The 56,499-nt window shown below is 68.2% G+C and carries 50 protein-coding genes (2 of these 50 running past the window's edge); 28 read left to right on the top strand and 22 right to left on the bottom strand.

The window, feature by feature from the left end:
* Positions 1-258: the 5' portion of a phage holin family protein gene (locus U5809_RS09510; protein ID WP_166956982.1), read on the bottom strand. The gene continues 132 nt to the left of window position 1, outside the view; 258 of the gene's 390 nt are visible here — the first part of the coding sequence; its start codon is at positions 256-258; its stop codon lies beyond the left edge, outside the window.
* Positions 259-381: 123 nt separating this feature from the next.
* Entirely contained in the window at positions 382-684 is a 303-nt protein-coding gene (locus tag U5809_RS09505) for a DUF883 family protein (protein WP_006494044.1), read from the bottom strand.
* 318 nt (positions 685-1,002) lie between these two features.
* On the opposite strand from U5809_RS09505, the gene U5809_RS09500 reads away from it, so the two are divergent.
* Positions 1,003-1,641 (top strand): peroxiredoxin, encoded by a 639-nt coding sequence (locus U5809_RS09500; protein ID WP_282506802.1) that lies wholly within the window; start codon positions 1,003-1,005, stop codon positions 1,639-1,641.
* A 122-nt stretch (positions 1,642-1,763) separates the two neighbouring features.
* Here the strand turns inward: U5809_RS09500 and U5809_RS09495 are convergent, their stop codons facing one another.
* The gene (locus tag U5809_RS09495; RefSeq protein WP_282506803.1) at positions 1,764-2,951 is read right to left on the bottom strand and encodes an acyl-CoA dehydrogenase; all 1,188 of its coding nucleotides are present in this window, start codon (positions 2,949-2,951) and stop codon (positions 1,764-1,766) included.
* A gap of 164 nt (positions 2,952-3,115) precedes the next feature.
* Here U5809_RS09495 and U5809_RS09490 point away from each other — a divergent pair, with 164 nt between their 5' ends.
* A complete protein-coding gene (locus U5809_RS09490) occupies positions 3,116-3,907 on the top strand; it encodes an IclR family transcriptional regulator (RefSeq protein ID WP_322086280.1) in 792 nt (263 codons plus the stop codon).
* Between the two features lie 149 nt (positions 3,908-4,056).
* Entirely contained in the window at positions 4,057-4,467 is a 411-nt protein-coding gene (locus U5809_RS09485) for a GFA family protein (protein ID WP_322086279.1), read from the top strand.
* A gap of 289 nt (positions 4,468-4,756) precedes the next feature.
* Here the strand turns inward: U5809_RS09485 and U5809_RS09480 are convergent, their stop codons facing one another.
* Positions 4,757-5,560, bottom strand: coding sequence for an EAL domain-containing protein (locus U5809_RS09480; protein ID WP_322086278.1), 804 nt, complete (start codon positions 5,558-5,560; stop codon positions 4,757-4,759).
* Between the two features lie 352 nt (positions 5,561-5,912).
* Between U5809_RS09480 and U5809_RS09475 the strand changes: the two genes are divergently transcribed.
* The 5 genes from U5809_RS09475 to fahA are packed head-to-tail and all read left to right on the top strand — an operon-like array spanning position 5,913 to position 11,841.
* Positions 5,913-7,574: an FAD-dependent oxidoreductase gene (locus U5809_RS09475; RefSeq protein WP_322086277.1), complete on the top strand. Its 1,662-nt coding sequence runs from the start codon at positions 5,913-5,915 to the stop codon at positions 7,572-7,574.
* Between the two features lie 27 nt (positions 7,575-7,601).
* On the top strand, positions 7,602-7,832 hold the full coding sequence (locus U5809_RS09470; protein ID WP_175901838.1) for a DUF2783 domain-containing protein: 231 nt from the start codon (positions 7,602-7,604) through the stop codon (positions 7,830-7,832).
* Entirely contained in the window at positions 7,829-9,190 is a 1,362-nt protein-coding gene (locus tag U5809_RS09465; protein WP_322086276.1) for an MFS transporter, read from the top strand. Before U5809_RS09470 ends, U5809_RS09465 begins: the two co-directional genes overlap by 4 nt.
* Before the next feature lie 15 nt (positions 9,191-9,205).
* On the top strand, positions 9,206-10,540 hold the full coding sequence (hmgA, locus tag U5809_RS09460) for a homogentisate 1,2-dioxygenase (protein WP_322086275.1): 1,335 nt from the start codon (positions 9,206-9,208) through the stop codon (positions 10,538-10,540).
* Positions 10,537-11,841, top strand: a complete 1,305-nt coding sequence (fahA, locus tag U5809_RS09455) for a fumarylacetoacetase (protein ID WP_322086274.1) — start codon at positions 10,537-10,539, stop codon at positions 11,839-11,841. The genes hmgA and fahA overlap by 4 nt, the downstream gene beginning before the upstream one ends.
* Before the next feature lie 159 nt (positions 11,842-12,000).
* On the opposite strand, the gene U5809_RS09450 is transcribed toward fahA, so the two are convergent.
* The 5 genes from U5809_RS09450 to U5809_RS09430 form a co-directional block, all read right to left on the bottom strand.
* Positions 12,001-13,161, bottom strand: coding sequence for an MFS transporter (locus U5809_RS09450; RefSeq protein ID WP_282506812.1), 1,161 nt, complete (start codon positions 13,159-13,161; stop codon positions 12,001-12,003).
* 93 nt (positions 13,162-13,254) lie between these two features.
* Positions 13,255-14,424 carry an MFS transporter gene (locus U5809_RS09445; protein WP_322086273.1) on the bottom strand — a complete coding sequence of 390 codons (1,170 nt, stop codon included), beginning with the start codon at positions 14,422-14,424 and terminating at the stop codon, positions 13,255-13,257.
* 241 nt (positions 14,425-14,665) lie between these two features.
* On the bottom strand, positions 14,666-15,415 hold the full coding sequence (gene bluB / locus U5809_RS09440) for a 5,6-dimethylbenzimidazole synthase (protein WP_322086325.1): 750 nt from the start codon (positions 15,413-15,415) through the stop codon (positions 14,666-14,668).
* A 171-nt stretch (positions 15,416-15,586) separates the two neighbouring features.
* Complete coding sequence (locus U5809_RS09435) at positions 15,587-16,585, bottom strand: 2-hydroxyacid dehydrogenase (RefSeq protein WP_322086272.1); 999 nt, start codon at positions 16,583-16,585, stop codon at positions 15,587-15,589.
* Positions 16,586-16,615: 30 nt separating this feature from the next.
* The gene (locus U5809_RS09430) at positions 16,616-17,599 is read right to left on the bottom strand and encodes a LysR family transcriptional regulator (RefSeq protein WP_322086271.1); all 984 of its coding nucleotides are present in this window, start codon (positions 17,597-17,599) and stop codon (positions 16,616-16,618) included.
* Positions 17,600-18,352: 753 nt separating this feature from the next.
* On the opposite strand from U5809_RS09430, the gene U5809_RS09425 reads away from it, so the two are divergent.
* Positions 18,353-19,564: a pyridoxal-phosphate-dependent aminotransferase family protein gene (locus tag U5809_RS09425; RefSeq protein ID WP_176049456.1), complete on the top strand. Its 1,212-nt coding sequence runs from the start codon at positions 18,353-18,355 to the stop codon at positions 19,562-19,564.
* Positions 19,565-19,591: 27 nt separating this feature from the next.
* Here U5809_RS09425 and U5809_RS09420 read toward each other — a convergent pair whose 3' ends face one another.
* Positions 19,592-20,527 (bottom strand): AraC family transcriptional regulator, encoded by a 936-nt coding sequence (locus tag U5809_RS09420; RefSeq protein ID WP_256085622.1) that lies wholly within the window; start codon positions 20,525-20,527, stop codon positions 19,592-19,594.
* Between the two features lie 134 nt (positions 20,528-20,661).
* Between U5809_RS09420 and U5809_RS09415 the strand changes: the two genes are divergently transcribed.
* The 3 genes from U5809_RS09415 to U5809_RS09405 all read left to right on the top strand — a co-directional run bounded on the left by U5809_RS09415 (position 20,662) and on the right by U5809_RS09405 (position 22,944).
* Positions 20,662-21,552, top strand: a complete 891-nt coding sequence (locus U5809_RS09415; protein WP_322086270.1) for a DMT family transporter — start codon at positions 20,662-20,664, stop codon at positions 21,550-21,552.
* A 114-nt stretch (positions 21,553-21,666) separates the two neighbouring features.
* Positions 21,667-22,338 carry a hypothetical protein gene (locus U5809_RS09410; protein ID WP_415877937.1) on the top strand — a complete coding sequence of 224 codons (672 nt, stop codon included), beginning with the start codon at positions 21,667-21,669 and terminating at the stop codon, positions 22,336-22,338.
* A gap of 9 nt (positions 22,339-22,347) precedes the next feature.
* Entirely contained in the window at positions 22,348-22,944 is a 597-nt protein-coding gene (locus tag U5809_RS09405) for an RES family NAD+ phosphorylase (protein WP_322086268.1), read from the top strand.
* 97 nt (positions 22,945-23,041) lie between these two features.
* On the opposite strand, the gene U5809_RS09400 is transcribed toward U5809_RS09405, so the two are convergent.
* Entirely contained in the window at positions 23,042-24,256 is a 1,215-nt protein-coding gene (locus U5809_RS09400) for an MFS transporter (protein ID WP_176049453.1), read from the bottom strand.
* A 338-nt stretch (positions 24,257-24,594) separates the two neighbouring features.
* Between U5809_RS09400 and xdhA the strand changes: the two genes are divergently transcribed.
* The 4 genes from xdhA (at position 24,595) to U5809_RS09380 (ending at position 29,695) form a co-directional block, all read left to right on the top strand.
* Complete coding sequence (gene xdhA / locus U5809_RS09395) at positions 24,595-26,139, top strand: xanthine dehydrogenase small subunit (RefSeq protein ID WP_322086267.1); 1,545 nt, start codon at positions 24,595-24,597, stop codon at positions 26,137-26,139.
* A gap of 18 nt (positions 26,140-26,157) precedes the next feature.
* On the top strand, positions 26,158-28,518 hold the full coding sequence (xdhB, locus tag U5809_RS09390; protein ID WP_176049451.1) for a xanthine dehydrogenase molybdopterin binding subunit: 2,361 nt from the start codon (positions 26,158-26,160) through the stop codon (positions 28,516-28,518).
* A 69-nt stretch (positions 28,519-28,587) separates the two neighbouring features.
* Positions 28,588-29,205, top strand: a complete 618-nt coding sequence (gene xdhC, locus U5809_RS09385) for a xanthine dehydrogenase accessory protein XdhC (RefSeq protein WP_282506822.1) — start codon at positions 28,588-28,590, stop codon at positions 29,203-29,205.
* An 88-nt stretch (positions 29,206-29,293) separates the two neighbouring features.
* A complete protein-coding gene (locus U5809_RS09380) occupies positions 29,294-29,695 on the top strand; it encodes a nuclear transport factor 2 family protein (protein ID WP_322086266.1) in 402 nt (133 codons plus the stop codon).
* 16 nt (positions 29,696-29,711) lie between these two features.
* On the opposite strand, the gene U5809_RS09375 is transcribed toward U5809_RS09380, so the two are convergent.
* The 3 genes from U5809_RS09375 to U5809_RS09365 all read right to left on the bottom strand — a co-directional run bounded on the left by U5809_RS09375 (position 29,712) and on the right by U5809_RS09365 (position 32,904).
* Positions 29,712-30,659 carry a LysR family transcriptional regulator gene (locus U5809_RS09375; protein ID WP_176049448.1) on the bottom strand — a complete coding sequence of 316 codons (948 nt, stop codon included), beginning with the start codon at positions 30,657-30,659 and terminating at the stop codon, positions 29,712-29,714.
* Between the two features lie 69 nt (positions 30,660-30,728).
* A complete protein-coding gene (locus U5809_RS09370; RefSeq protein ID WP_322086265.1) occupies positions 30,729-31,367 on the bottom strand; it encodes a DsbA family protein in 639 nt (212 codons plus the stop codon).
* Positions 31,368-31,461: 94 nt separating this feature from the next.
* Positions 31,462-32,904: a TAXI family TRAP transporter solute-binding subunit gene (locus U5809_RS09365; RefSeq protein WP_322086264.1), complete on the bottom strand. Its 1,443-nt coding sequence runs from the start codon at positions 32,902-32,904 to the stop codon at positions 31,462-31,464.
* A gap of 439 nt (positions 32,905-33,343) precedes the next feature.
* Between U5809_RS09365 and U5809_RS09360 the strand changes: the two genes are divergently transcribed.
* The 3 genes from U5809_RS09360 to U5809_RS09350 all read left to right on the top strand — a co-directional run bounded on the left by U5809_RS09360 (position 33,344) and on the right by U5809_RS09350 (position 38,388).
* The gene (locus tag U5809_RS09360; protein ID WP_011351113.1) at positions 33,344-33,709 is read left to right on the top strand and encodes a BON domain-containing protein; all 366 of its coding nucleotides are present in this window, start codon (positions 33,344-33,346) and stop codon (positions 33,707-33,709) included.
* 138 nt (positions 33,710-33,847) lie between these two features.
* Positions 33,848-35,938 carry a D-(-)-3-hydroxybutyrate oligomer hydrolase gene (locus U5809_RS09355; RefSeq protein ID WP_322086263.1) on the top strand — a complete coding sequence of 697 codons (2,091 nt, stop codon included), beginning with the start codon at positions 33,848-33,850 and terminating at the stop codon, positions 35,936-35,938.
* 614 nt (positions 35,939-36,552) lie between these two features.
* Positions 36,553-38,388 carry a S10 family serine carboxypeptidase-like protein gene (locus U5809_RS09350; RefSeq protein ID WP_322086262.1) on the top strand — a complete coding sequence of 612 codons (1,836 nt, stop codon included), beginning with the start codon at positions 36,553-36,555 and terminating at the stop codon, positions 38,386-38,388.
* Between the two features lie 354 nt (positions 38,389-38,742).
* Here U5809_RS09350 and U5809_RS09345 read toward each other — a convergent pair whose 3' ends face one another.
* From U5809_RS09345 to U5809_RS09325, 5 genes are all read right to left on the bottom strand, one after another.
* On the bottom strand, positions 38,743-39,531 hold the full coding sequence (locus tag U5809_RS09345; RefSeq protein ID WP_322086261.1) for a sulfite exporter TauE/SafE family protein: 789 nt from the start codon (positions 39,529-39,531) through the stop codon (positions 38,743-38,745).
* 292 nt (positions 39,532-39,823) lie between these two features.
* Positions 39,824-41,263 (bottom strand): DHA2 family efflux MFS transporter permease subunit, encoded by a 1,440-nt coding sequence (locus U5809_RS09340; protein ID WP_322086260.1) that lies wholly within the window; start codon positions 41,261-41,263, stop codon positions 39,824-39,826.
* Between the two features lie 138 nt (positions 41,264-41,401).
* Entirely contained in the window at positions 41,402-42,133 is a 732-nt protein-coding gene (locus tag U5809_RS09335) for a DsbA family oxidoreductase (protein WP_322086259.1), read from the bottom strand.
* 171 nt (positions 42,134-42,304) lie between these two features.
* Positions 42,305-43,099 (bottom strand): transcriptional regulator, encoded by a 795-nt coding sequence (locus U5809_RS09330; protein WP_322086258.1) that lies wholly within the window; start codon positions 43,097-43,099, stop codon positions 42,305-42,307.
* Positions 43,096-44,058: an ornithine cyclodeaminase family protein gene (locus U5809_RS09325; protein WP_322086257.1), complete on the bottom strand. Its 963-nt coding sequence runs from the start codon at positions 44,056-44,058 to the stop codon at positions 43,096-43,098. Before U5809_RS09325 ends, U5809_RS09330 begins: the two co-directional genes overlap by 4 nt.
* A gap of 380 nt (positions 44,059-44,438) precedes the next feature.
* Here U5809_RS09325 and U5809_RS09320 point away from each other — a divergent pair, with 380 nt between their 5' ends.
* From U5809_RS09320 to U5809_RS09280, 9 genes are all read left to right on the top strand, one after another.
* The gene (locus tag U5809_RS09320; protein ID WP_322086256.1) at positions 44,439-45,218 is read left to right on the top strand and encodes an ABC transporter substrate-binding protein; all 780 of its coding nucleotides are present in this window, start codon (positions 44,439-44,441) and stop codon (positions 45,216-45,218) included.
* A gap of 67 nt (positions 45,219-45,285) precedes the next feature.
* Positions 45,286-46,530: an FAD-binding oxidoreductase gene (locus U5809_RS09315; RefSeq protein ID WP_322086255.1), complete on the top strand. Its 1,245-nt coding sequence runs from the start codon at positions 45,286-45,288 to the stop codon at positions 46,528-46,530.
* Positions 46,531-47,058: 528 nt separating this feature from the next.
* The gene (locus U5809_RS09310) at positions 47,059-49,818 is read left to right on the top strand and encodes a hypothetical protein (protein ID WP_322086254.1); all 2,760 of its coding nucleotides are present in this window, start codon (positions 47,059-47,061) and stop codon (positions 49,816-49,818) included.
* A gap of 300 nt (positions 49,819-50,118) precedes the next feature.
* The gene (locus U5809_RS09305; protein ID WP_322086253.1) at positions 50,119-50,478 is read left to right on the top strand and encodes a hypothetical protein; all 360 of its coding nucleotides are present in this window, start codon (positions 50,119-50,121) and stop codon (positions 50,476-50,478) included.
* A 33-nt stretch (positions 50,479-50,511) separates the two neighbouring features.
* On the top strand, positions 50,512-51,027 hold the full coding sequence (locus tag U5809_RS09300; RefSeq protein WP_322086252.1) for a sigma-70 family RNA polymerase sigma factor: 516 nt from the start codon (positions 50,512-50,514) through the stop codon (positions 51,025-51,027).
* Complete coding sequence (locus U5809_RS09295; protein ID WP_322086251.1) at positions 51,024-51,806, top strand: anti-sigma factor; 783 nt, start codon at positions 51,024-51,026, stop codon at positions 51,804-51,806. The genes U5809_RS09300 and U5809_RS09295 overlap by 4 nt, the downstream gene beginning before the upstream one ends.
* A 26-nt stretch (positions 51,807-51,832) precedes the next feature.
* Positions 51,833-52,255: a quinol oxidase gene (locus tag U5809_RS09290; protein WP_322086250.1), complete on the top strand. Its 423-nt coding sequence runs from the start codon at positions 51,833-51,835 to the stop codon at positions 52,253-52,255.
* On the top strand, positions 52,252-52,884 hold the full coding sequence (locus U5809_RS09285) for a LolA family protein (protein WP_282506840.1): 633 nt from the start codon (positions 52,252-52,254) through the stop codon (positions 52,882-52,884). Before U5809_RS09290 ends, U5809_RS09285 begins: the two co-directional genes overlap by 4 nt.
* Positions 52,885-52,928: 44 nt before the next feature.
* Entirely contained in the window at positions 52,929-53,444 is a 516-nt protein-coding gene (locus U5809_RS09280) for an SRPBCC family protein (RefSeq protein WP_322086249.1), read from the top strand.
* A gap of 31 nt (positions 53,445-53,475) precedes the next feature.
* On the opposite strand, the gene U5809_RS09275 is transcribed toward U5809_RS09280, so the two are convergent.
* The 3 genes in view from U5809_RS09275 to U5809_RS09265 are tightly spaced (at most 27 nt apart) and all read right to left on the bottom strand, a layout consistent with a single transcriptional unit that may run on beyond the window.
* Positions 53,476-54,525, bottom strand: a complete 1,050-nt coding sequence (locus U5809_RS09275; RefSeq protein WP_322086248.1) for an ABC transporter ATP-binding protein — start codon at positions 54,523-54,525, stop codon at positions 53,476-53,478.
* Positions 54,526-54,552: 27 nt separating this feature from the next.
* On the bottom strand, positions 54,553-56,151 hold the full coding sequence (locus U5809_RS09270; RefSeq protein WP_322086247.1) for an iron ABC transporter permease: 1,599 nt from the start codon (positions 56,149-56,151) through the stop codon (positions 54,553-54,555).
* 2 nt (positions 56,152-56,153) lie between these two features.
* Positions 56,154-56,499, bottom strand: the final stretch of a protein-coding gene (locus U5809_RS09265; protein WP_176049427.1) for an iron ABC transporter substrate-binding protein. Its footprint extends 689 nt past the window's final position; only the last 346 of its 1,035 coding nucleotides appear in the window; its start codon lies beyond the right edge, outside the window — the gene reads right to left on this strand; the stop codon is at positions 56,154-56,156.

The raw sequence follows: 56,499 nt of genomic DNA, 5'->3' as shown, positions 1-56,499 counted from the left end.
TGTGATGGCCGCGAGCGACTGCCAGCGATAGGTATCCCAGAACGCGATCGCGACGAGCACGGTCAGGCTGATGAGCGCCATCGTGGCGAGCATCATCGCGGCGAGCCCGAGGAACAGCACGCCCATCAGGCGCTCCTTCTCCTCGGCAAGCTCGATGCCCACCAGTTCGAGGCGCGTCTGCAGAAGTCCGATCGCGGAGCCGACGAGGCGGCGCAGCGGTCCTTGGCCGGACGGCTGCGAGGTGGTGTCTGTCGTCATGGATGAGGTGCGTGCGCGTGCAGTGAGCAGCTAGGACAAAGCCGGCCGGCGGAAACCGCCGGCTGGCTTCGACGCCCGCGGGCCGCGCAACGCGGCCCGCGGGACGAAACGGCGCAGAGCGCGTTACTTGCGGTTGATCAGCAAGCCGATCAGCACGCCGACGCCGGCGGCCACGCCGATCGACGTCCACGGGTGCTCGTGCACATAGTCGTCGGTCGCACGTGCGGCCTTCTTGCCTTTCTCGACCACCACGACCTGGACGTCGGCTGCCTTTTCCTTGGCCTGCTTCAGGCGCGACATCGCCTTCTCGCGCAGTTCGGCCGCACGGTCGCCCGTGCTGCTCGCTGCTTGCTTGAGCAGGTCTTCGGCGTCCGAGAGAACGGTTTTGATATCCGACATCAGTTTCTCCTTGTTGATTTCCGACATTGCAACTCCCTTCGTGCTGTCATGCTGCAGGTTCACATCCTAGCGAAACCCCTGCCTGCTGGCGAGCCGGGAACACACGCGGCGGCAGTGCAAGACTGCATGGTAAACGACTTGTAATCATGAACAGAGCGGCAAACGAGGTGAAAAGTTTCCCGCGTGGCCGTCCGTCCCGCCCCGACGCCGGGTAAAAATGACAAAAAAGTATGAATATCAAACGGAATATTCGTTCGCACGACCCATTGCTTCCCGTAAGCTGGTGAACTTTCCCGCGCCGTCCAGCGCGCGGTTTCAACCAGCATCGTTCGAGGAGGGAACATCATGAGTCTGCGTCTTGGCGACATCGCACCGGATTTCGAGCAGGAATCGAGCCTGGGCACCATCAAGTTTCACGAGTGGCTCGGCAACGGCTGGGGCGTCCTGTTCTCCCATCCGGCCGACTACACGCCGGTGTGCACGACGGAACTGGGACTCACCTCGAAGCTGAAGGGCGAATTCGAGAAGCGCAACGTGAAGGTGATCGCGCTGTCGGTCGACGGTGTCGAATCGCACAAGGGCTGGATCAACGACATCAACGAAACGCAGTCGACGGTCGTCGGCTTCCCGATCATCGCCGATGCGGACCGCAAGGTTTCGCAGCTGTACGACATGATCCACCCGAACGCGAACGAAACGCTGACGGTGCGCTCGCTGTTCGTGATCGACCCGAACAAGAAAGTGCGGCTCACGATCACGTATCCGGCCAGCACGGGACGCAACTTCGACGAAGTGCTGCGCGTGATCGACTCGCTGCAGCTGACCGACAACTACAAGGTCGCGACGCCCGGCAACTGGAAGGATGGCGACGACGTCGTGATCGTGCCGTCGCTGCAGGATCCGGAGGAGCTGAAGAAGCGCTTCCCGAAGGGCTTCAACGCGGTGCGTCCGTATCTGCGCCTGACGCCGCAGCCGAACAAGTAAGCATCGGCGGCCCGGAACCGCGGTTCCGATGAACAACGGCCCGCCCGGCAGTGATGCCGGGCGGGCCGTTTGCTTGGCGGCGCACACGCGGCATCGCCGCCGCGTGCATCACATCCGGATGATCAGAAAAATGCCTGGATGCCCGTTTGCGCGCGGCCGAGGATCAGCGCGTGGATGTCGTGCGTGCCTTCGTACGTGTTGACCACTTCGAGGTTCACGAGATGGCGTGCGACGCCGAATTCGTCGGAGATGCCGTTGCCGCCGAGCATGTCGCGCGCGAGGCGGGCGATGTCGAGCGCCTTGCCGCACGAATTGCGCTTCATGATCGACGTGATCTCGACGGCCGCCGTGCCTTCGTCCTTCATCCGGCCGAGGCGCAGCACGCCTTGCAGGCCGAGCGTGATTTCGGTCTGCATGTCGGCGAGCTTCTTCTGGATCAGCTGGTTCGCGGCGAGCGGCCGGCCGAACTGCTGGCGGTCGAGCACGTACTGGCGCGCGGTGTGCCAGCAGGATTCGGCGGCGCCGAGCGCGCCCCACGCGATCCCGTAGCGTGCCGAGTTCAGGCACGTGAACGGGCCGCGCAGGCCGCTCACGTTCGGCATCAGGTTCTCTTCCGGTACGAACGCCTCGTCGAGGACGATCTCGCCGGTGATCGATGCGCGCAGCCCGACCTTGCCGTGGATCGCGGGCGCCGACAGGCCCTTCCAGCCCTTCTCGAGGATGAAGCCGCGGATCGCGTCCTTGCCGTTCTCTTCGAGCTTTGCCCACACGACGAACACGTCGGCGATCGGCGAGTTCGTGATCCACATCTTCGCGCCGGACAGCGAATAGCCGCCGGGCACCTTCTTCGCGCGCGTGACCATGCTGCCCGGATCGGAGCCGTGGTTCGGCTCGGTCAGGCCGAAGCAGCCGATCCATTCGCCGGTCGCGAGCTTCGGCAGGTATTTCTGCTTCTGCGCGTCCGAGCCGAATTCGTAGATCGGCACCATCACGAGCGACGACTGCACGGACATCATCGATCGGTAGCCCGAATCGACGCGCTCGACTTCGCGCGCGATCAGTCCGTAGCTGACGTAATTGAGGCCGGGGCCGCCGTATTCCTCGGGAATCGTCGGGCCGAGCAGGCCGATTTCGCCCATCTCGCGAAAGATGGCCGCGTCGGTGCGCTCGTGGCGGAACGCCTCGGTGACGCGCGGCGCGAGCTTGTCCTGTGCGTAAGCCTGCGCCGCATCGCGGATCATCCGCTCTTCTTCGGTCAGTTGCTGGTCGAGCAGCAGCGGATCGTCCCAATGAAAAGTTGCAGCGGTCATCGTTTCATCTCCTGTCGGGCAGAGTTGGCGCTTCAGCGCTTACTCTGGCCCCATGCTTTGCGGTTGATCCGGTCTTCCAGCCGGGCCCCATGCCAAAAGTTCGCTTGACTGTAGTTCCGCTGTGCGGAACAATGTTTTGCAAATCGAACCCAGTGTAGCACCAGATGACTCTTTCAACCATCGACGAAACCACGATCGACGAGCGCAAGTTCGTCGTCGCGCTCGCGCGCGGGCTCGACCTGCTGCGCGCATTCCGGCCCGGCGAGACGATGCTCGGCAACCGCGACTTCGCGGAACGCACGGGGCTGCCGAAGGCGACCGTGAACCGGCTCGCCTATACGCTGACCGTGCTCGGTTATCTGCGCTACGACGAGACGCTCGGAAAGTATGCGCTCGACGCCGGCGTGCTGTCGCTCGGCTACGCGCTGCTGTCGGGTTCGGGGACGATCGACCTTGCGCGGCCGCACATGCAGGCGCTCGCGCGCGAGATCGGCGCGGCCGTGTCGCTCGGCTGCCGCGACGGGCTCGACATGATCTATCTCGAGACGATCCGCAGCGAGACGGCGCTGACGCTCGGGCTCGCGCCCGGTTCGCGGCTGTCGATGCTGACGAGCTCGATGGGGCGTGCGTACCTGGCCGTGCAGCCTGAGGACGTGCGCCGCGCGCTCTATGCGGAACTGCACCGCGCGGCCGGCGGCGCGTCTGACGCCGATGCGCTCGTCACCGCCGCGCAGCAGGCTGTGGCCGAGTTTTCGGCGGGTGGTTGCTGTTATTCGTTCCGCGCGTGGCACATGGACGTGAACGCGGCGGCCGTGCCGTTTCGTGAGCCGCGCGAGGGACGCTGGCTGATCCTGAGCTGCAGCGGTCCCGCGTCGTCGATGGACGAGGTGGTGTTTCGCACGCAGATCGGGCCGAAGCTGAAAGCGCTCGCGCAACGGCTCGGGCAGACGGCCTGAGCGCGGCGCATGCGGCAATGGCCGCCGCCGCGCACTGCGTGACGCGGGTGCCTGCGGAGGCAGGCGAGAGCAGCGCCGTTGCCATCCATTGCAACCGGAACGAACGTCGCTCATCATCGTTCACCGGCTTCCTGACGACGAGGTTCGCGATGTCCCACCCGGAAACGATGGAAGGCGGTTGCGCATGCGGCGCGATTCGCTACCGGATTGCCGGCGTTCCGACCGACGCCGGTTTCTGCCATTGCCGGCTCTGCCAGCGCACGACCGGCGCGGCGGTCGTCGCATCGGCATCGGTGCCGATCGATGCATTCGAATACCTGCAGGGCGAGCCGACCGTCTACGCGTCGAGCGCGTGGGGCGAACGGCGTTTCTGCGGACGCTGCGGCGCGCAACTCGAATTCCGGCTGACCGACGCTCCGGAAACGGTCGAGATCAACTCGGCGACGCTCGACGAGCCGTCGCGGCTGCGTCCGGCCTGGCACGTCTGGTATGGCGATCGCTTCCCGGGCGTCGAGTTCGATGACGATCTGCCCAGGTACGACGACGGTGGAAGACCGTAGGCGTTCGTCAGCAGGGAAGACGTGCAAGTGCGTGGATGGCGCTCGTCTCCCGGGCGTCGCGGGCGGTGACGAACTGCCCGGGTACGACGATGGTGGAAGAGCCTCGAGCGTCGGCACTCGATAGCGAAGAAAGCGCGTGACGAGGGTTGCCGCACGTTCGGCAGGGAACCCTGTGCACGCCGGGCTGCGCTTCACGACGCCTGACCCGCTCCCCCAATTCCATCAGCGGCTGACCACCCGATCCCGCCATCCGGCGTGCCGCTTCGTGCACGCCGTCGATTCGATTCCTTCAGGCCGTCACGACCTTTGCAAACACGGGCCCTTGCATGAACCGCACGTCGTGCTGGCGCAGCAGCTCGCACTGCGTCTCGTCGACGACGCCGTCGAAGATCAACGGAATCCGCACGCGCTGCGCATAGGCGACGAGCGCCTTGACCATCCCGTCGCGCAACGCGATGCCCGCATCCATCTTGATGAAGTCGGGGCGCGCCATGTCCGATTCGACCGCGAGGATGCGGCCCGGATCGGGCAGCTTGTCGGCGACCTTGAAGCCGTGATGCTGATAGCTGCGCGTCAGGTAGCCGAGGAACGTCTTGTGTGCGACCGCGACCGCCGGCAACTCGATCACGATCCGCTCGGGCGGCAGCCCGAAGCGTTGCAGCACCGATGAGAAATGCTTGCCGTGGTCGTACTTCACGCTCTTCAGCAGCCGTTCGTGCACGCGCAGGAACAGCAGCCCGTGGCGCTGCGCGCCGAAAAAGTTGATCGCATGCAGTGCGCGCGACAGGCGGTCGATCGCGACCAGCGTCTGGTCGTCGATGGCCGAATCGACCGGATCGTGCGGTGCTCCCGTGACGACGGTGACGGCCTGGAAGCCGAGCTCGTCGCCGTAGCGCTCGATCGCGTCGGCGAACGACGTCGACTGCGGCGCGCCGGGCATCGTCACGTCGTAGATCGGTTCGTAGGCGCTGCCGAGCGTGCGCTCGGGCAGACTCGCGCTCGCGGTGCCGCCTTCGGCAAGCGCGAGGTGATCCCGCAGATACGGCAGTTGCCCGGCACGGGCGACCAGCTCGGGAATGGTGGGCGGAATCATCGGCGTAAGAAGGAAAAACGGCGGCCGAACGGGCCGCCTCGTATCTCGATATTAGCAGCGCGCGCCAAGCTCGGCTTGGCGTTTCGCTCATATGGTTATCCCGTCCGGGCACGCTTGCCTAGGGTTTACGTTGATTTCACTATTCGTAATTGGTTTTACTATTCGTAAATCCAAGATTTGTCGCCGATCAAGAAATGCGGCATGCGGGCGCCGCGAGACGGCGCCGTTCACGAATCAACAGGAAGCAAGGAGCGAGACGTGGCGGGTGACAGGACAGGCGGGCAGGCGCGCCGGCAGGAGACGAATGGAACGACGGGCGTGCCGGTGCACGCACGGCAGGGTTGAGGAGCGGATGGCGACCATGAGCATCGATTACCAGACGCTGAAGTTCGAGTACCGCGCTCGCGCGCATGACGCGGCCGTCCACCCGGTGATCGTCGTCGGCGCCGGCCCGGTGGGCCTTGCGGCCGCGATCGACCTCGCGCAGCAGGGCGTGCCCGTCGTGCTGCTCGACGACGACGACACGCTGTCGACCGGTTCGCGCGCGATCTGTTTCGCGAAACGCACGCTCGAGATCTTCGACCGGCTCGGCTGCGGCGAACGCTTCGTCGACAAGGGCGTGAGCTGGCACGTCGGCAAGGTGTTCCTGCAGGGCGAGCAGTTGTATGCGTTCGACCTGCTGCCGGAGGAAGGGCATGCGCGCCCCGCGTTCATCAACCTGCAGCAGTACTACGTCGAAGGCTACCTGGCCGACCGCGCATTCGAACTGCCGAACATCGACATCCGCTGGAAGCACAAGGTGACGGGCATCGAGCAGTCGGCCGAACACGCGGTGCTGACGATCGAGACACCGGACGGCATCGCGACGCTGCACGCGCGGTACGTGATCGCGGCCGACGGTTCGCGCAGCCCGATGCGCACGATGATGGGCCTCGAAAGCCACGGCCGCACGTTCAAGGACCGCTTCCTGATCGCCGACGTCAAGATGAAGGCGGAGTTTCCGACCGAGCGCTGGTTCTGGTTCGATCCGCCGTTCCACCGCAATCAGTCGGTGCTGCTGCATCGTCAGCCCGATAACGTGTGGCGCATCGACTTCCAGCTCGGCTGGGACGCCGATCCCGTCGCCGAGAAGCAGCCGGAGCGCGTGATCCCGCGCGTGCGCGCGTTGCTCGGGCCGGATGTCGAGTTCGAACTCGAATGGGTGAGCGTCTATACGTTCCGCTGCCAGCGAATGGACACGTTCCGCCACGGCCGCGTGCTGTTCGCGGGCGACTCCGCGCACGGCGTGTCGCCGTTCGGCGCGCGCGGCGCGAACAGCGGCGTGCAGGATGCGGACAACCTCGCATGGAAGCTGAAGCTCGTGCTCGACGGCCGTTCGGCCGACAGCCTGCTCGACACGTATGCGAGCGAGCGCGAGTTCGCGGCCGACGAGAACATCCGCAACTCGACGCGCTCGACCGACTTCATCACGCCGAAGAGCGCGGTGTCGCGCGTGTTCCGCGACGCGACGCTGAAGCTTGCGCGCGACTGCGAGTTCGCGCGCAAGCTCGTGAACAGCGGCCGCCTGTCGGTGCCGGCGGTGCTGGCCGATTCGCCGTTGAACACGCCCGATCGCAGCGGCGACGCATTTGCTTGCGCGATGCGGCCGGGCGCGGCGGCGGCCGATGCGCCGGTACGCGTACAGGGTGCGTCGGGCTGGTTGCTGCAGCGTCTGCGCGACGGCTTCACCGGCGTGCTGTTCGGGTTGCCGGGCGATGCGGCCGCGCTGGCCAGGGCCGTCGACGGCCTCGCGCTGCCGGTGCGGCCCGTGCTCGTCGTGCCGGCTGGGCACGCGCAGCCGGTGGCCGGCGTCGACGTCGTGGAGGACGTCGACGGATTGGCCGCGCAACGCTACGACGCGCAGCCGGGCACGTTCTACCTGCTGCGTCCCGATCAGCATGTCTGCGCACGCACGCGCACGCTCGACCGTCAGGCGATCGCCGACGCACTGGCGCGCGCGACCTGCGCACGCTGAATACGATAAAGACACCGGAGACCCGTCATGCCCTCACTCGACACCCGCCCGCGCCTGGCTGACCCCGACGCGTTCTACGAAGCGCTGATCGACATGCATCGCGACCTGTCCGACAGCGACAGTCAGCTCGTCAACGCGAAGCTGATCCTGCTGCTCGCGAACCAGATCGGCGATGCCGACGTGCTGCGTGAAGCGATGGCGCTCGCGCGCCAGGGCGTGACGCCGCCCGTGCATCCGGCCGCCGAGGTGGCGCAATGAGCGCGGCGCCGGCCGACGCACGCGTGCTCGAAGTCGAGCGCGTGATCGACGAGACCCACCGCCCGGGCTTTCACTGGATGCTGCTCGTGTTGTGCGGGCTGTGCCTCGTGATCGACGGTTTCGATGCGCAGGCGATGGGCTACGTGGCGCCCAGCGTGATCGCCGAATGGGGCGTGCCGAAGCAGGCGCTCGGCCCGGTGTTCAGCGCGAGCCTGTTCGGGATGCTGCTCGGCGCGCTCGGGCTGTCGGTGCTGGCCGACCGGATCGGGCGGCGCCCGGTGCTGATCGGCTCGACGCTGTTCTTCGCGGTGACGATGCTCGCGACGCCGTTCGCGGGTTCGATTCCCGTGCTGATGGCGCTGCGCTTCGTCACGGGCCTCGGCCTCGGCTGCATCATGCCGAATGCGATGGCGCTGGTCGGCGAGTTCAGCCCGGCCGCGCATCGCGTGAAGCGGATGATGATGGTGTCGTGCGGCTTCACGCTCGGTGCGGCGATCGGCGGCTTCATCAGCGCCGCGCTGATTCCGGCATTCGGCTGGCGCTCGGTGTTCTTCGTCGGCGGTGCGGTGCCGCTCGTGCTGACGATCGCGATGGTCGCGCGGCTGCCCGAGTCGCTGCAATTCCTGGTGCTGAAAGGGCGCGTCGCGCAGGCACGCGACTGGCTCGCGCAATTCGCACCGCAAGCCGGAATCGACGCGAACACGCGCATCGTCGTGCGCGAGCGTGCGGCGAGCGGTGCGCCGGTCGCCGAACTGTTCAGCCACGGCCGCCTGCCGGTCACGCTGCTGCTGTGGGCGATCAGCTTCATGAACCTGATCGATCTGTATTTCCTGTCGAACTGGCTGCCGACCGTGATGCGCGACGCCGGCTATTCGCCGGGCACCGCGGTGATCGTCGGCACGGTGCTGCAGACGGGCGGCGTGGTCGGCACGCTGTCGCTCGGCTGGTTCATCGAACGTTACGGCTTCGTGCGCGTGCTGTTCGTGTGCTTCGCGTGCGCGGCCGTGTCGGTGGGGCTGATCGGCTCGGTCGCGCATGCGCTGCCGTGGCTGCTGGTCGTCGTGTTCGCGGGTGGATTCTGCGTGGTCGGCGGGCAGCCGGCCGTGAACGCGCTCGCGGGCCAGTATTACCCGACGTCGCTGCGCTCGACGGGCATCGGCTGGAGCCTCGGCATCGGCCGGATCGGCTCGGTGCTCGGGCCGCTCGTCGGCGGACAACTGATTGCGCTCAACTGGTCGAACGGCGCGCTGTTCCACGCGGCCGCGGTGCCCGTGCTGTGCTCGGCGCTGTTCGTCCTCGGGCTGGCCGGTGTGACGCGGCGCAACGGCGCGCAGGCGCCTAACGCCGCCCTGAATTGATGGAGAAAGGAAACGATGACGCTTGACCTGTCGAAACCGGCGACCGCCGGCTACCTGAGCGGTTTCGCGAACGAATTCGCGACCGAGGCATTGCCCGGCGCGCTACCGCACGGCCGCAACTCGCCGCAGCGCGCGCCGTACGGACTGTATGCGGAGCAACTGTCGGGCACCGCGTTTACCGCGCCGCGCGGCCACAACCGCCGCTCGTGGCTGTATCGCATCCGCCCGGCCGCCGTGCACCGGCCGTTCGAGCCGTACGCGGGCCCGCAACGGCTCGTGTCGGAATTCGGCGATTCGGCCGATGTGCCGCCGACGCCGCCGAACCAGCTGCGTTGGGATCCGCTGCCGATGCCGGTCGAACCGACCGATTTCGTCGACGGGCTCGTGACGATGGCCGGCAACGGCTCGGCCGCCGCGATGAACGGTTGTGCGATCCACCTGTACGCGGCGAACCGCTCGATGCAGGACCGTTTCTTCTACAGCGCGGACGGCGAACTGCTGATCGTGCCGCAACAGGGGCGGCTGTTCATCGCGACCGAATTCGGCCGCGTCGACGTCGAGCCGTTCGAGATCGCGGTGATCCCGCGCGGCGTGCGTTTTTCCGTCACGCTGCCGGACGGCGATGCACGCGGCTACATCTGCGAAAACTTCGGCGCGCAACTGCGCCTGCCGGACCTCGGCCCGATCGGCTCGAACGGCCTTGCGAATCCGCGCGATTTCCTGACGCCGCAGGCCGCTTATGAAGACCGCGAAGGCGCGTTCGAGCTGATCGCGAAGCTGAACGGCCGCCTGTGGCGCGCGGACATCGGCCATTCGCCGCTCGACGTCGTTGCCTGGCACGGCAACTATGCGCCGTACAAATACGACCTGCGCCTGTTCAACACGATCGGCTCGATCAGCTTCGACCATCCCGATCCGTCGATCTTCCTCGTGCTGCAGTCGCAGAGCGACACGCCGGGCGTCGACACGATCGACTTCGTGATCTTCCCGCCGCGCTGGCTCGCGGCCGAGGATACGTTCCGCCCGCCGTGGTTCCACCGCAACGTCGCGAGCGAATTCATGGGGCTCGTGCACGGCGCGTACGACGCGAAGGCCGAAGGCTTCGTGCCGGGCGGCGCGAGCCTGCACAACTGCATGTCGGGCCACGGGCCCGACGCGGACACGTTCGAGAAGGCGTCCGCGAGCGACACGACAAAGCCGCACAAGGTCGACGCGACGATGGCATTCATGTTCGAAACCCGCACGCTGATCCGGCCGACGCGCTATGCGCTCGACACCGCGCAGCTGCAGGCCGACTACTTCGAATGCTGGCAAGGCATCAAGAAACACTTCAATCCGGAGCAACGATGAGCGATACCCAAGACTGGCGCGCGACGCTCGACCCGGCTCGCAAGAGCTGGATCGACACCGCGAACGATCCCGCCTGCGATTTCCCGATCCAGAACCTGCCGTTCGGGATCTTCAGCGATGCGAAGCAGGTGGCGCACCGCGCCGGCGTCGCGCTCGGCGACCAGATCGTCGATCTCGCCGCACTTGCGCGTGCGGGCCTCGTGACGCTGCCGGCCGGCGCCGACGTGTTCGCCGCGCCGACGCTCAACGCGTTCATCGCGCTTGGCCGCGACGCATGGCGCCGCGTGCGCGTGCAGCTGTCCGACCTGTTCTCGCGCGACAACGCGACGCTGCGTGACGATGCGGCGCTGCGCGCACAGGTGCTCGTCGCGCAGCGCGACGCGACGCTGCATCTGCCGGTCGAGATTCCCGGCTACACCGATTTCTACTCGTCGAAGGAACATGCAACCAACGTCGGTTCGATGTTCCGTGATCCGAAGAATGCGCTGTTGCCGAACTGGCTGGAGATGCCGATCGGTTACAACGGCCGTGCGTCGTCGGTGGTCGTGAGCGGCACGCCGGTGCGGCGCCCGAACGGGCAACTGAAGCTGCCCGACCAGGAGCGCCCGGTGTTCGGTGCCTGCCGCAAGCTCGACATCGAACTGGAGACAGGCTTCATCGTCGGGCAGGGCAATGCGCTCGGCGAGCCGATCGCGTGCGAGGACGCGGAAGCACATATCTTCGGGATGGTGCTGCTGAACGACTGGAGCGCGCGCGACATCCAGCAGTGGGAATACGTGCCGCTCGGCCCGTTCAACGCGAAGACTTTCGCGACGACGATCTCGCCCTGGATCGTCACGCTCGATGCGCTCGAACCGTTCCGCACCGCGCAGCCGGAGCAATCGCCGCAGCCGCTCGCGTATCTGCAGCACGCGGGCAAGCACGCGTTCGACATCGCGCTCGAAGTGACGCTGCGTGCCGAAGGCGCGGCCGAAGCGACGTCGATCTGCCGTACGAACTACAAGCACATGTACTGGACGATGGCGCAGCAGCTCGCGCATCACACGGTCGCGGGCTGCAACACGCGCGTGGGCGACCTGATGGGTTCGGGCACGATCAGCGGGCCGACCAAGGATTCGTTCGGCAGCCTGCTCGAACTGACGTGGAACGGCAAGGAGCCGCTCGCGCTGAACGGCGGCGGCAGCCGTGCGTTCATCGAGGACGGTGACGAGCTCACGCTCGCCGGGTGGTGCCAGGGCGACGGCTATCGCGTCGGCTTCGGCACATGTGCGGGGACGATCCTGCCGGCGCGGAATGCGTGACGAATCGTAGCGCGACACGTAGCAGGTAGTCCGGAAGGACAGGGCGGCCCGCATTGCGCGGGCCGTTTTCGTTTTTGCTGGCGGGGGCGGCGGCGCATGTGCGTCGATGTGTGATGCTGCGTACGAGCGTTCATGCTTGCGTCCGCGACAGCGCCGATATCAGACTGCGCGTTGCAACGCGGTGCGGCGTTCCCATAGCGCGGCCGCAACGAACGCGGCGACGCAGACGACCAGCACGCCGACCAGCGCATTGCTGCCCAGTTGCTCCATCAACGCACCGGCCACCAGCGGGCCGCCGAAGCTCGCGGCGCTCCACGATGCCGACACGAGCGAGCTCGCGGTGACGAGCGCCGCGCCGCGGAAGCGTTCGCCGCATGCGACCAGCGACAACGTGTAGATGCTGCCGGCCGCCGCGCCGAGCACGAACAGCAGCGGCCAGCACAGCCATGGATTCGCGATGACGAACGGCAGCAGCGGCAGGCCGGCCAGCACGATCCAGCCGGCGCCGAGGTGCACGCGTTCGCGGCCGAGCTTGTCCGCGAGCCAGCCGATCGGGAACTGCATCGCGGTATCGCCGAACAGCATGATCGACGCGAGCAGCACGGCGGTCGCGCTCGCGACGCCGTGATCCATCGCGTAGAGCGGCAGCAGCGACAGCGCGAGCGTATCGAACAGCGCGAAGAAGCCGGTGCCGATGATCAGCGCGGGCATCCGCGGCAGGATATCGAGCCAGCGGCCGTGCGCTTCGTGATGCGCGTCGTCGCCGGCGAGCGGCGCGCGCCGGATCGTCGCGAGCGTCGGCAGCGCGAGCAGGAACAGCGCGCCGCACAGCGCGAAGCGGATGCTCGTCGCGCCGGCGATCTGGCTCACGAGGACGGGGCCCGCCATCTGGAACAGCGTGAAATTGGTTGCGTAGATCGCAACGACGCGGCCGCGCGTCGAATCGTCGGCGAGCTGGTTGACCCACGCTTCGCCGATCGTGAACAGCAGCATCAGCGCGGCGCCGCACAGCACGCGCAGCACGCCCCACAGGATCAGGTTCGACGTGAACTGCATCAGCGCGGTGGCGGCGGCGAGCAGCACCACCGACACGACGATCGCGCGGCGTGAGCCGATATGCCGCGCGAGCGCGGTGACGAACGGGACGATCGCGAGGCCGCCGAGGGCCTGCGCGGCCGTCAGCATGCCGACGACGTTGGTGCCGTGCCCGGCTTCAGTCAGCGCGAGTGCGGTGAGCGGCAGCGTGGCGCCGGTCCCGAGGCCGACGACCGCGACGCTCAGGATCAGCGCGAGGAAATCGCGATTCAGAATGGCTTTCATCGGCCGGGATGCTACACCGCGGACCTTGAAAGGTCCATGAAGGCCATCAGGATCGAATGGGGTTGTGTACGCAACGAATGCAGCAGGGTCGCGTCAGACGTACTCGGTCGGCACGGCCACCGGGCGCCGTTCGAGCGACGCCGACCACAGCGTGAGCGCGAGCGCCGCGACGGCCATCGCGACGCCGACCCACGGCAGGTTCACGAGCGACACGCCGGAGCCGATCGCCATCCCGCCGAGCCACGCGCCGGTCGCGTTGCCGAGGTTGAACGCACCCTGGTTCAGCGTGGACGCGAGGTTCGGCGCGTCGCTCGCGCGATCGACGATCATGATCTGCAGCGGCGGCACGATCGCGAACGCGAGGATGCCCCACACGAAGATCGTCGCGAGCGCGGCGAACGGTACGTGCATCGTGCCCGCGAACAGCGCGAGGACGACGCCGATCAGCCCGAGCGTCGCGATCAGCGACGGCATCCGGCGCCAGTCGGCGAGCTTGCCGCCGAGGGTGCCGCCGACCGTCAGCCCGAGGCCGAACAGCAGCAGTACGTAGGTGACCTGGCGCGGCGAGAAGCCCGTCACGTCCTCGAGGATCGGCGTGATGTACGTGAACACGCTGAACAGGCTCGCGGATGCGAGCACGCTGATGCCGAGCACCATCAGCACCTGCGGGTGCTTCAGCACGCTGAATTCGCGCGTGATGCTGGTGTCGGGCATCGCGAGGTTCTTCGGCAGGCACACCGCGAGCGCGGCGGCGGCGGCGATCCCGATGCCGGTGACGGCCCAGAATGTCGCGCGCCAGCCGAACGCCTGGCCGAGCGCGGTGCCGAGCGGCACGCCGAGCACGTTCGCGAGCGTGAGGCCGGTGAACATCAGCGCGATGGCTTGCGCGCGGCGGTTCGGCGCGACGAGGTTGCTCGCGACGACCGAGCCGATCCCGAAGAACGCGCCGTGGCAGAACGCGGTGACGACGCGCGCGGCCATCAGCACCGCGTAGCCCGGTGCGATCGCGCAGAACAGGTTGCCGGCGATGAACAGCCCGATCAGGCCCATCAGCGCGCGCTTGCGCGGCATCTTCGCGGTGACGATCGCGAGGATCGGCGCGCCGATCGTCACGCCGAGCGCGTAGCCCGACACGAGCATCCCGGCGGCCGGAATCGACACGCCGAGATCGCGCGCGACATTGGGCAGCAACCCCATGATCACGAATTCGGTGGTACCGATTCCAAATGCGGCAACGGCGAGGGCGAAAAGAGGTAAGGGCATCGCGGTAGGCTCGGGAAAGATGCCGCTCGAGCCGGGCGCAGGATGCGCGGGACGGGCGGTGGGTCAGTCGAATGACAGCCGCGATTCTACTTCAGTGAAAACCCCTACGCTTGGGGCCAAAACGGTTGTTGCTGGCGTGCGACGGGCCAGCAGGCGGAACGCTCACAGTGTGGGATTTCGAGGCGATTTGCCGCGTCGGGCCGAATCGGGGCCGGAGCGATGGCAACTGCCGGGCCGGCCATCACGCGACGCGTTCGGGCGCTTCACCGGGGAGGGCGTTCGACGCGCTCGACACGTCGACATCCGATTCCGCACTTGCAGGTGTCGAGGCTGCGCCGGCGGCTTCGATTGCGGCCGGATCGTTCCAGCCGTTCTCGAACAGGCATGCTTCGATCGGCATTCGCGCGGCCCAGCGCTCCTGTTCGAGCATCGGTTTCGCATAGAACGCGTCGACGTGCCCGACGCACAGCACGGCGATCGGCTTCGCGCCGTCGGGCATCCGCAGCAGCGTGCGCAGCGCCTCGACGTCGAACAGTGACACCCAGCCCATCCCGAGCCCTTCCGCGCGCGCCGCGAGCCACATGTTCTGGATCGCGCACGCGGCGGATGCCAGATCCATCTCCGGCAGCGTGCGGCGGCCGAACACGTGGCGCTCGCGGCCGTCGGCGAGCGCGACGACCAGCAGCTCGCCGCATTCGCGTACGCCTTCGACCTTGAGCCGCATGAATTCGTCCTGGCGCTCGCCGAGCGCATCGGCGGTCGCGCGGCGCTCGGCCTCGACCAGCGCGTGGATCGCGGTGCGCAGCGCGGGATCGCTGATGCGAATGAAGCGCCACGGCTGCATGAAGCCGACGCTCGGCGCATGGTGCGCCGCGCGCAGCAAGCGTGCGAGTACCGCCGGATCGACGGGCGCCGGTGTGAAGTGGCGCATGTCGCGCCGTTCGAAAATGGCGCGGTAGACCGCGGCGATGTCGGAGTCGTCGAAACGCATGAGCGGCGGAAGCTGGGGTGACATCGGCGCAACGATAGCAGACGGCACGCACGAAACGTTACTTCAACCGAAACAAAGCGCGGAATTGTTGATGAAGACGAGTGCAGTGCACAGCAACGAGAACAAGCAAACGATTGCGGATGCGCTGCAGGTCGTGAAACGCGTCGTTTTTCAGCGGTTTGCCGTCACGACGTTCTGCGGCGTCCCTGCATGCCACGCCTCGATGTTCAGCAGTGTGGTGTGCGCGATCTCGGCGAGCGCCTCGCGCGTGAAGAACGCCTGGTGCGACGTGACGATCACGTTCGGGAACGTCAGCAGGCGTGCGAGGACATCGTCCTGCAGCGGCAGATCGGAGTGATCCTCGAAGAACAGCCCGCTTTCCTCCTCGTACACGTCGAGCCCGAGGTGGCCGAGCTGGCCGCTCTTGAGCGCGTCGACCAGCGCCTGCGCATCGACGAGGCCGCCGCGACCGGTGTTGATCAGCATCGCGCCGTGCTTCATCCGCGCGAGCGTTCGTTCGTTGATCAGATGGTGCGTGGACGGCAGCAGCGGGCAGTGCAGGCTGACGATGTCGGCGTGGTGCAGCAACTCGTCGAGCTCGACGTAGCGCGCGCCGAACGCGATCAGCTCGTCGTTGTACGGCGGCACGGAGTGCGCGAGCACGTGCATCCCGAAGCCCATCATGATCTTCGCGAACACGCTGCCGATGATGCCGGTGCCGATCACGCCGACGGTCTTGCCGTGCAGGTCGAAGCCGAGCAGCCCGTTCAGCGAGAAATCGCCTTCGCGGGTGCGCGCGACCGCACGCGGCAGCCGGCGGTTGAGCGCCAGGATCAGCGCGACCGCGTGTTCGGCGACCGCATGCGGCGAATACGCGGGCACGCGCACGATCGTGATGCCGAGCCGCTCGGCGGCCGCGAGGTCGACATGGTTGAAGCCGGCCGAGCGCAGCGCGATCAGCCGCGTGCCGCCGTCGGCCAGCCGTTCGAGCACGGCCGCGTCGACGGTGTCGTTGACGAACGGGCACACGACTTCATAGCCGTGCGCGAGGATCGCGGTTTCCGCGTCGAGGTGCGACGGCTGGAAGTGCAGCCGATAGCCGAACTGCCGATTGGCGGCGGCAAACGAATCGTCGTCGTACTGCCGGCTGCTGAACAGGATCACGCGCACGCTGCACCTCCGATGGCTGACGCGCGCAGTTTACTGCAGCCCCGTGACGATGTCGGACCGTTCGGGCCCGCGCGGCGGCCGCAGGAAGCCGTAGTCCGTTTGGTCGCGAGGCGTTCGTGCGCTGAAGTGGTCCAGCGCATGTTCGACGAAGCTGCGTGTGCGGGCCGGCACGTACTGGCGGTTCGGGTAGACGAGCGACAGTTGCGTGTCGGGATCGTCGATCCGGTAGCCGGCCAGCAGCCGCACGAGCGTGCCGTTGTTGAGCGCGTCGGCGACGCACGGCTCGGGCAGCACCGCGATGCCGGCACCGGCCACGGCGGCTGCGTGGACCAGTGCGAGCTGGTTGACCGTGCACGCCGGTCGCACCGTGACCGAGTGCGCGACGCCGTCGTGGCCGACGAGCTGCCACGACGGCGCATGCTGGTGCGGCGCGAGCGTGACCCAGTCGTGGCCCGGCAGGTCGTCGGGGGCGCGCGGCTCGCCGCGCCGGTCGAGATAGGCCGGCGCCGCGCAGGCGACGAACGGATTCGGCGCGAGCGCATGGCCGATCAGCGACGGGTTGCCGTCGAGCCGGTTGCCCGTGACGATGCCGACGTCGTAACCCGAGTCGAGCACGTCGAGCGGCCCTTCGGCGACGGTCAGCTGCACGCGCAGCTCGGGGTAGCGGTGCCGGAAGCTGCTGACGAGCGGTGTCAGCGCCAGCGGCGACAGCAGCCCCGATGCGACGACGCGCAGCGTGCCGGCCGGTTCGCGCACGGCATGCGCGACGGACGACTCGAGGTGGTCGAATTCCTCGAGCAGCGCACGGCAACCGTCGAGGTAGCGTACGCCGGCCTCGGTGAGCGACAGGTTGCGCGTGGTGCGGTGGATCAGCCGGGTGTTCAGGTGGCCCTCGAGCATCGCGATCGAACGCGTGACGAGTGCATTGGACACGCCGAGATGGTGCGCCGCGCGCCGGAAGCTTTGCTGCTCGGCGACGCAGACGAATACACGCATGGTCTGAATCTGGTTCATGGCTTGCGTATTTCTGGCCCGGTTGATTGATTATGTTGTGATTTTTCGCCGCGCAACCCCGAAAGCGCATCGTGCGGCACCCAGTTCTCCCTCGTATCGAAAAATCGTTTCTTTCGATTCCGCAGACGATTGTTCAATACAGAACCGATATCCGTCAACCTGAGAAAAGGGGCGGGTTGCGGAAAATCGAAATCGCGGGTAACGGTTAAACGCCGCGGTGCAACACGTGCGTGGCGTGCAAAACTGACGCGGTATTGGAATATACGCTCGTGTGATAAATATTTTGCATATTAATCAATAGGTTGTTAGCTGCATGGATGGCTCTGGTTCGTTAATTTCCGGAGTCGTGCCCCAATACATGCAACGATAATGGATGTTTTGCGGGGGTGTGCCGGTATTGCGTATCGCATTCAGCGCGGCGGTTTTTATCGGGCGGCCGGTCTATTGTGTTCGACGCGAAAGTTGACGTAAACCGTCGGCATCGGCGAATCGCGGCGTTATTGGCGAAGAAAATCATGCGTACGGAAGCCGAATGGAACCGTTTCGCAACCGGTCCACAATCCTTTTTCAATCGGAATGGCCATCGCGCAATACGCACGCGGCCGGCTGGCCCGGTCCGGCGACCGGGCCACCGTCGCGCTGTCCGGCCGCGCGTGCCTCTTGCGCGAGGCCGCGGAACGCGGAATGATCGATCAGTTCGCCATGCAGTGTGGCGAGCGCTCGTGCATTTCCTTTCCTCACCTCTTGCCAACCATGTCCATCGATTACTCGCCGATTCCCTGTCCCGTCGTCGTGCCGCTCGACGCGATCCTGCCCGAAGAACCGCTGCTGATGATGGGGGCCGGCCCGGTTCCGATCCCGGCCGCCGTCGCGAAGGCGAACACGGTCGTGATCAACCACCTCGGCGCGACGATGGCGAAGATCATCGAGCAGGTGAAGGAGATGGCGCGCTACGTGTTCCAGACCCGCACGAAGTGGGTGCTCGGCGTCGCGGGCCCCGGCTCGGCCGCGATGGAGATGGCGATCTCGAACCTCGCCTGGCGCGGTACGCGCGTGCTGTCGATCCGCAACGGCTTCTTCAGCGCGCGGATGGCCGAGATGGCCACGCGCGTCGGCGCCGACGTCGCGACGCTCGAAGTGGCCGACCGCGCGGTCGCGAGCCTCGACGAGATCGCGGATGCGATCGCGCGCGAGCGGCCCGAGATCGTCACGATCGTGCAGGGCGAGACGTCGAACACGGTGTGGAACCGCGACCTGCGCGACATCGCGGCGCTCGCGAAGGCGGCCGGCGCACTGGTCGTCGTCGACGCGGTGTGCACGCTGTCGACGATGCCGCTCGAGATGGACGCGTGGGGCATCGATGCGGTGATCACCGGCGGCCAGAAGGGGCTGTCGTCGATCCCGGGCGTGTCGCTGATCGCTTTCTCCGATGCCGCGTGGGAGCGCATGAAGCATCGCACGGAGCCGAACGCGCACTGGTGCCTCGACATGGCGCTCGCGGAGAACTTCTGGCACAACGCCGGCTATCACTACACGGCGCCCGTGTCCGGTGTGCTCGCGCTGCACGAGGCGCTGCGGCTCGTCTGCGCGGAGACGCTCGAAAGCCGCTTCGCACGCCATCTGCGCTGCTCGCTCGCGCTGCAGGCGGGCGTCGAGTCGATGGGGCTCAAGCTCTATGCGCCGAAGGACTGCCGGCTCAATTCGGTGGTCGGGATCGAGACGCCGGAAGGGCTGACGCCGGGAATGGTCTGCGGCCATATCTCGAAGCAGTACCAGGTCGAGATCTCGGGCTCGTTCGGCTTGCCGATCGTGCGGATCGGGCAGATGGGCGAGCAGTGCCGCGAACACAACCTGTTCCGTACGCTGCACGCGTTCGGCCGCACGATGGTCGACCTGAAGGTGCCGGTCGACCTGCCGGCCGGCGTCGCGGCGCTCGAGCAGGAACTGTCGCAGCGCGGCGCGTAAGCGGGAAAGCGAGGAAAGGGGCCGCGCTCAGCGGCCCTGCATCGCGCGCCGGTACGTATTCGGCGTCGTGCCGTGCGCATCGCGAAAGCGGTGGCTGAAGTGCCCGGCGTTCGCGTAGCCGCAGTCGGCTGCGACCTGTGCGAGCGGCAGCGCCGTCGTGCGCAGCAATTCACGCGCCCGGGCGAGGCGCTGCTCGGCCACCCACGCGTGCGGCGCCCGGCCGAACGACAGTCGGAACATCCGCGAGAAGTGGTATTCGGACAGCGCGGCGACCTCGGCCAGTTCGCCGAGCGTCAACGGCTGCGTGAGATACGTGTCGATATAGTCGCGCACGCGGCGGCGCACGGCAGGCGCGAGCCCGCCGCGGAACGTCGTGTCGGTGCGCGTCGTGCTCTGCCCGCGCAGCAGCAGGCTCAGCACCTCGTGCGCGGTCTCGTTCACGCGCAGCCGCTCGTCGGCATCGTCCCAGCCGTCGAGCGCGAGCGAGCGCAGCAGCGTCGCGACGCGCGCATCCTCGAAATAGGTGCGATCGGCGAGCTTCAGCTCGCGCGGCTCGCGGTCGAGCTCGCGGATCGCGCGCTGCGTGAAGTGTTCGGGCAGGAAATACAGGTGGATGAAGTGCATCTCGCCGCGCACCCACCAGCGCGATTCATGGTCGCCCGGCAGCGCGCACAGCAGGCTCGGCGCGCCGTAGCGCGGCACGCGTTGGCGCTCGGTCCGATAGCCGCCGTCGAGGTAGCACGACAGCGTGTGGTGGCCGGGCTGCTCGTAGACCGTCTCGCTTTCGTCGGTGATCCGCGTCCATTCGGCGATCGCCAGATGGTCGCCGAGCCACGCAAAGCGCTCGAGCGTCGCGTTCGCGTCGGCGAGCGTGCGGCAGACCGACTGCAGGCCGAACGGCAGATCGCCGCCGGCCAGGGCGGCGGCGTGGTCGACGGGTGGAGCGGAGAGGGAGAAGCTCATGATGCGCCGAGTATAAGCGGGCGCGTGGGGGCGCGTGCGGCGTGCCGAAAAAGACCGCAATTCCGGACAATCGGCCCGCGCCGCGCGGCGGCATAGTCGGGATCCCGATTCACCCGATTTTCCGGATTGCCGCCATGAACCTGTCGCTTTATTTCGTCACTGTGCTGATCTGGGGCACCACCTGGATCGCGATCAAGTGGCAGCTCGGCTCGGTGCCGCCGCCCGTGTCGATCGCGTGGCGCTTCTGGTTCGCGGCCGTCGTGCTGTTCGCGCTGCTGCGCGTGATGCGCCGGCCGGTGCGTCCGCCACGCGAAGCGTGGCGCTTTCTCTTCGCGCAGGGCTTCGCGCTGTTCTGCCTGAACTTCCTGTGTTTCTACTACGCGGAGCAGGTCGTGCCGAGCGGCCTCGTCGCGGTGATCTTCTCGACCGCGCCGCTCCTGAACTCGATCAACGGACGGCTGTTCATGGGCCGTCCGCTGCGGCCGTCGGCGATCGCCGGTGCCTTGCTCGGGCTGACCGGCATCGCGTGCCTGTTCTGGCAGCAGATGGCTGGCCATCTCGACGATCATGCGACCTGGACGGGGCTCGCGATCGCCTTCGCGGGCACGATGTGCTTCTCGATCGGCAACCTGCTGTCGAGCCGGATGCAGTCGATGGGGCTGCACCCGCTCGTGACCAACGGCTGGGCGATGCTGATCGGCGCGGCGATCCTGACCGTTGGCAGCGTGGTGGCCGGGATGCCGTTCACGCTCGACACGAGCCCGCGCTATCTCGGCGCGCTCGTGTACCTGGCCGTACCGGGCTCGGTGATCGGCTTCACCGCGTACCTGACACTCGTCGGCCGGATCGGGCCGGAGCGCGCCGCGTACTGCACGGTGCTGTTCCCGATCGTCGCGCTGGCCGTGTCGACGGTGTTCGAGGGCTACCAGTGGTCGCCGCTCGCGGTGGTCGGGCTGCTGCTCGTGGTAGCCGGCAATCTCGTCGCGTTCGACCTGACACGCCGGCTGTTTCTGCGGACGGCGTGACGGATGATGGGAGGGGGCGGGGTCGCCGGCCCGGCCACCTGATTTGGTTGTCATGGTTGACTTGGTTTCGATTCGAGCCTAGGCTTGAGCTTCCGGTCGTACAAGGAGGCGGTGATGGTCAGGCAGGCTCATGCGCTTGAAGGCGCGGCTGTGGTTCTCGATGTCGAGACCGAGGAGGCGCTGCGAAGCGCCGTCGGCGCCGCGACCATGCTCGGGCCCGATCGCGCTCGGGCGCTGCTCAGGCTGTCGGACGAACAGCTCGGGCACTTGTTCAAGGTCGGCATCGCCCAGGTCATCGATCTGGCCGGCACGATCACGTTCGGCATCGCAGCCGCTGCTACTCGCGACAGGCAGCCATCCGTTCACACGAAACAGCATGCGAAGCCGGCGGCGCGCGCGGATGCCGCGGCCGCCGATTTCGAGCAGCGCGCGCTGGCAGAACGGCGGGCGCTCGTCTCGAAGGGCGCGCTGCTGCCGGCCGCGGAGATCTGGGCGGGGCTCGGCATGACTCGGCAGGCGCTCAGCAAGGCAGTCGTGTCGGGGCGCATCTTCACGGTCGACGTGGGGGCGGCGCAGTACTACCCGACCTTTTATCTGACGGGCGATGTCGATCGCAAGACGCTGGGAAAGGTGACGCAATGCCTGGGGGATTTGCCGGGGTGGAGCAAATGGCAGTTCTTCACGACGCCCAAGGCGTCTCTTGGCAACGTCACGCCGCTGAAAGCACTGTCGCAGGGGAGGCTCGCCGAGGTCGAGCGTGCCGCGGCGGCGTTTGTGGAACGCTAGGAGGTGCGGTTGACGTTGAGGCCGCCGAGCGAACACTTCGCGAATGCGACGCTGGTTACGCGGACGATTCCGCCGGCGGCGCTGGTGCGCGTTTCCCGATATGAGACGGGCGAGCCGTACTTCGGCAAGTCGGGCGGCAACCGTTTCGACGACCCGCGCAAGCGGCGCCGGTATGGCACCAGCTATTTCGGTTTCGACCTGCAGTGTGCGTTCGCAGAGACGGTGCTGCACGACGAAGTCGCGGATCTCGCCGTTGGCGGCTTTCCGCTCGTGACGACCGAGCTTGAGCGCTTCGTGCTGTCGTTCACCGGCTCGCCTCTGACGGTGGCCGTCCGGCACGGCTTGCCGCTGAAAAACCTTGGCGGCGACGGCGCGCTGTCGACCGTCGTACCGTACGACATACCGCAGCAATGGTCGCTCGCCGTGCACGGGCATGGCCGCCGGGTCGACGGCTTTCTGTATATGTCACGCCATCTCAACACGTCGGAAGCGCTCGTGCTTTTCGATCGTGCCGCACCGAAACTCAGGCTCGAGCGCGCCGTTCCGTTTCGGCACCACGTCGAGGCTGCTCGCGTGCTGCGGGACTTCAACATATTGCCGCGTTAAGTCACGTCAAGCCGTGTATCGCCGGCTGCCCGGCTATGGGCCGCGGGCCGCGGCCCGTCGGAAGGAAGGTTCGCGCGATTTCTCGCGGTCCGTACGCTCAGGCCGCAGCGCCGCTCCCCGCCACGCGCGCCTGCCGCTGGTACAGCACCATCGACAGTGCGACGCCTGCAGCGGCCGCCACCGCCGCGAACAGGAACACCTGCGGATAGCCGAACGCGCCCGCGACATAGCCGGCGAGCGGGCCCGTGATGCCGAGCGACAGGTCGAGGAACACCGAATACGCGGACAGCGCCGCGCCGCGGCTCGCGGGTGGCACGAGCGCGACGGCCTCGACGCCGAGCGCCGGGAAGATCAGCGCGAAGCCGAAACCCGTCAGCGCGGCGCCGACGAGCGCGATGTGCGGCACCGGCGCGAGCCACAGCAGCAACAGGCCCGAACATTCGAATGCGAACGACACGATCGCGACGCGGAAGCCGCCGTAGGTCTTGATCGTGTTCGCGAACAACAGGCGCGCGCCGATGAACAGCGTGCCGAACACGGTCAGCGACAGTGCTGCGTTCGGCCAGTGGCGTGCCGCGTAGTACAGCGTGACGAAGGTTGCGATCGAGCCGAAGCCGGCCGAGCCGAGCGCCAGGCCGAGGCCGTGCGGCAGCACGCGCGTGAACACGCTCGCATACGACATCCGTTCGCCGTGCACGAGCGGCACCGAAGCGATCAGGCGCGCGAGGTAGAAGCCGATCGCGGCCAGCGCGATCACGATCACGCCGATCAGCGCCGGATTCAGCGTATTCGCGATCGCGACGCCGACCGGTGCGCCGAGCGCGAGCGCGCCATAGGTCGCGATGCCGTTCCACGAGATCACCTTCGCGTTGTGCGTGACGCCGACGCGGCCGATGCCCCACAGGATCGCGCCGGTGCCGCACAGGCTTTCGCCGACGCCGAGCACGAGCCGGCTCGCGACCAGCAGCACGAGGCTCGCGACCGGCCAGTGCGCGAGCAGCAGCGCGACGAGCAGCAGCACACCCGACGCGCCGCAGCCGATCAGCCCGCGCAGCACCGTCTGCTTCGGGCCGAGCGTATCGGCGAGGCGCCCGGCGAGCGGCCGCGATGCGAGCGTCGCGAAGTACTGGACGCTGATCGCACCGCCCGCGACGATCGCGGAAAAACCGAGGTCGTCATGGACGAAGCCCGGCAGCACCGCGAGCGGCAGGCCGATGGTCAGGTAGCAGATGAACGTGAAGCAGACGACGGACACGATTTGCAGCGTGACCGCGAACCCGCTGCGCGGCGGTGTGGCGGAATCGGTTGACATGGGGTCGGAACGAATGAACGAAACGAACGGAAGACGGCGAAAAAGGGAATCGGGATTTTCCCATGGAACCGGTTTTCACGCAGGTACCATTTAGTTAATCGCGACCTTTTTTCGACGTTGGAGGACGGTGGCGGGGGCGTCGCGAACGGGCTCAGAGCGCCATGCGCAAAGGGCTGCGGGCGGCCCCGGCGCTCATATCGCGGCAGTTATATGGGCCCCATGCGTGATGGGCTATGGGTTGCGGAATTTGATGGTGATAGCGTGCAAACTGTCAGAAAAACGTCGGTCAGGCGCTCCGCGCAGGCCGCCTTGCCCCCCATTTGAAGAACCATCGAGACATGAGTGAGCCGATTCGCTTCTACCATCGTCACGCGATCCGCGAAGTCAGCGGCGCGGACGTTACCCGCACCGTGCTGCAATACCTGCGCGAGGACGCGCATTGCACCGGCACCAAGGAAGGCTGCGCGGAAGGCGACTGCGGCGCGTGCACGGTCGTCGTCGGCGAGCTGACCGACGCCGGCGCGGTCGAGTTCAAGGCCGTCAACGCGTGCATCCAGTTCCTGCCGACGCTCGACGGCAAGGCGCTGCTGACGGTCGAGGACCTGCGCCAGCCGGACGGTGCGCTGCACCCGGTGCAGCAGGCGATGGTCGATTGCCACGGTTCGCAATGCGGGTTCTGCACGCCCGGCTTCGTGATGTCGATGTGGGCGCTGTACGAGAAGCACGGCCACGAAGGCTGCGCCGCCACGTGCACGAAGGCGAAGGACGTGCCGCCGCGCACCGAGATCGCCGATGCGCTGACCGGCAACCTGTGCCGCTGCACCGGCTATCGCCCGATCGTCGATGCGGCCGTGCAGATGTTCGACGCGCCGGCGCCGTCGGCACCGGTCGATACGGCCGCGCTGGCCCGCACGCTCGCGTCGCTCAAGCGCGACGACACGTTCGACTACACGACGATCAACGGCGCGCGCTTCGCGGCGCCGCGCACGCTCGACGCGCTGGCCGCGCTGAAGGTCGAGCGCCCCGACGCGCGCCTGCTCGCGGGCAGCACCGACATCGGCTTGTGGGTCACGAAGCAGATGCGCCGGCTCGACGACCTGATCTACATCGGCCAGATCGCCGAACTGCAGCGCCTCGTGGAACGCGGCGACTGGATCGAGATCGGCGCGGGCGTGACGGTCGAGAAGGCGTATGCGGCGCTGGCCGGCACGTACCCGGAACTGACCGAGATGTGGAAGCGCTTCGCGTCGCTGCCGATCCGCAACGCGGGCACGATCGGCGGCAACGTCGCGAACGGCTCGCCGATCGGCGATTCGATGCCGGGCCTGATCGCGCTCGGCGCACGCGTCGTGCTGCGCGGCGGCGACACGGTGCGCGAGCTGCCGCTCGAGGCGCTGTACACGGGCTACCAGCAGAAGGACATGGCGCCGCACGAATTCGTCGTCGGCCTGAAGGTGCCGACCCGCACCGGCGCGCGCGAGAAGCTGCAGTTCCGCACCTACAAGCTGTCGAAGCGGTTCGACTCGGACATCTCGGCCGTGTGCGCGGCGTTCGCGTTTATCGCGGACGGCGACACGATCCGCGAGCCGCGCATCGCGTTCGGCGGGATGGCCGCGACGCCGAAGCGTGGAGCCAACACGGAAGCCGTGCTCGACGGCGCGCAGTGGCACGAAGCCACCGCGCAGGCCGCGATGCAGGCGCTCGAGCGCGACTACCAGCCGCTGTCCGACATGCGCGCGACGAGCACGTACCGCCTCGATACCGCGAAGAACCTGATGTACCGATTCTGGCTGGAGACGCGCCCGCATGACCCGCTGCCGCCGCAAGCCCTGAATGTGCGTGAAGTGGCCGCCGAAGCCGGCGCCGGCGCGGCGCGCGTCTGAAGACGGAGAACACCGAAAATGAACCAGCAAGCAGAACCGTTCCTGAGCACCCTCGACCCGCAAGCCGATGCGGCGCAGGTCCACGTGTCGCGCGCGCACGAATCCGCGCACCTGCACGTCAGCGGGCGTGCCACCTACACCGATGACATTCCGGTCGTCGCGGGCACGCTGCACGCGGCGCTCGGCCTGTCGGCGAAGCCACACGCGAAGATCGTGTCGATGAACTTCGACGCGGTGCGCGCGACGCCGGGCGTGGTCGCCGTGTTCACGGCCGACGACATCCCGGGTGTCAACGATTGCGGCCCGATCATCCACGACGACCCGGTGCTCGCGAAGGGCATCGTGCAGTTCGTCGGCCAGCCGATGTTCATCGTCGTCGCGACGTCGCATGAAACCGCGCGGCTCGCCGCGCGCCGCGCGCAGGTCGACTACGAGGAACTGCCGGCGATCCTGACCGCGCAGGAAGCGCGCGCAGCCGAAACCTACGTGATCCCGCCGCTGAAGCTCGCACGCGGCGACGCGGCCGCACGGCTCGCCGTCGCGCCGCACCGCGAGTCGGGCGAGATGCTGCTCGGTGGCCAGGAGCAGTTCTACCTGGAAGGCCAGATCGCGTACGCGGTGCCGAAGGACGACGACGGGATGCACGTGTACTGCTCGACGCAGCACCCGAGCGAAATGCAGCACCTCGTCGCGCACGTGCTCGGCGTCGCGTCGCACAACGTGCTCGTCGAATGCCGCCGGATGGGCGGCGGGTTCGGCGGCAAGGAATCGCAGTCGGGCCTGTTCGCGTGCTGCGCGGCGCTCGCCGCGTGGAAGCTGCTGTGCCCGGTGAAGCTGCGCCCGGACCGCGACGACGACATGATGATCACCGGCAAGCGGCACGATTTCCATTACCGCTTCGACGTCGGCTACGACGACGACGGCCGCATCGACGGCGTGGCGCTCGACATGACGTCGCGCTGCGGTTTCTCGGCCGACCTGTCGGGCCCGGTGATGACGCGCGCGGTGTGCCACTTCGACAACGCGTACTGGCTCGGCGACGTCGACATCGCCGGCTACTGCGGCAAGACCAACACGCAGTCGAACACCGCGTTCCGCGGCTTCGGCGGCCCGCAGGGCGCGTTCGCGATCGAGTACATCCTCGACGACGTCGCGCGTTCGCTCGACCGCGATCCGCTCGATGTCCGCTATGCGAACCTGTACGGCAAGACCGAACGCAACGTGACGCCGTACGGGCAGACCGTCGAGGACAACGTGCTGCAGGAACTGCTTGGCGAACTCGAGGCGACGAGCGACTACCGCGCCCGGCGCGCGGGCGTGCGCGAATTCAACGCGCGCAACACGGTGCTGAAGAAGGGCATCGCGATCACGCCGGTGAAGTTCGGCATTGCATTCAACGTCACGCACTTCAACCAGGCCGGCGCGCTGGTGCACATCTATACCGACGGCTCGGTGCTCGTGAACCACGGCGGCACCGAGATGGGGCAGGGGCTCAACACGAAGGTCGCGCAGGTCGTCGCGCATGAGCTCGGCATCCGCTTCGGCCGGATCCGCGTGACGGCGACCGACACGAGCAAGGTCGCGAACACGTCCGCGACGGCGGCGTCGACGGGTTCGGACCTGAACGGCAAGGCCGCGCAGGATGCGGCGCGCCAGCTGCGCGAGCGGCTCGCGGTGTTCGCGGCGAAGCAGTTCGGCGACGGCAAGGTCGATGCGGCGGACGTGAAGTTCGGCAACGACTTCGTGTCGGTCGGCGGCCACAACGTGCCGTTCGGCGAAGTGATCGCGAAGGCATACCTCGCGCGCGTGCAGCTGTGGTCCGACGGTTTCTACGCGACGCCGAAGCTGTACTGGGATCAGTCGAAGCTGCAGGGCCGGCCGTTCTACTACTACTCGTACGGCGCGGCCGTGTCGGAAGTCGTGATCGACACGCTGACGGGCGAGATGCGCACGCTGCGCGTCGATGCGCTGCACGACGTGGGCGCGTCGCTGAACCCGGCACTCGACGTCGGCCAGGTCGAAGGCGCGTTCATCCAGGGGATGGGCTGGCTGACGACCGAGGAGCTGTGGTGGAACAAGGGCGGCAAGCTGATGACGCACGCGCCGTCGACGTACAAGATCCCGACGGTGAACGACACGCCGCCCGAGTTCAACGTGCTGCTGTTCAAGAACCGCAACGTCGAGGACAGCATCCACCGTTCGAAGGCCGTTGGCGAGCCGCCGCTGCTGCTGCCGTTCTCGGTGTTCTTCGCGGTGCGCGACGCGGTGGCCGCGGTCGGCGACTACCAGGTGAACCCGCCGCTCGACGCGCCGGCCACCGGCGAGTCGATCCTGCGTGCGATCAGTGCGGTGCGTGCTGCGCGCGCAACGGCAGGCTGAGATGAAACGACCCTCCCATCTCCCGATGGCTTGTTCCGGTGCGTGTGGGGCGGCCCGGCGGAGACTGACATGAACGGCCCCGCACGCTCGCTTCGCACCGTGCCGATCCCCGCGCTCGCGCAGGGCACCGGCCAGCGCAATCGCGCGACCGGTACGCCCGCGCCGATGCACATCGTGCTGTTCGGCGCGGGGCACGTCGGTCACGCGCTCGTCACGCTGCTCGGCGCGTTGCCGTGTGTCGTGCAGTGGGTCGATACGCGCGACGAGCTGTTCCCGGACGAATGTCCGCCGAACGTGCAGCCGGAGCCGACCGACACGCCGGAGGCCGTCGTCGACGCGGCGCCGCCCGGTGCGTACTTCCTCGTGATGACGCACAACCACGCGCTCGACTTCTCGCTCGCCGCGCAGATCATGCGGCGGCGCGATTACGCGTACTTCGGGATGATCGGCTCGCGCACCAAGCGCGTGAAGTTCGAGCGCCGGCTCGCGGCGCGCGGCGTCGATCCGGCGCGGCTCGTGGAGATGGTGTGCCCGATCGGTGTCGCGGGCATCGTCGACAAGGCGCCGGGCGCGATCGCGGTGGCCGTGTGCGCGGAGCTGCTGCAGGCGCGCTCGGGCATGCCGGTGGCCGATGCGAAGGCGGTAGCGGCCGGGCGCGCACGCGACGAGGTGTCCTGCTCGCGGTAACACCGCGCGGCCGGCGCACGGCCGCGCGTTTTTGCATACACTGCACGGCAACGCGCGGCATCGGGCTGCGCCTTTCCGTGCACGCACCATGTCCGATCACCCGATCTATCTCGACACGCTCGATGCGAGCCTCGTCGCCATCGAGCGCTGGCTGTCCGGCCTCGATACCGCGCCCGCGGCACTCGACGCGCTGCTCACCGCGTTTTCCCCCGACTTCACGATGATCCTGACCGATGGTCGCGTCGTCGACCATGACGGCACGCGCGCGCTGTTCGCGAAGCTCGCCGGCGCGAAGCCGGGGCTGCGCATCACGCTGTCGGAGACCCGCGTGCTCGCGGCCGACGCATCGCATGCGGTGATCACCTATCTCGAAGCGCAGCACGCGGCATCGGGCGAGCTGCCCGCGCGCCGCGCGACGGCCGTGTTCGAACGCGACGCGGCGGGCGTCGTGCGCTGGACCCATCTGCAGGAAACCTTCTGCACGGCCTGAGCGGCCGCGTTGCGTGTCAGCGCTTGCGGCTGCGGGCGACCGTCAGCTCGTCGGACACGCTCTGCATCAGCGAGCACAGCCACGCGATGTCGGTCGGCCGGTCGGGCTGTGGGTGCGTGAGCAGGTAGCTCTTGATGCGTGGAAACGGCACGGGCGGCGTGACGACGACGAGCGGCAACAACTGCGCATAGTGCGTCGCGAAGCGGCGCGTCGTCGTGAAGATCAGGTCCGACTGCAGCAGCACCTGCGGCACGATCCCGAAGTACGGCAGCGTCGTCACGATGCGACGCGTGAGGCGCGCGCGTGCCAGGCCGATCTCGATCGCGTTGCGCTTGTCGCCGGTGTACGGCGTGGGTGCGACGTGCGCGGCCGATGCATACGCTTCGCGCGTGAGCGGCACGCGCGCGAGCGGATGCGCGTCGCGCATCAGGCACACGATCGTGTCGGAGAACAAATCCTGGCGCGCGAACTGCGGGTCGGGCTTCGGCCAGTTGCCGATCACGAGATCGAGTGCGCCCGATTCGAGCGCGCCCGCGTGGTCGAGCGCGGGATTCAGCGAATCGATTTCCAGGTGTGCATGCGGCGCCGCGTCGCGAAAGCGCTCGATCAGCGTCGGCATGAAGAAATCGTTCAGGTAGTCGGGCGCCGCGACGCGGAACGTGCGCCGCGCGGACGACGGATCGAAGTCGCCGTGCGGCGTCGCGATGAAATCGACCTCGCGCAGCGCGCGCTGCGCGGCCTCGAGCAGCGACGCACCGTATTCGGTCGGCACCATGCCGGATTTGCCGCGCACGAGAATCGGGTCGTTCAGCGTCTCGCGCAGCTTGCGCAGCGCGGTGCTGATCGCGGGCTGGGTCTGGTTCAGCCGCAGCGCGGCCTGCGTGACGCTGCGCTCGAGCAGCAGCGTGCGCAACACGCGCACGAGCCAGATATCGAGCGAGGCGGTACGGTCGTCGTCTTCCATCGGTTGGGGGGTGTTCGGGTGACGCGTAACCTTACCGCAGCCGCGCGTTGCCGTGCGTGATACCGGCCATCACGCACGGCCCTTCGGCAGCGCGCTGATCCGCTTGACCTCGCGCGATTCGAGCCAGTTCGGCGTGCGCGCGCAGTACAGCACCATCGGCAGCGCGTCCTCGCCCCAGAACAGCTGCTGGTTCATCCAGAACGTCGGGACGCCGAACACGCCGAGCGCGATCGCGTCGGCGTTGTTGCGGGCCAGTTGCGCGGTGGTTTCCTCGAATTCGATCAGCTCGTCGCCGTGGCCGACGCCGACGCGCTCGCACAGCGCGGCGAAGCCTTCCGGCGTCGACGGATCGTTGCCGTCGCGCCAGATGAAGCGGAACATCTCCAGCACCGTCGCAATATCGGCGCGCAGCGCGATCGCCAGGCGCAGCACCTTGTCGGAGTCGAACGGGTGCGCCGGCGGCATCTTGAAGCGGATGCCGAGCTGTTCCGCGCGAAACAGCGCATGACGGTACGTGAACACGCGCTTGGCCGGCACGTCGGCGCTCGGACGCTGCCCCCAGTGGCGTTGCAGGTCGAGCAGCGAGACGGCGACGGGTTCGAACGGCACGTCCGGCCATTTGTCGTGCTGTTCGAGCAGCAGATACGAGAACGGCGACACGAAGTCGAAGAACCAGGCAGGCTGGGCGGTATCGAGGCCGGTTGTCATGTCGTTCTCCAGAGGGTGGGGCGTGCGGCGCCTGGCGGCGGCCTCCATGTTACGCGGCGGCACGCGCGTGCAGCAATGATCGCGGATCGTCCGCTTACGCGGAACCGGGAGTCGCCCGAGGGGGCGTGCCGGCCGGCGGCGCGGCCTCGGCGCGCGCCTTCGGCGGGCCGCCGGCGCCGGGCGAGCCCGCCGGCGTGTCCTGGTCGTGCGCGGTGAGCCGTTCGCGCACGAAGCCGATGTGCTCGCGCAGCACGTAGAACTGCCCGGCGTAGGCCAGCGGCATCTTCATCCGGTTCACGGCTTCCTCGATGTCGTCCAGCTCGTCGAGCAACTGCACGCGCTCCTCGGCCGTGTGCTCGCCGAGCGCGCTGCGCTCGAGCGCGATCAGCGCGCCGTACCAGCGGTAGATGCGCGAGCGCACGCGCCACCCATACAGCGACGGCACGAGCCGCAGCCCGGGGATCAGCACGACGATCAGCGGCACGATCACGACCAGCAGCCGGTCGACCAGGCTCGCGACCCAGAACGGCAGCCGCCGGTACAGAAAGGTCTTGCCCGACTTGTAGTAGCGCGCGGCGTCGTCGGACAGCTGGAACCCGCGCGTGACGGGCGACGGGAATTCGCCGGCGTGCTGCAGGATCGTCGCGTGGCCGTGCACCTCGCGCGCGGCCTCGATCAGCAGGTCGGACAGCGCGGGGTGCAGCGAGTCGCGTGCGACGAGTTCGATGGTCGGCGCGACCGTGTGGATGTCGGCGGGCGGCAGGTTGTGGCCGAGATCGTAGACGCCCATCGGCAGCGTGATCGCGGTCAGGTACGGAAAGCGCCGCGCGTACGCCTCGGCCTGCGTGAACGAATACACGTGCACGCCCGGCGCGCGGAACAGTTTCGCCATCACCGGGATCTGCGTCGAGTCGCCGGACAGGAATGCCGCGTCGATCTTGCCGTCGAGCAGCGCGGTGGCCGCGTCCTCGCCGGCGGTCGGCAGCAGCTCGGTCGAGCCGCCCGGCACGATGCCGTTCATTTTCAGCAGCGCCAGGCTCAGCTCGCGCGCGCCGCTGCCTTCCGCGCCGAGCGCGAGCCGCTTGCCGTTGAAGTCGGACAGGCGCGCGACGACCGGGCCGCGGTACATGATCGCGAGCGGCACGTAACCGATGCTGCCGAGCGACACGAGGTGCTCGTCGCGCTCCTTCGGGCCGATGCCGCTCTGCACGAAACCGACGTCGACCGGCGCATTCGGGTTCGACAGCCGCGCGAGGTTCTGCGCGGACCCTTCAGACGATTGGACGTCGAGCGTGACGCCGTTCTTCGCGAGGATCGTCTTGTACTTCTGCGCGGCATTCCAGTACGTGCTGCCGGGCGGGCCGGACGAGATCACGAGCGTGGACGGCGGCGCAGGCTGGATCAGCTTGACCGCGAGCCAGATGGCCGCGGCGGCGAGCAGCACGGTCGGGCCGATCGACAGCGCGAGGTCGCGCCACGACACCGCGACGAAGCGGGCGAGGATGCGGCGAGGCGGGCGAGGGCGGGCAGGCTTCATGGGATCGGCGGATGACGCTGGCGTGACGCATCGATGACGGTCGGACGGTTGTCACGAGCGATGCGGATTCTCGCGGCGATGGTACCCGGTTTCACCGGGCGTGCGCGAGTCGGGCGGCCCGGCGCGGCGTGGCGGCGACAGCGGCGGGCCGCCCCGCGTCAAAAGCTTTGCGCTTCGGCGGGCGCTGGATTACATTGTGCGACGCAGCCGCGCCCGAATCGCGCGCGACCCGGCACGCAATGAGACCGGGCGCGTCCGGCCGGCGGCTGTCCGGCCCGGCCGGCCCGCTATCAGCGTGCGCCGGCCGCCGGCCCGTGTCGCCTCTCTCGTATCGCCGTGGAAAACACCGGCTGTCCCGCCCGTTCGCGCGCGGGCCGGCTGTTTTTGGGGGTATCCGGCCGTACTGTGCACGGCCGTTCCGGAGTGATAAGGAGATAGCATGAAGTCGATCGTGTTGAGAGCGTTGGGCGTCGCCGCCGTGGCGGCCTGTCTGTCGGGCAGCGTGTATGCGCAGTCGAGCGACGCAGCGGCAACGGAAGCGCCCGCGGCCGCGACCAGCGCGCCGAAGGCCGCCGCGAAAACCGCGAAGAAGGCGAACCGCAAGCTCGGCTACGCGGTGCGCAAGGCGATTTCGAAGGAATCGGGCGAGAACGTGTCGAACCTCGTCGTGCGCTCGAAGGGCGGCGCGATCACGCTGGAAGGCACGATGCCGGCCCAGGACCAGATCGACAAGGCTGAAGCCGCGGCGAAGGGCGTGAAGGGCGTGACGTCGGTCACGAACAAGCTGACGGTTCAGCAGCAGTGATGCCGGGCGGCGGCGCGCGAGCGCCGCGTGCGCCCGTTTCCAGGCGGGCCCCGGCATGCCGGGGCCCGTTTGCGCTTCAGAGGCCGCAAGCCGCGCGCGACGCGGCGGCGGACCGATAACGAAATCGAGAGGGCGGCGATGACGAGGCTCGGATGGGGCAGGCGGATGGTTTTCGGCGCGGCGCTGGCCGCGGTCGCGATGCTCGGCGCCTGCAACGGCGACGATTCGGCCGAGCGCAACCGGTTGCCCGGCTTCGTGTCCGGCAGCGTGCGCACCACGGCCTATGACGGCGCGAGCGACGACCTGCTGACGGCCGGCCTCGGCAAGACGGGGCTCGGCACGGCGACCGCCCCCGGTTTCGCGGATGCCGCCCGGCCGACGAGCGCCGAATTGCGCCGCCTCGCCATCTGGTCGAATTACCGCGCGCTCGTCGACATGAGCGCGAACGGCGGCTACGGCCGCTTCTGGGGGCCGAACGTCGACCTCGACGGCAACGATACGCTCGGCGAAGGCAAGATCCCCGGTACCGAATATCTCGCGTACTCCGACGACGGCAGCGGCACCAGGAACGTGACGCTGCTCGTGCAGGTGCCCGCCAGCTTCAATCCCGCGCAGCCGTGCATCGTCACCGCGACGTCGTCGGGTTCGCGCGGCGTGTACGGCGCGATTTCCGCGGCAGGCGAATGGGCGCTCAAGCGCGGCTGCGCGGTGGCCTACAACGACAAGGGCGGCGGCAACGGTGCGCACGAACTCATGTCGGATACCGTCACGCTGATCGACGGCACGCTCGCCAATGCCGTGCTGGCCGGCACCGCCAGCCTGTTCACCGCGAACGTGACGAGCGGCGATCTCGCCGCGTTCAACAACCGCTTTCCGAATCGCTACGCATTCAAGCATGCGCACTCGCAGCAGAATCCCGAGCAGGACTGGGGGCGAGTGACGCTGCAGTCGGTCGAGTTCGCGTACTGGGCGCTCAACGAGCGGTTCGGGCCGCTGGTCGACGGCTCGCATCACGGCGTGCGCTATCGTCCCGGCGACATCACGACGATTGCCGCGTCGGTCAGCAACGGCGGCGGCGCGTCGCTCGCGGCGGCCGAGCAGGACAGCCGCGGCTGGATCACCGCGGTCGTGGTCGGCGAGCCGCAGATCAACGTGCGGATGTCGCCGAATGCAGTCGTGCGCACGGGCGGCCAGCCGGTGCCGTCGTTCGGCCGCCCGCTGGCCGACTACGCGACGCTTGCGAACCTGCTGCAGCCGTGCGCGGCCGCGTCGGCGTCGCTCGCCGCCGCGCCGTACCTGAGCGCGCTGCCGGCCGCGACCACGCAGTCGATCCGCACGCAGCGCTGCGCGACGCTCGCGGCGGCCGGGCTCGTGGCGGGCGCCGACACGCAGAGCCAGGCCGCCGACGCGCTCGCGCAGCTCCATGCGGCCGGCTATCTGGCCGATTCCGACCTGCTGCAGGCGCCGATGTGGGATTCGCAGGCGATTCCGGCGATCGCGGTCACGTATGCGAACGCGTACACGCGCTCGCGCGTCACCGACAACCTGTGCAACTTCAGCTTTGCGACGACCAATCCGGCAACGGGCGCGGTCGCGGCGCCGGCCACGTCGCCGATGCCGGCCGTGTTCGGCGTCGGCAACGGCGTGCCGCCGACGGCCGGTATCGACCTCGTGTTCAACAACGGCGCAGGCGTCGATCACCGGCTCGCGACGCCCGATGCGAGCTTCGCGGGCGCGCTGTGCCTGCGCCAGCTGTGGACGAACGGGATGCTCGGGATGCCCGCGAATGTCGATGCGGTACGCGTGAACGCGAACCTGCAGGGCAAGCCGGCGATCATCGTGCAGGGCCGCAGCGACGCGCTGGTGCCGGTGAACCACGCGTCGCGCGCGTATGTCGCGCAGAACGGCATCAGCGAAGCCGGGCGCAGCCAGCTCGTGTTCTACGAGGTGACGAACGGCCAGCACTTCGACGCGTTCCTGCCGGTTGCGGGCTTCGACACGCGCTTCGTGCCGGTCCACTACTACAACCTGCAGGCGCTGAACCTGATGTGGAAGCACCTGAAGAACGGCGCGCCGCTGCCGCCTTCGCAGGTGATCCGCACGGTGCCGCGCGGCGGCACGCCGGGCGCCGCGCCGGCGCTGACGAGCGCGAACCTGCCGCCGATCTCGGCCGCACCGGGCGCGAACGCGATCACGACGGGCGCCGGCGCGATCGACGTGCCGCTCTGACGGCGCCCGCTGCGCCGTTCCAACGAAGCCGGACAGTCGTCCGGCTTTTTTCTTTTTGCGCCATGGAATCGGTCCCGTACGGCCTTTTATCCGAATGGCGAGCGCCGTAACAAATTATTACTTTACGGCGGTAAATCCGGAACCTAATATGCGCCGGTATTTTCACTTAATTTAATAAATTCCAGATACGAGATATTCCTTTCCGTTTGGTTAATCGATCCTTTCGATTTTATTAAATCGGCTCGAGCTGCGATTGGTCGCCGTTTCGCGATTAATCGGCATCTCGTCGAGGGGGATTGTTCGTCTGTTCGAAGCGGAGTCGCCTTGCCGGGCGGGCTTTGCGGGGCGTGTTTTTGCCGTCGATCTTGTGCGCATGAAAATGCACGAAATGAATTCGTATTGCTGCGAATTGTTGAATTGTCGTTTGCAATGGAATTGATCCCATTGTGCGGTTGCAAAAAAATATGGGTGGGGTAAATCATGCCGGTCGGTATTCATCGACCCGGTAAAAAACTCGGAGTGCGTCGCATAACGAATGCATTCCCGGTGCGGAGCGTCGGCGCAAATGATCCTTTGCGGCCGGCGGTATTTATCGTTCTGTTCGAGAGGCAATAATGACGACACGGAAGTCCTTGAAAGACGGTTTCGCGCTATTCGGAACGACTTTGAGCATGCCGCTCGCCGCTGCCGCGGCCGCGGCGCTGCTCGTCACGGGGTGCGGCGGCGACGACGGGTCGAGCCCGGCTGCTTCGGCCGCCGCCGCGGCCGCGACATCCAGCGGCAGCACGCAGGCCAACACCAACGCAACGGCCGCCGCCGCGGCCGACCAGCCGTACGTCGACACCGACGTGTACGGCACCGGGCCGAACGACGCGGTCACGGATTCGACCGAAGGCGCGGCGGTCGTACACCGCCAGGTCACGATCGGCGGCAAGACGATCAAGTACACGGCCACCACGGGCCACCTGACGACGATCGACCCGGTCACGTCGGCACCGAACGCGAAAATGTTCTACGTCGCGTACACGCAGGACAACCCGGACCCGTCGAAGCCGCGCCCGGTCACGTTCTTCTACAACGGCGGCCCCGGCTCGTCGTCGGTCTACCTGCTGCTCGGCTCGTACGGGCCGAAGCGCCTGCAGTCGTCGTTCCCGAATTTCACGCCGCCCGCGCCGTACAAGCTGCTCGACAACCCGGACAGCCTGCTCGACCGCACCGATATCGTGTTCATCAACCCGGTCGGCACCGGTTACTCGACGGCGATCGCCCCGGCGAAGAACAAGGACTTCTGGGGCACCGACCAGGACGCGCACTCGATCGATCGCTTCATCCAGCGCTACCTGACCAAGTACTCGCGCTGGAATTCGCCGAAGTTCCTGTACGGCGAGTCGTACGGCACCGCGCGCAGCGCGGTCGTGTCGTGGGTGCTGCATGAGGACGGCATCGACCTGAACGGGATCACGCTGCAGTCGTCGATCCTCGACTACGCGAACGCGCTGTCCGCGCCGGGCACGTTCCCGACGCTCGCGGCCGACGCGTTCTACTGGAAGAAGACGACGCTCAACCCGACGCCGACCAATCTCGACGCGTACATGGTCCAGGCCCGCAACTATGCGGACAACACGCTCGCACCGCTTGCGCAGAAGCCGAACCCGCAGGACGGCGGCTTCGTGAACGTGCGGTTGAACCTGAACCTGCAGACCGCGCAGCAGATGGGCTCGTACATCGGCACGGATCCGACGTCGCTGATCCAGACGTTCGGCAACCCGGCCGCGCTCGGCAACGTGCCTTCGTCGGACGACAACCCGCCGTACACGTTCTTCCTGACGCTGGTTCCGGGCACGCAGATCGGCCAGTACGACGGTCGCGCGAACTTCACGGGCAAGGGCATCGCGCCGTACATCCTGCCGAATTCGGGCAGCAACGATCCGTCGATCACGAACGTCGGCGGCGCGTACACGGTGCTGTGGAACAGCTACATCAACACCGACCTCAAGTACACGTCGACGTCGTCGTTCGTGGACCTGAACGACCAGGTCTTCAACAACTGGGACTTCAGCCACACGGACCCGACCGGCGCGAACAAGGGCGGCGGCAATACGCTGTACACGGCCGGCGACCTGGCATCGACGATGAGCGTGAACCCGGACCTGAAGGTGTTGTCGGCGAACGGCTATTTCGACGCCGTCACGCCGTTCCACCAGACGGAGCTGACGCTCGCGCAGATGCCGCTCGATCCGACGATCAAGGCGCAGAACCTGACGATCAAGAACTACCCGTCGGGCCACATGATTTACCTGAACGACGCGTCGCGGACCGCGCTGAAGGGCGATCTCGCCAACTTCTACGACGGCATCCTCGCCAACCGTACCGCACTGCAGCGCGTGTTGAAGCTGCAGGCGCGCACGCAGCAGCTCAAGCAGCAGAAGCTGCAGCAGCAGGGGCAGTAAGCGGCGCGGGCGGCTCGCGCCGCCCCGGATGGACGACAGCCCGATCGGCGCAGGCCGGTCGGGCTGTTTTTTTGCGGTGGGGGACGCCGGCGCATCGCGTGCCGGCCGGTCGTGCATCGCGTCGCGCGTGCGGCTCGCGATGCTGTCATCTTCCACGCTGCCCGTGAGTCGTCGACTGACGGGGCATTGTCTTGTTCGCGTGAGATTCGCGGCGGCTTGATCCTCGAAAAGGGGGATACGTGGCCCTGTATTGAGGATTTGCCAGGAAATCCCCATCGACAAATCGGGCCGATCGCTTTCCTCTGGGGCGGGAAGATGCCGATGCCTGCCGTAACGGGCGGCAGCCGCGCCCGCTTACGCGAGCACGAGCCTTACGCCGACCGCGACGAGCGTCGCGGCGAGCAGGTTGCGCAGCAGCCGTTCGGGCGCGCGCGCCGACAGCAGGCTGCCGATCACGATGCCCGGCAGCGAGCCGAGCAGCAGCGACAGCAGCATCGACCAGTCGACCGAGCCGAGCAGCCAGTGGCCCATGCCGGCGACCAGCGTGAGCGGTACCGCGTGCGCGATGTCGGAACCGACGATGCGGGTCGTCGCGAGCATCGGATACAGCAGCAAGAGCACGGTGACGCCGATCGCGCCGGCGCCGACCGACGTCATCGACACGAGCACGCCGAGCACGGCGCCCGTCAGCACGGTCGACCACAGCGTGCGCGCGGGGCTCGGCGCGAGCGGGTTGCGCGCGGCGAAGGCGGTGAGCTGCGGCCGGAAGATCAGCGCGAGCGACGTGAGCAGCAGCGCGACGCCGAGCACGAGCTGGATCATCCGCGCGGTGCCCGGTGCATTCATCCCGTGCGTGTGCAGCCACCATAGCGTGATGGCCGCGGCCGGGACGCTGCCCACCGCGAGCCGGCCCGTGATGCGCCAGTCGATCGACCCCTTCAGGCCGTGGACGAGCGTGCCGGTGGCCTTGGTCGCGGCCGCGTACAACAGGTCGGTGCCGACCGCCGTCGCAGGGTGGACGCCGAACAGCAGCACGAGGATCGGCGTCATCAACGAACCGCCGCCAACGCCCGTCAGGCCGACGAGAATGCCGACGAACAGGCCGGACAGGGAGTACAGCAGATCGATATGGGGAAGCGACATCGGAACCAGGCGGTTATGCGGCGTTCTGCGGCGGCGCGTGGTTGCGGCGCGCGCGTCAAAGTCCGCCATTGTCGCAAAAGTGGCCGGTCAATGTACGGCTGCGTTAAAAATAGGCGGGGAAGGCCCGTGCGGCGGGCGTCAGGGCGAGGGTGAAACGGGCGTTTGAGTGGCGGGGGCGGCCGATGGATGGTCATCGGGCCAAGGTGAGCGACGAATCCGCCGCGCCTTGGCCCGGCATCTGTAAAAAAGGGCGCGACAGTGCGCGCCCCGGTTCGATGGTGGCCGCCGCCGCTCAGTGCATCGCGGGGCCGACGCCTTCGACGGTTTCCTGCCGCCGGATGCGCAGCGCAAGGCCGATCAGCGCGGCTACGGCGGCGAACACCGCGCCGAACGCGAAAGCCGCGTGGTAGCCGCCGTTCAGCGCGACGAACGGCGCGGCCTGCGCGGCCGCGAGCGCATCGGTGCGGGCGGCCGCGAGGCTCGCGAGCACCGCGAGGCCGAGTGCGCCGCCCATCATGAACGCGGTGTTGACGATCCCCGACGCCAGCCCCGATTCGGCCGGGTCGACGTCGCTCATCGCGGCGAGCAGCAGCGGGTTGAACGCGACGCCCGCGCCGATGCCGAGCAGCGTCATGCCGGGCAGCACGTGCCACACGAAGCCGCCGTCGACCGGCGCGCGCGAGAACAGCGCGAGGCCGCAGGCCGCAGTCAGCAGGCCGGCCGCGATCGGGCCGCGGATTCCGAAGCGCATCACGATCCGCGCCGACAGCCCGAGCGAGAACGCGGCCATGATCAGGTTCGCCGGCAGGAACGCGAGCCCGACCTGCAGCGGCCCGTATTGCAGCACGCGCTGCATGTACAGCGCCGACAGGAAGAACCACGCGAACATCGCAGCCGCCCACAGCACGGCGATCACGTTCGCGAGCGCGACGTTGCGCGCGGCGAACAGCGAGAGCGGCATCAGCGGATGCGCGGTGCGCGCCTCGATCGCGATGAACAGCGCGAGCAACACGGCAGCCGTGCCGATCAGCGCGACGGTCCGCGTCGACAGCCACCCGGCCTCGTTGCCGCCGACGATCCCGTAGACGGCCAGCATCAGCGCAGCGGTCACGGTGATCGCGCCCGCGACGTCGAGCCGCGCGGTGCCGGCCGGCGCGCGCATGCGCGGCAGCAGCGCGGCGCTCATCGCATAGACGGCGATGCCGATCGGCAGGTTGACGAGGAAGATCCAGTGCCACGACAGCGAACTCGTCAGCAGCCCGCCGAGCAGCACGCCAATGCTGCCGCCGCCCGCGCACACGAAGCCGTACACGCCCATCGCGCGTGCGCGCTCGCCGGGTTCCGTGAAGAGGTTCATGATCAGCGACAGCGACACGGCCGACACCACCGCGCCGCCGAGCCCCTGCACCGCGCGCGCGGCGATCAGCATCGTCTGCGATTGCGCGAGGCCGCACGCGAGCGACGCGAGCGTGAACACGACGAGGCCGGCGAGAAACATGCGTCGCTGGCCGTACAGGTCGCCGAGCCGGCCGCCGAGCAGCAGGCAGCCGCCGAACGTCAGCAGGTATGCGTTGACGACCCACACGAGGGCCGTTTCGGTGAAATGGAGGTCGGTGCTGATCGACGGCAGTGCAACGTTCACGATCGTGCTGTCGAGCACGATCATCAGCACGCCGAGACAGAGAACGATCAGCGCGTACCAGCGCTTCTCGCCGTGGATCCCGTGGGTCATGGGCCTGCAGCCTTCTGATAGTTATCTGAAAGGATGCATTCTAGACCTCGCCGGCGCGGGCTTCCTGCCGGTTTGTGGCAGGAGTATCGCGTAGTCGCGCGCACCCGCGGACGGGCGCGCCGGAAGCATGGAAGGGCGTTACGAGCGCGCCGGCAGCTCGCAGCCGTCGGGGCCGCAGGCGGCGGCGTCGGCGCCGTCGAGCTCGACGATGCCGTCGCGCCATGCCTGGTCGAGCGCCTGCGCGAATGCGTCGGCCGGCTGCGCGCCCGACACCGCGTAGCGGCCGCCGAACACGAACAGCGGCACGCCGCGCCCGCCGATCTGCGCGGCGCGTGCGATGTCGGCCTCGACTTCGTCGCGGTACAGGTCGCTGCGCAGCACGTCTTCGACGGCCGAGCGCTCGAGCCCCGCTTCAACCGCGAATTCGGCCAGTTCCGCGTGATCGAACAGCGACCCGTGTTCGCAGAAATACGCGCGGTACAGCCGCTCGGTCAGCGCGTGCGCGCGGCCCGTCGCTTCCGCGAGCTTCACGAGCCGGTGGCCGTCGAGCGTGTCGCCGACGAGCGTGCCGGGCAGGTCGTAGCGCAGCCCGACGCTCGCGGCCGCATCGGTTACTTGATGCAGCATCTGGTCGACCTGCGCGGGCGACATCCGGTATTTGCTGGCGAGCATCACCTCGACTGGCTCGACAGGCTGGCCGGGCATCAGCCGGTACGCGCGCAGCGCGACGTCGACGCGGTCGGCGTGCGCGAATGCGGCCAGCGCCTCGTCGAAGCGGCGCTTGCCGATCCAGCACCACGGGCAGATCAGGTCGGACCAGATTTCGACGGTCAGGGTCGGGCGGGCAATCGGGGCGGGAGCGGTCGTCATGGGCGGTCCAGGGTGGCAAAAAAAGTGTAACCGGGACTATATCATTTCATGCATCGACGCTTCGTCGCGGCCGCGCCCGTGCGGCGGGGGCCGGCCCGACGTATCACGAAGCATAGACACGGAAACCGCATCGCGGTAGCGATGACCGGCGCCGTTGCCGCGGCCGGCCGCCTACGCGTCGCCCTGCGTTTCCTTCAGGTGCTTGAGGTGCTTGTAGACCGTCGCGCGCCCCATGCCGAGCACGTTCGCGACGTAGTTCGCCGCGCTCTTGCCGCGGAACGCGCCTTCCGCGTACAGCGCCTCGACGAGCTCGCGCCGGTGTTCGCGCGTGAGCCCGTTCAGCCCGACCTGCCGCTCGCGCAGCCAGCCGTGCAGGAACGTGTTGATGCGCTCCTGCCAGTCGTCGCGGAACAGCTCGTCGGGCTGGGCGACGACACCCGCGCCCTTGATGAACAGGTCGAGCGTCGTACGCACCTCGTCGAACACCGCGATGTTGAAGTTGATGCACATCATCCCGGCCGGGTGGCCTTCGTCGTCGAACAGCACGTTGCTGACGCAGCGCATCCGCCGTCCGTCCCAGTTCAGCTTCTCGTACGGGCCGATCACGCGCTCGCGCGCGGAATGATCGATTTCCTCGAGCGCGGAATCGTCGCCGACCTCGCGCTTCGACAGGTTGTTCGCGAGATACAGCACGGTCTGGTCGTGCAGGTCGTGGATCACGACTTCCGCGTACGGGAAGAACAGCGCCGCGATACCGTCGGCGATCGGCGCATAGCGGGTGAGCAGCAGGTCTTTGACGGGGGATTTCTTCTTGCGCATCGGTGTCGCCATCTCGGGTGGGCGGGGGCCGGGCAGCGAGTCGGGCCGGCGTGCCGACGCACCGGTGGCCGGCATGCCCGTGCGCCCGCGCGCGGCCGCCGCGGCGGTTGCGCCATTGTATCGGCCCCGCGTGCGCGTGCCGCTCATGCGCGCGTCAGGTGCGTGTACAGCGCGTGCGCAATCGCGATGTCCTCCAGCCCGAGGCCGATCGAGCGGAAAAAAGCATGACGCGTGCGCGACGGCGCCGCGCAGGTGCCGGCGACGAGCGCGGGCAGGTCGCCGACGATCCGCCCGGCCTCCCAGCCGTGCTCGGCCGCCGCGATCTGCATTTCGCCGGCGCTTGCGGGGGTAGTCTGCCGGTAGTCGCAGTACACGTCCATGTCGGGCAGCCAGGCGGGCGGGATTTCGTGCGCGCGTGCGACGTTCGTGCTGATCGACGTGACGAGCGCCGGGCGCGTGAGCATCCCGTCGCCGAGCACGGGCGTGCCCGACGACGTGCACAGCATCACGACGTCCGCGTCGCGCACGCAGGCTTCGACGCTCGTTGCCGCACGGGCGCGCGGGTCGAGTCCGGCGAGCTTCGCCTGCTGTGCCGCATCGTCGGCGAGTGCGGGCGAGTACACGCGAATCGTCTCCCAGTCGCGCAGCGCCGCCGTGTGCCGCAGGTGCGCAAGACCGACCGCGCCCGCGCCGACGATCGCCAGATGGCGCGCGTCGCGCGGCGCGAGGCAGTCGACCGCGAGCGCCGTCGTGCCGGCCGTGCGCTCGACCGTCAGCAGCCCCGCGTCGCACCACATCAGCGGCTGGCCGGTCTGCATCGACATCAGCGCGGTCCAGGCGGTGACGATCGGCTTGCCGCCCGTCACGACGTACGGCGACAGCTTCGCGCCGAACACCTGCGCATCGGCGAGCGCGCCGAGATACGTGATGAAGTCGCCGGCCTGGCCGGGAAACAGCGTGAGCGTCTGCGGCGGCTGCACCGCGCGCGCCGCGGCGAGCGACGCGAACATGCGGCGCAGCGTGCCGAGCACGTCGAGCGACGGCAGGGCCGCGCGCACCGCGGCTTCGTCGACGGTCAGCGGCAGGGTCGGGGCGGTTTGCGTCATGGAGACATCTCCGGTCGGGGCCGGACAGAACTGTCTCGAAAGACGGCGTCCGGCGATATTCGTGATGGACGAAAAGTCTAATATAGACAAACTAAGTCTGGGTGATTTTTCTTTTCGAGACTGGCTGCCGTCGTGTTCTCAGGAAAAAACACCGGTAAATCAACGGTGTTTCTCGTGATCGGCAAAATTGCGATGCCGTTCGACGAGGCACTATCCATGTATCCCCTATAGTCTATAGTAGACTTTGAGTCTATATTTCGCCTGCGGGACACGGCACGTCGCCCGGCGCCGGCCGCCTGCATCGAATCCCGATCCGGCGCCTGTCCGACGGCGTCTTGCGACCGATCTTCCTCGCCTCAATCCGGAACAGAAGGACCGTCATGAACTGGAAGCTTTCCCTTTGCGCCGCTGCGGCGCTCGCGTGCGCGGCCGTTACGGCCCATGCGGAACAGACCACGCTGCGCTTCGGCATCGAAGCCGCCTATCCGCCGTTCGAGAGCAAGACGCCGGCCGGCCAGCTGCAGGGTTTCGACGTCGACATCGGCAATGCGGTGTGCGCGAAGCTGAACATGAAATGCGTGTGGGTCGAGAATGCGTTCGACGGGCTGATCCCGGCACTGCAGGCGCGCAAGTTCGACGCGATCAATTCGGCGATGAACATCACCGCGAAGCGCAAGCAGAGCATCGACTTCACGCCGGCGATCTACGTGGTGCCGATCGTGATGGTCGCGAAACACGGCTCGCCGCTGCGGCCCGACGTCGCGAGCCTGCGCGGCAAGCATGTCGGCGTGCTGCAGGGTTCGTCGCAGGAGGATTTCCTGAAGGCGCACTGGGCCAACGCGGGCGTGGCCGTCGTGTCGTACCAGGATCAGGACCAGATCTATGCCGACCTCGTCGCGGGGCGGCTCGACGCGGCCGTGCAGGAAGCGCAGACCGCGCAGGAAGGGTTCCTCGACAAGCCGGCCGGCCGCGACTACCAGATCGTCGGCGATGCGCTGAAGGATCCGGCGACGCTCGGCGAAGGCACGGGCTTCGGGATGCGCAAGAACGACAAGGCGCTGCAGGCGAAGATCGTCGGCGCGCTCGACGCACTGAAGAAGGACGGCACGCTGAGCGCGCTGTCGCAGAAGTACTTCAAGCGCGACATCATCGCGAAGTAAGCACTGCCGCGCGCGGGCCTTGATGCCGGCGCGCGGCGCATCGAATCTCGACGCAGGACGGGGAACCATGGATTTCGACGTCATCGTTCTGGGGGCCGGCATCGTCGGCGTGTCGTCGGCGCTGCACCTGCAGGATCGCGGGCTGCGCGTCGCGCTCGTCGACCAGCGCGCGCCCGGCGAGGAAACGAGCCACGGCAATGCCGGGCTGATCGAGCGCTCGTCGGTCGTGCCGTACGCGTTTCCGCGCCGGCTCGGCACGCTGCTGCGCTATGCGCGCAACCGCTCGGTCGATCTGTACTGGGACTACCGCGCGCTGCCCGCGTATGCGGGCTGGCTCGCGCGGTTCTGGCGCGAATCGTCGCCGCAGCGGCTCGCGGCCGCCGCACGCGACCTGCTGCCGCTCGTCGCGGCGAGCGTCGTCGAGCACGACGCGCTGCTCGCGCGTACCGACGCACAGCCGCTGGTGCACGACGGCGGGTGGATCGAGGCGTTTCGTTCGCCCGCGCTGTTCGACGCGGAAGCGCGCACGCAGCAGCGTGTGGCGGACGCGCACGGGCTGCGGATGGCCGTGCTCGATGCGCGCGCGCTGCGCGATCGCGAGCCCGGCATCAGCGACGCATTCTGCGGCGCCTTCCACTGGCAGGACCCGAAGACCGTGTCGAGCCCCGGCGGGCTGACCAAGGCCTACGCGCGGTTGTTCGAGCGCGACGGCGGCACGTTCGCGCTCGGCGATGCAAAGACGCTCGTGCAGGTGGACGGCGGCTGGCAGGTCGGGTCCGAACACGGGCCGATTTCGGCACGTTCGGCCGTGGTCGCGCTCGGGCCGTGGTCCGATCACGTGTTCGCGCCGCTCGGCTACCGCATTCCGCTGCGCGCGAAGCGCGGCTACCACATGCATTACCGGCCGACGCGCACGCCGCTGACCGTGCCCGTGTGCGATACCGAGGAGGGCTTCGTCGTCGCGCCGATGGAAGGCGGCCGCCTGCGGCTCACGACGGGCGTCGAGATCGCACTGCGCGGTGCGCCGCCGACCGGCGTGCAGCTTGCGCGCGCCGAACCGCTGGCGCGCGACGCGTTCGGCATCGGTGAGCGGCTCGATCCCGAGCCGTGGCTCGGGATGCGGCCGTGCACGCCGGACATGCGTCCGGTGATCGGGCCCGCGCCGCGCCATCGCCATCTGTGGTTCGCGTTCGGTCATTGCCACCACGGGCTCACGCTCGGCCCCGCGACCGGGCGCCTGCTCGCCGAAATGATGACGGGCGCGCCGACCTATATCGATCCCCATCCGTATCGGCCCGCGCGCTTCGGCTGACCGGCGGCGCGGCGGCGACTGCCGTCGTCGCGCGTCGCGTCATGCGCGCCGATCGCGAGGCGGCATTCACAGTATTTCATTCAGCTATCCGGGTAATCGAAAATCACGCGACGCGGAAATGATCTGCGTAATCGACAAGAAAGATAATCGCGGAATAAAGAAAATCAGAAAATCCGCGATTTATCAATGCATTTTCATATTGCTGAAATGCGTAATGGGAAGCCGGCCGTGACCGTATAGGGCACCATCGCGACCGGGTGTTCCGGCGTTACGCGGAATGTACCGGAACACGTTACTACGGGGCTCGCAAACGTTACGTTACATCCGTGCTTCGCCGGCCTTTTTCATCTGACAATTGATGCCGGTCAACCCTTCGTGACCCGCGAATTTCGTCTGAAATCGATTAAAAAAGCGTTATTGACCGCCAATGCGCAGACGAATCAATCCGCTTTTTTGAATTGGCACGCTTCGTGCAAACCGTCCCCATGCTTTGTCAACGTAGTGCCAACCGAGATGGGGAAAATAACGATGGGACACAATCTTAAATTGACGGGTGTGGCGCTGTCGGTCGCGACGGTGTTCGGGGTACTGGCTTCGGGTTCCGCGGTCGCGGGCGTCCTCGATTCGCTGCCGATCCCGCAAGTGATCGTCAACCCGCCGACGAACGGCGTGTCAGTCGGGCTGGTCGCCACGGGCACGTCGCCGCTGGGTTCGGTCACCGTGGCGGCGGGCGGGTCGGGTGCGATCCAGACCTCGCTCGGCGATCCGGGACAAGTGCTGTCGGGTGCCGTGGGGGCGGTAACGGGCGCACTTGGTGGTGGCGGCGGCACGGTGCAGCCGCTCGCGCCGGTCCAGGGTGTGTTGAACCAGGTGACAGGTGCACTGAGTGGCGGCAACCCGGCAGGCGCGCTGACCGGTGCGCTGAATACGGCGACGGGGGCGCTGAGCAATGCCGTTGGCACCGTAACGGGCGCATTGGGTAATGTCGGCGGTGGGTCGAACCCGCTGGCGCCGGTGCAGGGTGTGGTGAATCAGGTGACGGGGGCGCTTGGCGGCGGCAATCCGGCTGGTGCGCTGACGGGCGCGCTGAACACGGCGACCGGTGCGCTGAGTAACGCGCTCGGCACTGCAACGGGCGCCCTGGGCGGTATCGGTGGCGGCTCGAATCCGCTGGCACCGGTGCAAGGTGTCGTGAATCAAGTGACGGGGGCGCTGGGTGGCGGCAACCCGGCCGGTGCACTGACCGGCGCACTCGGCACGGTCACGGGTGCACTGGGCGGTATCGGTGGCGGCTCGAACCCGCTGGCACCGGTGCAAGGCGTCGTGAATCAAGTGACGGGTGCGCTGGGCGGCGGCAACCCTGCAGGCGCACTGACCGGCGCACTCGGCACGGTGACGGGTGCATTGGGCGGTATCGGCGGGGGCTCGAACCCGCTGGCACCGGTGCAAGGTGTCTTGAATCAAGTGACGGGCGCGCTGGGTGGCGGCAACCCGGCAGGCGCACTGACCGGCGCACTCGGCACGGTGACGGGCGCCCTGGGCGGCATCGGTGGGGGCTCGAATCCGCTGGCTCCGGTGCAGGGCGTCGTGAACGGGCTCACGGGCTCGATCGGCGGCGGCGATCCGGCGGGCGCACTGACGGGTGTCGTCAACACGGTGACGGGCGCGCTGGGCAATCTCGGCAGCGGCTCGAACCCGTTGGCGCCGGTACAAGGTGTCGTGAACGGTGTCGCGGGCGCGCTCGGTAGCGGCAATCCGGCTGGTGCATTGACTGGCGCACTCGGCACGGTGACGGGCGCCCTGGGCGGCATCGGTGGCGGCTCGAATCCGCTGGCTCCGGTGCAAGGCGTCGTGAATCAAGTAACGGGCGCGCTCGGCGGCGGCAACCCGGCAGGCGCACTGACCGGCGCACTCGGCACGGTCACGGGTGCCCTGGGCGGCATCGGTGGCGGCTCGAATCCGCTGGCACCGGTGCAAGGTGTCGTTAATCAAGTGACGGGCGCGCTGGGCGGCGGCAACCCTGCAGGCGCACTGACTGGCGCACTCGGCACGGTCACGGGTGCACTGGGCGGTATCGGTGGCGGCTCGAACCCGCTGGCACCGGTGCAAGGTGTCGTGAACCAGGTGACGGGCGCGCTCGGTGGCGGCAACCCGGCCGGCGCGCTGAGCAACACGGTCAACACGATCACCGGCTCGCTCGGCAACCTCGGCGGCGCAGGAAGCCCGCTGGCACCGGTGCAAGGCGTCGTTACGCAACTCGCAGGCACGCTCGGCAACGACAATCCGGCCGGCGCGCTGACGAACGCGCTGAACTCGGTGACGGGTGCGCTCAGCGGCGCAAATTCCCTGGCGCCGGTCCAAGGCGTCGTGAACCAGGTCGTCGGCACGCTGTCGGGTGCAGGCGGCGGCAGCCCGATCGCGCCGATCACGAACCTCGTCAACGGCCTGCAGAACGCGCTACCGGGCGGCAATCCGGCCGGTGCGCTGACCGGCGCACTCGGTTCGGTAACGGGCGCTCTCGGCAACCTCGGCGGCTCGAACCCGCTGGCGCCGGTGCAAGGTGTCGTCAACCAGGTCGTCGGCACGCTCGGCGGCAGCAACCCGGCCGGTGCGCTGAGCAACGCGGTCAGCTCGGTGACGGGTGCCCTCGGCAACCTCGGCGGCACGAACCCGCTGGCGCCGGTGCAGGGTGTCGTCAACCAGGTCGTCGGCACGCTCGGCAGCGGCAATCCGGCCGGTGCACTGACGGGCGCGCTGAACTCGGTGACGGGCGCCCTCGGCAACCTCGGCGGCTCGAACCCGCTGGCGCCGGTGCAAGGCGTCGTGAACCAGGTCGTCGGCGCGCTGTCGGGTGCGGCGGGCAACAGCCCGATCGCGCCGATCACGAACCTCGTGAACGGCCTGACGGGCGGCGGCAACCCGGCCGGCGCACTGACCGGCGCACTCGGTTCGGTGACGGGCGCACTCGCGAGCGGTCCGGCAGCCCTTGGCCAGGTGGCCGGTGCGCTGTCGGGCGCGGCCGGTTCGACGGCAGCGGCAGGCGGCAGCCTGCTCGGCTCGGGCACGAACGCGGCCGGCGGCACGGCCGGTGCAGTCGGCTCGCTGCTGACGACGGGTGCCAACTCGACGACGACGGTCGTCAATGCGGTCGGCACGTCGGTGGGTACGGCGCTTGGCTCCGCGCCGGGCCTGTCGGTGACGCCGCATTCCGGCAACAGCTCGCCGAACAACCCGCTCGCACCGGTGACGTCGCTGCTCCAGTCGCTGACTGGCGCGCTGCCGAAGTAACGGGCCGGACCCGCACGGCGGCGCCGCTCCGGCCGCCGTGCGCAACGGTCGCGCAATACGGGTCGCACCACGCGGCATGACAGCGATGTCATGCCGCGTTGTCTTTTGGGGTTTCCCGCTGTCTTTCGTCGCATGAACGATCGCCGCCGTTCGTTGCGGCGCAGCATGGAATAACCGGTTCCAGCCGTCCGTTTACATACCGAGTTCCGGCACGACCGGCCGGCGGGATAATGGTCGCAACGAAACCGATCGTCCCGTCCGGCGGCGCCGTGCCGCAAGGCCCTGCCAAGGAGAACGGGAATGAAACGGATGCTCTTTGCTGCCGCGCTGACCGCGGCGATCGTGCGGCCGGCGGCCGCGGAACCGCCTCAGGTCGGCGACGGGAAACTGGTCGACGAGGCGCACATGACGCTGTACGTGTTCGATCGCGATGCGCCCGGCAAGAGCGTGTGCGACAGCGCGTGCGCGGCCAACTGGCCGCCCGCGATCGCGGATGCGTACGACAAGGCATCGGGTGCGCTGAGCCTCGTCGCGCGCGACGACGGCAAGAAACAATGGGCGTACCGCGGCCGCCCGCTGTACCGCTGGAAGATGGACCGCAAGGCCGGCGACGCGGGCGGCGACGGGATCGGCGGCATGTGGCACGTCGCGCGCCCGTGACCGTGCGGCGACGCTGACGCGCAAGGCTTCCTGATGAGCTACGAATCGGATCTGCTGGTGTGGCTGCCGCATCTCGCGCGCTATGCGCGTGCGCTGACGGGCGACCGCGCGTGGGCGGACGATCTCGTACAGGACACGCTCGAGCGTGCGCTGAACCGGCCGCCGCGCGATGGCGGCAACCTGCGCGCGTGGCTGCTGACGCTGTTGCGGCACCGTTTCATCGACCAGTTGCGCGCGCGGCACGAAATCGCGGTCGACGACGCGACCGCACCGTGGCAGACGATGGCCGCGCCGGCTGGCGAGATCGGCGGGCTGGTGCTGCGCGACGTGCAGCGCGCGCTGTACCGGCTGCCGGTCGAACAGCGCGAGGTGCTGCTGCTGGTCGCGCTTGAAGAGTTGAGCTATCGCGATGCCGCGCAGGTGCTCGGCGTACCGGTGGGTACCGTGATGTCGCGGCTCGCGCGGGCGCGCGCGCAGATGCGCGCACTGCTGTCGGACGAGCCGTCGCCGCACGGCACGGCCGCATTACGGGTGATCGGGAAAACATGATGGACGATCCGCACAAGCTTTCGAACGAGCGGGACGACGATGCGTCGGCGCAACTGCTGTCCGCGTTGCTGGACGGCGAGCTGTCCGGGGATGAGCAGCGCGAGATGCTCGAGCGTCTGCAGTCCGATCCGGAGGAAGTCGAACGATTCGCGCATTACCGCGCGCAGCGCGACGCACTGAAAGCGTTGTTCCCGCTGCCGGGTGCGGCGCCCGCGCTGTTCGTACAGCGTCGCGCGCCGCGCCGCCGTGCATTCTCGTACGCGTTCGCGGGGCTGGCGGCCGGGCTGCTGATCGGCGTGGCGCTGCATGCGGGATGGCTGGCATTCGGCCGCGACCCGGCGTTCGCCGCGCGTGCCGATGTCGCGTATGCCGTGTACGCAGCCGATCGCGACCATCCGGTCGAGGTCGGCGCGGGCGATCCCGTGCACCTAGCCGCGTGGTTGTCGGCGCGTGTCGGGCGTCCCGTGCGCGCCCCGTCGCTCGACGAATACGGTTACGTGCTGCTGGGTGGCCGGTTGCTCCCCGGCGACGGCGGGCCGGCCGCGCAGTTCATGTACCAGCGCGCGGACGGCGCCCGTGTGACGCTGTACATGACCGCCTACGATGCGCGGCATCTCGCCCCGCAGTCGATGTCGGCCGACGGCCGCTACACGTATTTCTGGTCGGATCGCGGCATGGGCTATGCGTTGTCCGGCCGCGGCGACGAACGGCGCCTGCGCGAACTCGCGATCGAGGCGTGCGGCGCGCTCGGCGGCTCGACCGACGCGTGGAAGGGCTGACGCGCGACACCGGCAGGGAGCAGGCGATGAAGACGATGACGACGAAGGTGCTCGTGCTGGCAGTGCTTGCTGCAGGTGCGACCCTCGCGCGGGCGGACGGCGAGGCGCCGGTGCGCGTGCCGGTCGACGCCGACGGCGTGCAGCGGGTCGCCATCGTCGGCGGCAGTTATTTCTTCCGGCCGAACCATGTGATCGTCCGTGCGCACGTACCGGTTGAGCTGACCGTGTCGGCCGAGCCCGGCGTCGTGCCGCACAGCTTCGAGATCGATGCGCCGTCGCAGGCCGGCATCGCGGTGCATACCGAGCTCGGCACGACGCCGAAGACGTTCCGTTTCACGCCGGCGCAGACGGGCCGGTTCGCCTACTATTGCACGCATCGGCTGCTGTTTTTCAGGAGCCATCGCGAGCGCGGGATGGAAGGCGTGCTCGATGTCGAGGCGGCGCCGTGATCGCCGCGTTGCTGGCCGCGAGCCTGATAGGAGCGAGCATGACAGCCGACCCCGTGACCGTCGCCCAGGCGCATTTCGATCATGTCCACTCGTACCGCGCGACGATCCGCTCGTCGGCGCGCAGCGGCGAACACACCGAATTCCGCTACGCCTACCTGAAACCGGGCTTCGTCCGGATGGATTTCGTGTCGCCGCATCACGGCGCGGTGCTCGCGTACGACCCCGGCGACGGCAAGGTGCGGCTGCGCCCGTTCGGCGCGCATGCGCCGCCCGCGCTGACGCTGTCGCCGTCCAATCCGCTCGTGCGCGACCGCAGCGGCCACCGGGTCGACCGGTCGGACGTCGGTGAACTGCTGCGCAACGTTCATGCGCTGCAGCAGGGTGGCGCGACGGTGACCGAGGGCGAGGAGGCCGTCGGCGGCCGGACCGCACTGCGCGTATCGGTCACCGGCGCGCCGGCGCACATGGTCGACGGCGTACATCGTTACCGGCTGTGGCTGGACGCCGAGGACGGCTTTCCGTTGAAGGTCGTCAGCTTCGCCGACGATGACGACGTGCCGCTCGAAACCGTGACGCTCGACGACGTGGAAATCGACGTCGCGTTTCCCGAGCGTTTCTTCACACCCTGACCGATGCACGAATCTGTTTTCCCGACGGACATGCCGGAGGCTGCATGGCGGAATACCGGTTCTCGACGATCTGGCGCGTGGATGCCCCGCTCGCGGCGGTCTGGGAGGCGATCTACCAGGTCGACCGCTGGCCCGACTGGTGGAAGGGCGCGGAGCGCACCGTCGAGATCGAGCACGGCGACGCGCGTGGCGTCGGTGCGCTGCACCGGTATACGTGGAAGGGTGCATTGCCGTACCGGCTGACCTTCGACATGCGCGTGCGGCGCGTCGAGCGGCTGCATGCGCTCGAAGGCCGCGCGAGCGGCGCGATCGAAGGTGATGGACGCTGGTCGTTCGCCGGCGACGGCGCGCGCACCGTCGTGCGCTACGACTGGCACATCCGCACGCGGGTGCGCTGGATGAACTGGCTCGAGCCGCTCGCGCGCCCGTTGTTCCGCTGGAATCACGACGTCGTGATGCGCGAAGGCGCGAAGGGGCTCGCGCGGTTGCTGGATGTGGCCGTCGAGACGGATGGCCGGACCTTCCGGCCGCTGTCGGACGCGGATTGCGCCGATGCGTAGCGACGTGTAGCGATGCGTGGAGACGCGTCGCTCAGCGCGCGTACGCCATCACCGCACCGTCCACCACCAGCGCGACGCGTTCGCCGAGCGCCGGGCACCGGTGTCCCGGCACGCGGATACGCACGAGCACGTCGCGATCGGCATCGAGACGCGCGAGCACGTCGGCATCCTGGCCCGCGAACTGTGCGGCTTCGACGCGCGCCGTATGACCGCGCGCCGCATCGACCTGCGTGACCGGCACGATGCCGATCTGCTCGGGACGCAGCATCGCGTCGGCCGGCCCGTCAGGCAGCGGCGCGACGAGCGGCAGCTCGCCGAGCGCACAGGCGATGCGTGCATCGCGCACGTGACCCGCAAGCAGTACGGCCTGCCCGACGAACGACGCGACGTCGCGCGTGACGGGCTGCCGGTACAGCATCTGCGGCGCGGCCGTCTGCACGAGCCTGCCTTGCCACATCACCGCCACTTCGTCGCCGAGCGTCATCGCCTCGGGCTGGTCGTGCGTGACGAGCACCGACGTCGCGCCGGCCGCGGCGAGCGCGTCGGCGACCGCGCTGCGCGTTTCGTGACGCAGCGACGTGTCGAGCGCGGAGAACGGTTCGTCGAGGATCACGAGCGAGGGTTCGGGTGCGAGCGCCCGCGCGAGTGCCACGCGCTGCTGCTGGCCGCCGGACAACTGCTGCGGCGCACGGCTCGCGTACGACGCGGGCAACCCGACCATCTCGAGCAGTTCGTCGACACGGTGATGGCGCCGCCGCGCCGCGCGCGGCAGCCCGAACGCGATGTTGTCGGCCACCGACAGGTGCGGAAACAGCGCGCCCTCCTGCGGCACGTAGCCGATCCGGCGCCGTTCGGGCGGCAGGTGCACGTCGGGTGCGGCCACGCGGCGCCCGTCGATCTCGACGGTGCCGCGCTCGGCGCGCTCGAAGCCGCACAGCACGCGCAGCAGCGTCGTCTTGCCGCTGCCGGACGGGCCGAGCAGCGCGAGGCGCGAGCCGCGCCGCACCGTGAGGTCGATGTCGTGCAGGACGGTATGCGATCCGAACGATTTGGACAGGCCGTGGATGCGTAGTTCGCTCATGGGCGGTTCCGGGAAAAAGGGCGGCGCTCAGTCGCGCACCGACGCGCGGCCGAGCAGCAGGAACAGCAGTCCCGACGCGCCGAGCGACAGCGCGACGAGCAGCGCGGCATAGGGTGCGGCGGCGGCGAACGCGAGCGTCGCCGTATCGCTCCACACCTGCGTCGCGAGCGTGCGCGTGCCGATCGGCGACAGCAGCAGCGTCGCGTTGAGTTCCGTCACGACCGAGATGAACACCATCGTCGCGGCCGCGCCGAGGCCGGGCGCCGCAAGCGGCAGCACCACGCGCGTGAGTGTCGCGCGCCAGCCGAGGCCGAGCGAGCGTGCGGTTTCCTCGAGCCGGACCTGCACGTGCGACAGCGCCGCGCGTACGCTGACGACCGCGAGCGGCAGGAACAGGATCGCGTACGCGGCGACGAGCGCCGGCGCGCTCTGATAGAGCGGCTGCAGCAGCCGCACCGTGATCGATACGATCGCAAGCGCGACGACGATGCCCGGCACGCCCTGCACGGTCATCGCGGTGCGTTCGAGGAAGGTCGCGACGCGGCCCGGATGACGGACCAGCAGGAACGCGAGCGGCAGCGCGAGCAGCGTCGTGACGGCCGCCGCCGCGAGGCCGTAGCCGCTTGAAGCGAGTGCGGTCTGCCACAGCAGTTGGGGCGACACGTCGGCCGGCGTGACGGCGGCGGCACCTTGCTGCGTGAGCCAATAGCCGATCATCGCGAGCGGCACGCCAAGCGTCGCGGCCGCGAGCGCGGCGAACGCGACGGCGACGAGGCCGCGCAGAGAGCCGAGCGGATAACGCATCGCGACGCGGCGCGCGGCGCGGTGCGTATGGCCGTAGCGCGCATGGCCGCGCGCGCGCGCTTCGATCGCGAGGCACAGCAGACACAGCGCGATCAGCACGCAGCCAAGCAGCGACGCGCCACCGCCGTCGAACGCGGTGCGGTATTCCGCATAGATCTCGGTCGTGAACGTGCGAAAGCGCAGCAACTGGAACGCGCCGAATTCGGACAGCACGCCGAGTGCGACGAGCAGCATCCCGCCGCACAGCGCGGGGCGCAACTGCGGCAGCACGACACGAAAGAACGTATGCCACGGCGAGCAGCCGAGCGTGCGCGCGCTTTCTTCGAGTGCGGGGTCGAGCTCGCGCAACGCGGCGGCTACCGGCAGGTAGACGAGCGGGAAGTACGCGGACGTCAGCACGATCAGCGCGCCGAGGAAATCCTGCAGATCGAGGCTCAGCGACACCCACGCATAGCTCGTGATGAACGGCGGCACCGCGAGCGGGGCGGCGGCGAGCGCGGTCCACAGCGGCCGCGCGGGCAGGTCGGTGCGCTCGATGAACCACGCGACCGCGGTGCCGAGCAGTGTGCACGCGAGCGTCGCGGCGAGCGTGATCGACAGCGTGTTGACGAGCAGTTCGCCGACGAGCGGACGCCACAGTAGCTCGATCGCATCGTCGACGCCGAAGGTGGCCGCGCGGTACAGCGTGAAGGCGAGCGGCAGCAGGATCGCGAGCGGCCCGCACGCGGCCGCCGCGACGAGCGCGCGCGACGGGCGCCGCCGCGTCGCGGTGCGCTCGCCGTCGCGCGCGGTGCGCGCCGCGCGGGACACGGCGTCGCTCACGGTCAGAGCAGGCCGGCCTGGCGCAGCAGCTTGCCGGCCTGGCTGTCGTCGCCGAGCTGTTCGAACGTCAGCGCAGGCGGGCTCAGTTCGTTGAACGGCTTCAGGATCGGATCAGGCGCGACGCCCGGGTGCAGCGGATACTCGAAGCTGATGTGGCCGTTCGCCATCAGCTTCTGCGCTCGCTCGCTGACGAGATACGCAACGAACTTCTGCGCGTCGGCCTGGTGCTTCGACGCCTTCATCACCGCGGCGCCCGACACGTTCACGGCTGCGCCGACGTCATGGTTGCCGAAGTGATGGATCGCGCTCTTCGTCGACTTGTCGCCGAGCTCCGCGTGCAGGCGGTCC

The sequence above is a fragment of the Burkholderia sp. BCC1999 genome, from assembly GCF_905339975.1.
GTDB lineage: Bacteria > Pseudomonadota > Gammaproteobacteria > Burkholderiales > Burkholderiaceae > Burkholderia.
This window is presented reverse-complemented; position numbering and strand designations above follow the sequence as displayed.

Bases quoted from the DNA above. Each gene is read 5' to 3' on its own strand.
- U5809_RS09345 (WP_322086261.1), bottom strand. From the start codon at position 39,531: ATGTCGCTTCCCCATATCGATCTGCTGTACTCCCTGTCCGGCCTGTTC.
- U5809_RS09420 (WP_256085622.1), bottom strand. From the start codon at position 20,527: ATGAGCTTCTCCCTCTCCGCTCCACCCGTCGACCACGCCGCCGCCCTG.
- U5809_RS09425 (WP_176049456.1), top strand. From the start codon at position 18,353: ATGTCCATCGATTACTCGCCGATTCCCTGTCCCGTCGTCGTGCCGCTC.
- U5809_RS09445 (WP_322086273.1), bottom strand. From the start codon at position 14,424: ATGCCCTTACCTCTTTTCGCCCTCGCCGTTGCCGCATTTGGAATCGGT.
- U5809_RS09495 (WP_282506803.1), bottom strand. From the start codon at position 2,951: ATGACCGCTGCAACTTTTCATTGGGACGATCCGCTGCTGCTCGACCAG.
- U5809_RS09400 (WP_176049453.1), bottom strand. From the start codon at position 24,256: ATGTCAACCGATTCCGCCACACCGCCGCGCAGCGGGTTCGCGGTCACG.
- U5809_RS09315 (WP_322086255.1), top strand. From the start codon at position 45,286: ATGGATTTCGACGTCATCGTTCTGGGGGCCGGCATCGTCGGCGTGTCG.
- U5809_RS09320 (WP_322086256.1), top strand. From the start codon at position 44,439: ATGAACTGGAAGCTTTCCCTTTGCGCCGCTGCGGCGCTCGCGTGCGCG.
- xdhC (WP_282506822.1), top strand. From the start codon at position 28,588: ATGAACGGCCCCGCACGCTCGCTTCGCACCGTGCCGATCCCCGCGCTC.
- U5809_RS09330 (WP_322086258.1), bottom strand. From the start codon at position 43,099: ATGAGCGGCACGCGCACGCGGGGCCGATACAATGGCGCAACCGCCGCG.
- U5809_RS09275 (WP_322086248.1), bottom strand. From the start codon at position 54,525: ATGAGCGAACTACGCATCCACGGCCTGTCCAAATCGTTCGGATCGCAT.
- xdhA (WP_322086267.1), top strand. From the start codon at position 24,595: ATGAGTGAGCCGATTCGCTTCTACCATCGTCACGCGATCCGCGAAGTC.
- U5809_RS09290 (WP_322086250.1), top strand. From the start codon at position 51,833: ATGAAGACGATGACGACGAAGGTGCTCGTGCTGGCAGTGCTTGCTGCA.
- fahA (WP_322086274.1), top strand. From the start codon at position 10,537: ATGAGCGATACCCAAGACTGGCGCGCGACGCTCGACCCGGCTCGCAAG.
- U5809_RS09360 (WP_011351113.1), top strand. From the start codon at position 33,344: ATGAAGTCGATCGTGTTGAGAGCGTTGGGCGTCGCCGCCGTGGCGGCC.
- U5809_RS09310 (WP_322086254.1), top strand. From the start codon at position 47,059: ATGGGACACAATCTTAAATTGACGGGTGTGGCGCTGTCGGTCGCGACG.
- U5809_RS09475 (WP_322086277.1), top strand. From the start codon at position 5,913: ATGGCGACCATGAGCATCGATTACCAGACGCTGAAGTTCGAGTACCGC.
- U5809_RS09340 (WP_322086260.1), bottom strand. From the start codon at position 41,263: ATGACCCACGGGATCCACGGCGAGAAGCGCTGGTACGCGCTGATCGTT.
- U5809_RS09380 (WP_322086266.1), top strand. From the start codon at position 29,294: ATGTCCGATCACCCGATCTATCTCGACACGCTCGATGCGAGCCTCGTC.
- U5809_RS09480 (WP_322086278.1), bottom strand. From the start codon at position 5,560: ATGATTCCGCCCACCATTCCCGAGCTGGTCGCCCGTGCCGGGCAACTG.
- U5809_RS09335 (WP_322086259.1), bottom strand. From the start codon at position 42,133: ATGACGACCGCTCCCGCCCCGATTGCCCGCCCGACCCTGACCGTCGAA.
- xdhB (WP_176049451.1), top strand. From the start codon at position 26,158: ATGAACCAGCAAGCAGAACCGTTCCTGAGCACCCTCGACCCGCAAGCC.
- U5809_RS09325 (WP_322086257.1), bottom strand. From the start codon at position 44,058: ATGACGCAAACCGCCCCGACCCTGCCGCTGACCGTCGACGAAGCCGCG.
- U5809_RS09450 (WP_282506812.1), bottom strand. From the start codon at position 13,161: ATGAAAGCCATTCTGAATCGCGATTTCCTCGCGCTGATCCTGAGCGTC.
- U5809_RS09350 (WP_322086262.1), top strand. From the start codon at position 36,553: ATGACGACACGGAAGTCCTTGAAAGACGGTTTCGCGCTATTCGGAACG.
- U5809_RS09305 (WP_322086253.1), top strand. From the start codon at position 50,119: ATGAAACGGATGCTCTTTGCTGCCGCGCTGACCGCGGCGATCGTGCGG.
- U5809_RS09485 (WP_322086279.1), top strand. From the start codon at position 4,057: ATGTCCCACCCGGAAACGATGGAAGGCGGTTGCGCATGCGGCGCGATT.
- U5809_RS09300 (WP_322086252.1), top strand. From the start codon at position 50,512: ATGAGCTACGAATCGGATCTGCTGGTGTGGCTGCCGCATCTCGCGCGC.
- bluB (WP_322086325.1), bottom strand. From the start codon at position 15,415: ATGCGTTTCGACGACTCCGACATCGCCGCGGTCTACCGCGCCATTTTC.
- U5809_RS09415 (WP_322086270.1), top strand. From the start codon at position 20,662: ATGAACCTGTCGCTTTATTTCGTCACTGTGCTGATCTGGGGCACCACC.
- U5809_RS09500 (WP_282506802.1), top strand. From the start codon at position 1,003: ATGAGTCTGCGTCTTGGCGACATCGCACCGGATTTCGAGCAGGAATCG.
- U5809_RS09295 (WP_322086251.1), top strand. From the start codon at position 51,024: ATGATGGACGATCCGCACAAGCTTTCGAACGAGCGGGACGACGATGCG.
- U5809_RS09375 (WP_176049448.1), bottom strand. From the start codon at position 30,659: ATGGAAGACGACGACCGTACCGCCTCGCTCGATATCTGGCTCGTGCGC.
- U5809_RS09410 (WP_415877937.1), top strand. From the start codon at position 21,667: ATGGTCAGGCAGGCTCATGCGCTTGAAGGCGCGGCTGTGGTTCTCGAT.
- U5809_RS09505 (WP_006494044.1), bottom strand. From the start codon at position 684: ATGTCGGAAATCAACAAGGAGAAACTGATGTCGGATATCAAAACCGTT.
- U5809_RS09355 (WP_322086263.1), top strand. From the start codon at position 33,848: ATGACGAGGCTCGGATGGGGCAGGCGGATGGTTTTCGGCGCGGCGCTG.
- U5809_RS09490 (WP_322086280.1), top strand. From the start codon at position 3,116: ATGACTCTTTCAACCATCGACGAAACCACGATCGACGAGCGCAAGTTC.
- hmgA (WP_322086275.1), top strand. From the start codon at position 9,206: ATGACGCTTGACCTGTCGAAACCGGCGACCGCCGGCTACCTGAGCGGT.
- U5809_RS09465 (WP_322086276.1), top strand. From the start codon at position 7,829: ATGAGCGCGGCGCCGGCCGACGCACGCGTGCTCGAAGTCGAGCGCGTG.
- U5809_RS09470 (WP_175901838.1), top strand. From the start codon at position 7,602: ATGCCCTCACTCGACACCCGCCCGCGCCTGGCTGACCCCGACGCGTTC.
- U5809_RS09430 (WP_322086271.1), bottom strand. From the start codon at position 17,599: ATGAACCAGATTCAGACCATGCGTGTATTCGTCTGCGTCGCCGAGCAG.
- U5809_RS09370 (WP_322086265.1), bottom strand. From the start codon at position 31,367: ATGACAACCGGCCTCGATACCGCCCAGCCTGCCTGGTTCTTCGACTTC.
- U5809_RS09280 (WP_322086249.1), top strand. From the start codon at position 52,929: ATGGCGGAATACCGGTTCTCGACGATCTGGCGCGTGGATGCCCCGCTC.
- U5809_RS09365 (WP_322086264.1), bottom strand. From the start codon at position 32,904: ATGAAGCCTGCCCGCCCTCGCCCGCCTCGCCGCATCCTCGCCCGCTTC.